Here is a 56903-nt window from a genome sequence, read left to right as displayed (position 1 = left end):
GTCGAAAAAAGATTTATTCGGGTTATGGGATTACCCTAGTATTGGTCAAACTTGCCAGAATCTGGCACAGAAAATTGTTTTCATAGTCAGTAACATTTTTCCGTTTTCCCTCATAATCTAAATCTTCTTATATTTGAATCCCTGATTAAACACTAATTCTTCTTAATAATGGGTTAAGAAGTTTTATTAGTTAAATCTTCAGATATTGTAATGAATTTCACAGAAAATAGCATCCGTAAGCGATATTTTTTTATAAATTAATAGCTTAGGTATGCAATAGTACATAAGTTCTATCCAGTTTTTAATCTTTATACTCTCTGAACACTAGGTTAACAAACCTTTGGGGTTTTGTGGGGAATATCTGTAAATTTACAGACTATTTGTCATCGAATGTTAATGATTAAATAGATAATTTTTTTCTAAGTTTCAACTATAATAACTCTATACCTAGTGGTATTAACTAAGTACAATTAAATTTTAACACTACCTATAGAATTATTCTTATGTTTCTCAGTTTTATCATTACCCCACAAAAATACCTAACTATCAATCATTAATTGTCCATTATTAATCACGATCGGAAAAGCCATCACAATATTTTCCCGTTGATAAACTTGGTGAATTTCCTTAATAAATTCATGGGTGATGATAAATCGATCGAAATATTCATTAATTTTCAAATAAACTATGAGATCGATCGCATAATAATCAAATTTTTCATACCTTAAAAAAGGCTCAAAATCTTTCACACCTCCTTCTACTTCCTCTAAAATATGTTTAGCAATATCTAAAGTAATTAACTCCACTTTAGCCAAATCATTATCATAAGCAATACCTATTTTTATCGGTAACAAAAAAGCAGAATTAGATAACGTATAATTTTTAAAACTAGCATCAATAATTTGTCGATTGGGAATAACGATTATATTCTCATAAATATCTCTAATTAACGTATATTTTAACTCCACATCAATCACATAACCTTCCTCACCATTCTTAAATTTAATATAATCCCCAGGGCGAATTTTACGAGAAACAATAATATTAATCCCCGAAATTAAATTACTTAAAGTATTTTGAAAAGCTAAACCGATGGATAAACTACCCACCCCAAAAGCCGTAATTAACGCAGTAATTTGAATGCCGATCGACTGTATAATAATTAAAAAACCGATACTAAAAATTAAAACCTTCGTTAAATACTCAAATAAAGAAGTAATCGAAAGACTCGTCTCATTTTTTTTGCCATATAGTTGAATACTACTCACCGCTAAACGAGAAGCTAAAATAGTTCCCCCAAATAATCCAATAACCATTAAGATTTTTTGAATTAAAATATATAACGCCGAAGGTAAAGTAAGACTAGGTAAAATAAGCGCGATCGAGCCGACAATTGACCAAATAAAAATGATGCCATCAAAAGACTCTAAAATAAAAGAATATTTTCGCAATAAATTATTATTATCAGGATTTTCCCTTAATTTTTTCAACCTCTTTTCTACCAAAAATCCGATCAAGGTTATCATCAACACGACTATAATCGGTGCTAACCATTTAACAATTAAATTCCAATTTAATGACCACATAAAAAAATCCCAAAATAATCAATAACAAAAACTTAATAAAATCTCGCATCAGGGTGTAGAGACGTAAAATTTTACGCATCTACCTGAAATATGTCAGATGCCTATTGATTTAATGACACCGTAAAATGTCATCCCCCACAAACAAAGCGTAAAGAAAAAAATAAAAAATAATTATCAAGTACCTATTGCGTTATTATCCTTTTATGGTATATAATGATTGTTTGTGACTAAAATTACAAAAATTAGCCCCTCAAAGATACTGAAATAATGAAAATTATAAGTCAATATTTTAAGTCTGTTGAGGTTTGTAAGGCTATTACTAATCTTTAAGTTGAGATTAGTAGTTGAAAAGTGTCTGTATAAAAACCAAACATAACCAAGGAGTTAGTATCTAAGTCTAACTAAAAATAGTAACTCCGAAATTATAATGCAGACAAATCTCAGTCAGAAAGAAAATTCTTTCCCTGAACCCAATCGTGTTGTTTAGCAATTTAGAGGGACAGATTCCGTGAGCTTAGGCGTACTCGGTACAAAACTAGGCATGACCACCATCTTTGACCCCGAAACAGGAAATGCAATTCCTGTCACAGTAGTTCAAGCAGGTCCATGTCGAGTAACTCAAATCAAAACCAAAGAAACAGACGGCTATACTGCCGTTCAACTCGGATACAGTGAACTGCCCGATCGAAAACGTACCTTAAACACTAAAGAGCCTAAAGAAGTTAATAAATACTTAACCAGTCCTGAAGACGGACATCTAAGAAATAAAGGACTTCCTGCTTTACGTCATCTCAAAGAATATCGTTTAGACGATGTAAGTTCATTTGAAATCGGACAAATCATCGGTGCAGACTTATTTGAAGAAGGTGCATTAGTGGATGTAGGCGGAAAAACCATCGGACGAGGCTTTGCTGGTTATCAAAAACGTCATAACTTCAAAAGAGGTAATATGACTCACGGTTCTAAAAACCATCGCTTACCCGGTTCGACAGGTGCAGGTACAACTCCCGGTCGTGTTTACCCCGGTAAAAGAATGGCTGGACGTTATGGAAACACTAACGTCAAAATCCGTAAATTAGTTGTCGCTAAAATTGATTCCGATCGAAACTTATTATTGATCAAAGGAGCAATCCCCGGCAAAACAGGCAACTTAGTTAGTATTACCCCAGCCCTCATCGTAGGTCAAAAGTAAATTAACTCATAGATAAACGAAATTTCATTTTAAAAAATTATGGTTAATTGTGTAGTAAAAAATTGGCAAGGAGAACAAAGTGGCGAAACTACTTTAGAGATGCCGATCGCTAAAGTAGAAAACGCAGAACACATTGTCCATCGTGCCTTAGTTCGTCAACTACATAATCAGCGTCAAGGAACAGCATCCACAAAAACCAGAGCCGAAGTGCGTGGTGGTGGTCGTAAACCTTGGAGACAGAAAGGTACAGGTAGAGCTAGAGCAGGTTCTATTCGTTCTCCCCTATGGCGTGGCGGTGGTGTCATTTTTGGACCAAAACCCAAAGATTACAACCTCAAAATGAACCGTAAGGAAAGAAGATTGGCTTTAAGAACCGCTTTTATGAGTCGTGTAGAAGATTTGATCGTAGTCGAAAACTTCACCGAGCAATTAACTACTCCTAAAACCAAAGAAGTAGTAGCGGCTTTAAATCGTTGGGGAATACCCGCCGATAAAAAAGTCCTCTTGATCGCTACCGATCTTTCCTCCGACAATTTTTACCTATCTGTTCGTAACTTACCCAATGTCAAACTTCTTAGACATGATTGTCTAAATATTTATGACATTTTGTACGCTGATAAAATTGTAGCTACCTCTGACGCTATTACCAAAATACAGGAGGTTTATTGTGGCGAATAGTAGATACGGAAAAACAACTAAAGTCAGAAAAAGTACTGCTGAACTAGCAGACCTCGTTATTCGTCCCATCGTTACCGAAAAGGCAACATATATGATGGAAGATAACAAGTTTGTTTTTGAAGTAGTTAAACCTGCAACCAAGCCCGAAATTCGCGCGGCGATCGAAAGTCTTTTTGATGTAAAAGTGGTCAAAGTCAATACCATGAATCAACCCCGTAAAAAACGCCGTGTTGGTCAAAGTATCGGTTATAAACCTCAATACAAAAAGGCGATCGTAACCCTAGCCGAAGGAGACTCTCTCCAAAGTATATTTTTCCCTGAATTATAATCTCCTAAATTTTTGGGAAATTGCTCACAGAAACTGATAATTATTAATTAAATTATGGGTGTTCGTACATATAGACCATATACACCGGGCAGAAGACAAGCGGTAAGCTCAGATTTCGCAGAAATCACAAAGAGTACACCAGAAAAGTCTCTGACAAAATATGTCCACCGTAAAAAGGGACGTAATAATCGAGGTGTAATTACCAGTCGTCATCGTGGCGGCGGACACAAAAGACTTTATCGTATTATCGACTTCAAACGAGATAAACGAGATATTAACGCTCAAGTAATTGCGATCGAATATGATCCTAACCGTAACGCTCGTATTGCCCTAGTGCAGTATGAAGACGGCGAAAAAAGATATATTCTCGCCCCCGCAGGGATTCAAGTTGGTGCTACCATTATCGCCAGTGCTGACGCACCCTACGAAATTGGTAATGCTTTACCCTTAGAAAAAATCCCCCTAGGTACTGAGATTCACAACATTGAACTTACCCTCGGAAAAGGCGGTCAAATCGTCCGTGCCGCTGGTGGTTTTGCTCAATTAATGGCAAAAGACGGCAATTATGTAACTCTGAAACTACCTTCTAAAGAGGTACGGATGATTCGTAAAGAATGTTATGCCACTATCGGACGGGTAGGAAATATCGAAGCCAGAAACCTCAAACTCGGAAAAGCTGGTAAGACTCGTCATTTAGGTATCAGACCTCACGTTCGTGGTAGCGCCATGAACCCTGTAGATCACCCTCATGGTGGTGGTGAAGGTCGTGCGCCCATCGGTCGTTCTGGACCTGTTTCTCCTTGGGGACAACCTGCTTTAGGTAAGAAAACTCGTAAGAAGAAAAAACTCAGTAGTAAATATATCGTTCGTCGCCGTAACGCCAATAAAGGCAAATAAGGCAACCTTCGAGATTTTAACCGCATTAATAAGGAAAATTCATGAGTCGTTCACTGAAAAAAGGACCATTTATAGCGGATAGCCTTCTCACCAAAATTGAAAAATTAAACATCAAAGGTGAGAAACAAGTTGTTAAAACTTGGTCCCGCGCTTCCACTATCATTCCGAACATGATCGGTCATACTATCGCCGTTCATAATGGTCGTCAACACGTTCCTATCTTTATCACTGAGCAAATGGTAGGTCACAAGTTAGGGGAATTTGCTCCTACTCGTACCTTCCGAGGTCACGCTAAAAGTGATAAAAAGGCAAGACGCTAATAGATTAGGAAGTAGGGGACTAGGAGACTAGGGGAATTAAGCCCCATGCCTAACACCCTTTCCGATACCTAATACCTAACACCTAATAATTATGGCTAAAACACAGGAAAAACCAGAGGTTGATACCTCTCAAGAAGTAAAAGCGATCGCCCGTTATATCAGAATGTCACCATCAAAAGTGCGTCGGGTTTTAGATCAAATTCGGGGTCGTAGTTATTCAGAAGCATTAATTATTCTGGAATTTATGCCCTATCGTGCTTGTGAACCCATTATCAAGGTTCTCCGCTCTGCTGTAGCTAATGCTGAACATAATGAAGGCTTAAATCCTTCTACTTTAGTTGTCAGTACTGCCTTTGCTGATGGTGGACCCACTTTAAAACGTTTCCGCCCCAGAGCGCAAGGTCGTGCTTATCAAATCCGTAAACGCACTTGTCATATCACTGTGGCAGTTGCTCCCACGGTCTAAGTTAACCATGAATAAGGAACAAAAAATATAACATGGGACAAAAAGTACATCCAATTGGTTTTCGTCTAGGCTACACAAAAGAACACTCTTCTTGTTGGTATGCTGATGCGAAATTTTACCCCCAACTTCTTCAAGAAGATCACAAAATTCGTCAGTACATCGAGAAAAATCTCGGTAATGCTAGTATTGCTGAAATTAAGATCGATCGAAAAGCTGATCAAATTGACCTCTCTATCCATACCGCTAGACCCGGTGTTGTAGTAGGAAAAGGCGGTCAAGGCATTGAAAAATTACGCACTGACTTACAGGCACTATTAAAAAATCAACGTCAGTTTCGAGTTAATGTTATCGAAGTGGCTAACGTTGATGCTAGTGCTCCCCTTATGGCTGAATTTATCACCTCTCAACTTGAAAGACGGGTTTCCTTCCGTAGAGTTGTCAGACAAGCCATTCAAAGAGCCCAAAAAGCTGAAGTATTAGGAATCAAAATCCAAGTTAGTGGTCGTCTCAACGGTGCAGAAATCGCCCGTACTGAGTGGATTCGTGAAGGTCGTGTTCCCTTACACACCTTACGAGCTGATATTGACTACTCCTACAAAACCGCTAGTACCATCTACGGAATTTTAGGTATCAAAGTTTGGATCTTCAAAGGTGAAATTATCCCCGGTGAAGAAGATTTGAGAGCTAATAATACAAAAGCGAAACAAGGACGCAAAAAGCCTCGTCGTCAAAAATTTGAAGATCGCTCTGAATAATTGAGAATTGAGAATTGAGAATTGATAATGAACAATTCAATTTTTCAGCAGTTCGGTTAAAGGTAATTATGAAAAACCTTTGATTATCAAAAAAATCTCGTTTTTACGAGCAATTCTGAACTATTAACTAAAAAACTATGTTAAGTCCAAGAAGAACGAAATTCCGTAAACAACATCGGGGCAGAATGACGGGTAATGCCTATAGAGGAAATACCATCAGTTTTGGAGATTTTGGTCTTCAAGCGATCGAACCCTGTTGGATTACCTCCCGTCAAATTGAAGCGGCACGACGAGCTATCACTCGTTATGTTCGTAGAGGTGGTAAAATCTGGATTCGTATTTTCCCCGATAAGCCCGTTACGCAACGTCCTGCTGAAACCCGTATGGGTTCTGGTAAAGGTAATCCTGAATTTTGGGTTGCTGTGGTTAAACCGGGTAGAATTATGTTTGAAATCGCTGGAATCCCCGAAGCTACCGCCAGAGAAGCTATGCGTTTAGCGGCTCAAAAACTCCCCATCAAAACTAAATTTATCACTCGATCGGAGGAATATTAAGTCTCTATGGCACTTCCAAAAGTTGCAGACGCAAGAAAATTAAATGATGAAGAATTAGCCGCAGCAGTAATTACTGCAAAACAAAAGCTATTTCAACTCAGATTACAACAAACCACGGGGCAACTCAAAACCCCCCATGAGTTTAAACACACTAAACATTGGGTCGCTCAATTACTCACCGTACAAGGTGAAAGAGCTAGATCCGCTACTCAAGCATAAGGAGTAATCAGTCTATGGCAGTTAAAGAAAGAGTGGGCGTAGTCGTAAGTAACAAAATGGATAAAACCGCCGTTGTTGCGATCGAAAACCGCTCCCCTCACCCCAAATACGGCAAAATTGTCGTTAAAACAAAAAAATACAAGGCTCACGATCCCGAAAACAAATGTCAAGAGGGCGATCGAGTCAAAATCAGAGAAACTCGTCCTCTCAGCAAAACCAAACGTTGGGAATTAGCAGAAATTCTTATTTCTAAAGCTATCTAGCCTCGATAACAGTTTTCTTAATTCCCCCTTAACTAATTAATTAACTAGAATGATTCAACAACAAAGTTACCTAAATGTAGCCGATAACAGTGGAGCGCGTAAGATTATGTGCTTACGAGTTTTGTCCACAGGTAACTGTACTTATGGTGGTATCGGAGACGTAATCATTGCCGTAGTCAAAGACGCAATTCCTAACATGGCAGTGAAAAAATCCGACATCGTAAGAGCAGTAATCGTACGCACTAAGCAATCTTTACGTCGTGATAGTGGCATGAGTATTCGTTTTGACGATAACGCCGCCGTCATTATCAACAAAGATAACAACCCCAGAGGCACTCGTGTTTTTGGTCCTGTAGCTCGTGAATTACGGGATAGAAACTTTACTAAAATTATCTCTCTTGCCCCGGAGGTACTCTAAACAATGAGATCAGCAAACAAGAAAAAACCAGGTCCGGCTAGATATAAAATGCACGTCAAAAAAGGCGACACCGTGCAAATTATCTCAGGGAAAGACAAAGGAAAAGTAGGAGAAATCCTTAAAGCAATTCCTAAAGATAGTAAAGTTATCGTTAAAGGTGTCAACATCACCACTAAACACGTTAAACCCAGACAAGAGGGTGAAAGCGGTCAAATTAGTACCTATGAAACTCCTATCCATAGCTCAAAAGTAATGCTTTACTCAGAAAAAGAAAAAGTAGCTAGTCGTATTAGCTATGTCTTGACTGAAGAAGGCAAGAAAGTCAGAAAACTTAAAAAAACTGGCGAAATTATTGATTAATTCTCCTTCAATTTTCAGTAATTAACGGTATATTTCATACCCATTAGTAAACACTACTTATGTCAAGACTAAAAACTTACTACCAAGAAACAATTACTCCTAAACTCAAAGAACAGTTTGGATACACTAACATTCACCAAGTGCCTAAAGTATCCAAAATTGTGATCAACAGAGGATTAGGGGAAGCATCACAGAATGCTAAAGCACTGGAGTCATCTCTGAGTGAACTAGCTGTGATTACTGGACAAAAACCTGTTGTTACCCGCGCTAAAAAAGCGATCGCAGGTTTCAAAGTTCGCCAAGGAATGCCTGTGGGCGCTATGGTGACTTTACGATCGGACAAAATGTACGCTTTCCTAGAGCGTTTGATCAGTCTTGCTTTACCCCGTATTCGTGATTTTCGTGGCGTTAGCCCCAAAAGTTTTGATGGGCGTGGCAACTACAGCTTAGGGGTAAAAGAACAATTGATTTTCCCTGAAATCAGCTATGACACCATTGATCAAATTCGTGGCTTTGATATTTCTATTATCACCACCGCTAACACCGACGAAGAAGGACGCGCATTACTCAAAGAAATGGGTATGCCCTTCCGTGATAAATAAATTAAGGTAACACCAGGAAAAGAATAAAGAATGCCAGCACACGACACTATTTCAGATATGCTGACTCGTATTCGCAACGCTTGTGCAGTACGTCATTCCACCGTTAACATTCCTAGCACTCGTATGACTCGCAGTATTGCAGAAGTACTCAAGAGCGAAGGTTTCATCACCAGTTATGAAGAAACGGGAGAAGGAGTCAGCAAAAATATCGTGGTTTCCCTTAAATATAAAGGCAGAAACCGTCAACCCATCATTCAAAATATCCGCAGAGTTAGTACTCCCGGTTTAAGAGTGTATAGCAAGAAAAAAGATTTACCCAGAGTATTAGGCGGTATCGGCGTTGCGATCGTCTCTACTTCTCACGGTATTATGACCGATCGAGAAGCCAGAAAACAAAACATCGGTGGCGAAGTCCTCTGCTATATCTGGTAAGAATTGAGAATTGAGAATTGAGAATTGAAAATTGATTCGAGATTCAACATTCTACATTTTTCACTATTAATTATCCATTATCAATTAAAATCATGTCTCGTATTGGAAAACGTCCTATAACGATACCTGCAAAGGTAGAAATCAAAATTGATGGACAAACAGTAAATGTTACAGGTCCAAAAGGTAACTTATCCAGAGACTTGCCTTCTTTAATTACCATTGTTCAAGAAGGACAAGAACTTCTCGTCACCCGTGACAATGATTCTCGTAAAGCCAGAGAAAGACATGGTTTGTGTCGTACTCTCGTGTCCAACATGGTGGACGGAGTTAATCAAGGTTTCGAGAAAAAATTAGAAATTCAAGGGGTGGGTTATCGAGCTCAAGCTCAAGGAGCAAAATTAACTCTCAACGTGGGTTACAGTAAACCTGTAGAAATGGAAATGCCCCAAGGTATTAACGTTGCCGTTAATACTAATACCGAAGTTGTCGTTTCTGGCATAGACAAAGAATTAGTAGGAAATGTTGCCGCCAAAATCCGTGCGGTTCGTCCTCCTGAAGTCTATAAAGGAAAAGGTATTCGTTACGCTGGGGAATATGTAAGACGTAAAGTAGGTAAATCAGGTAAGAAATAATTATGACCATTAATCGTAAAGATCTGGTACAACGTCGTCATTTGCGTATCCGTAAAAAAGTATCAGGAACTCCTGAGCGTCCTCGGTTAGCAGTTTTTCGCTCTAATCTTCATATTTACGCTCAAATTATTGATGACGTATCCCAACACACCCTTGTATCTGCTTCCACAGTAGATAAAGAACTCAAAGAAAAATTAGCTACCACTTCTAATAGTGAGGCTTCTGCTGAGGTAGGTAAATTAGTCGCTCAAAGAGCATTAGCAAAAGGCATTGAACAAGTTGTGTTCGATCGTGGTGGCAATCTCTATCACGGACGAGTAAAGGCTTTAGCCGATGCTGCTCGTGAATCTGGTCTTAACTTCTAAGAGGAATATATCATGGCAAAAGAACGAGAACAAGAACAACAACGCAAAGGCGGTAAGCAAAGAAAACAGCGTAAGGAGAAAAAAGATAATCCTTGGCAAGAAAGAGTTGTCCAAATCCGCCGTGTTAGCAAAGTTGTTAAAGGTGGTAAAAAACTTAGTTTCCGTGCCATCGTAGTGGTTGGTAACGAAAAAGGACAAGTTGGGGTAGGAGTTGGTAAAGCAGGAGATGTTATTAACGCAGTGCGTAAAGCCGTATCTGACGGGAAAAAACACCTCATCACCATCAACCTTAACAAAGCTGACTCTATTACCCACGTTAGCAACGGTGCCGCAGGTGGTGCAAAAGTATTCATGCGTCCTGCCGCTCCCGGTACTGGGGTAATTGCAGGGGGTGCTGTGCGTACCGTCTTAGAATTAGCAGGAATCAAAAATATTTTAGCTAAACAACAAGGCTCGAATAATCCTTTAAACAATGCCAGAGCAGCCGTTAATGCTTTACAGCAAATTCGTAGTTTCTCTCAAGTGGCGAAGGAAAGAGAAATTCCTATAGAACAAATTTATTCATAAGCGATCTTATTATCCCATAATCATTATGAGACTTCATCAATTATCCCCTAAGCCTACATCTAAAAAACGTCGTCGCCGTATCGGTAGAGGTATTTCTGCCGGACAAGGTGCTAGTGGCGGTTTTGGGATGAGAGGACAAAAATCTCGATCGGGTACAGGTACAAAACCGGGTTTTGAAGGGGGACAAATGCCCCTTTACAGACGTGTACCCAAGTTAAAACATTTTACCGTCATTAACCGTAAAGAATATACCATTATTAACGTTGAAAAGTTAGCTAACTTAGAGCCTAATACCGAAGTTACTATGGAATCTTTGATGGCTGTAGGTATTGTTACCACTAACGATGGACCTCTTAAAATTCTCGGTAACGGTGAATTAGGAGTTGCCCTCAACGTTAAAGCTGGTGCTTGGAGTAAATCTGCCCAAGCTAAAATCGAAGCGGCAGGTGGTACAATCACCTCCAGTCAACGACAACATGATCAAGACAATAATGGTTAATTAGTGTCAAGATATTAAGAATGGAAAAAGTGAGATAGAGAACCCAAAATAAATAACTTGTAATTTTTAATTCTCCATTCTCAATTTTCAATTCTCAATTTTTATTCACCATTTAGAAAATAAATTTAGATCATGGTTGTTAGTAAAGAAAAAACTCCAACCGCCCAAGAAACTTTTATGCAAATGGCACAAGCCGCAGGGCTTCGCAGTCGTTTGCTTATTACCCTAGGATTATTAATCCTGATTCGCTTGGGCATTTATATCCCAGTACCCGGGATCGATCGAGTTGCCTTTGAAGCCGCAGTACAGAATCTTCCCTTTTTAGGATTTTTAAACATCTTTACGGGGGGAGGTTTAGCCACCGTTGGTATTTTTGCGTTAGGAATTTTACCCTATATTAATGCTTCCATTATCATGCAGTTATTAGCTTCTGCTGTTCCTGCTTTGGAAGACTTACAAAAAAATGAAGGGGAAATTGGACGGCGCAAAATTGCTCAAATCACTCGTTATGTTGCCCTCGGTTGGGCAATTATCCAAAGTACGGGGATTACAGTCGGTCTTCTGCGTCCCTATGCTCTCGATAATAGCCCCCTGTTCGTGGTGGAAACTGTATTGGCAATTACCGCAGGATCAATGTTTGTCATGTGGGTATCGGAGTTAATCACCGAAAGAGGTTTAGGTAACGGAGCATCTTTGTTAATTTTTGTTAACATCGTAGCAGTTTTACCTCAAACCTTAGCTAATACGATCGACTATGCCCAAACAGGAGGCAGACAAGCCATTGCTCAAGTAGCTATTTTAATCATTGTTTTCTTGGTGATGATTGTCGGTATTGTCTTTGTACAAGAAGGTACTCGGAGAATCCCCATTATTTCCGCTCGTCGTCAGGTGGGTAGAAAGTTATATCGGGAAAGAACCAGTTATCTACCTTTAAGGCTTAATCAAGGCGGTGTTATGCCCATCATTTTCGCTTCGGCGGTGTTGGTTTTACCTTCCTCTGTGGCAGGTTTTGCAGAACAAACTCCCTTTAATGCCCTTCTTAATCAAGTGGCTTTAGCTTTACGCCCTGGTACAATCTGGTATGTTGCTACCTACTCTGTACTGATTATCTTCTTTAGTTATTTCTATGCTTCTTTGATTTCTAATCCTGAAGACATAGCTCAAAACTTAAAGAAAATGGGGACAACTATCCCCGGTATTCGCCCCGGTAAAGCGACGATCGCCTATTTAGAAGGAGTATTAAACCGTTTAACCCTTTTAGGTGCAATCTTTTTAACTATTGTAGCCACAGTTCCCACCTTTGTAGAGAGTGCCACGGGGGTAACAACTTTTCAAGGTTTTGGTGCAACATCCTTATTAATTTTAGTCGGGGTTGCGATCGATACTGCGAAGCAAGTACAAACCTATGTTATCTCTCAACGTTATGAAGGTATGGTTAAACAGTAATTGCTGTTCAACAAAGTCTTTTGGTAAGGGTAAGAGACAGGTGGACAAGTGGACAGGTGGACAGGTGGACAGGTGGACAAGTGGACTAGAACAATTAATCAACATTCACTATTCACTATTCACGGCTCATTAAATAAAACATGACAAAACTTATATTTTTAGGCGCACCGGGTGCTGGAAAAGGCACTCAAGCGCAAATTTTAGCGGAAAACTTGGGCATCCCCCATATTTCCACGGGGGAAATTCTCCGAAATTCGATCGCTGATGGAACTCCTTTAGGAATCAAAGCCAAAGGTTATGTGGATAACGGTGATTTAGTCCCCGATGAGTTAATTTTAGACCTAATCAAAGAAAGACTAGGACAAGAAGACGCTCAAAAAGGATGGATTTTAGATGGATTTCCTCGCAACGTTCCTCAAGCGGATTTTTTAACCAATCTTCTTCAGGAATTACATCAGATTTGTACTGGTGTCATTAACTTTGATGTCCCCGATGATGTATTATTAAAACGTCTCTTAGCTAGAGGTAGAAAAGACGATAACGAGGAGGTAATCACCCACCGCTTAGAAGTTTATCGTCAACAAACCGCTCCTTTAATTGACTATTATGAAAAACATCAATTACTGAAAAATGTTAATGGCGATCGAGAACTTTCCCAAATCAGTCAGGAATTAGAAACCATAGTAAAATCCTAAAGTCTAACTATCGATAGATTTGATAAAATCAAAAGGGATTACAAAATATCTTATAAATAAATACTATGTCGAAAAAAGATCTGATTGAAATGGAAGGAACTGTAACTGAATCCCTCCCTAACGCAATGTTTCGAGTTGATTTAGATAACGGTTTTAACGTATTAGCCCATATTGCTGGAAAAATTAGACGTAATTATATCAAAATTCTACCGGGCGATCGAGTCAAAGTAGAATTAACCCCTTACGATTTAAGTAAAGGAAGAATAACTTACCGATTAAAAGGCAAAAAAGGCTAAATACAAGACAATGAAAATTGTCAATTATTCACTATTTGACAGTGATCCTCATATCCTGTTATAATTAAAAGCTTGCAGTGTAAACTACTACTATGAAAGTAAGAGCATCAGTCAAAAAAATTTGCGACAAGTGTCGTGTTATCCGCCGTAAAGGACGGGTGATGGTGATCTGTTCCAACCCCAAACATAAACAACGTCAGGGATAAAATCTTAAACACAAGTCTAACTCATTAATGGTGAGTTTGACTAATTTTTGGTAAAAATAACGAGACTAATAAAGGAAACGAAAACATGGCAAGGATTTCTGGTATTGACTTACCTCGTGACAAACGAGTCGAAATAGGACTTACCTACTTGTATGGCATCGGTTTAACCTCATCTCAAAAAATTCTGGCAGCGACAGGGGTAAACCCAGACACCAGAGTTAGAGATTTGAGTGATGAAGATGTCACAAAACTAAGAGCCTACATCGATGAGAACTTTCAAATCGAGGGAGATTTACGTCGCTTAGAAGCGATGAATATTAAGCGTTTAGGGGACATTGGCACTTACAGAGGTCGTCGTCACCGTCAAGGATTGCCCTTGAGAGGACAAAGAACTCGTACTAATGCTAGAACTCGCCGTGGTCGCAGAGTGGCGATCGCAGGGAAGAAAAAAGCTCCTAAGAAATAGAGAGATACAAGGATTGCATTTTAGTATCAGCATCCTGAATACCGTTCAGTTTGGGTTGCAAAAACCTAAGATCACCTTACATCATGCCTAGTGACACAACATCACAGCTTAAAAAAACTAACTAAATCTAAAACTTAAATTAAACAAATTCAGTTAAAGAGGTATATCCGGCATGGCAAGACCCACAAAAAGGGGAACACCGAAAAAACAAAAGAAAAACATTCCCAGTGGCGTTGCTCATATTAAATCCACATTCAACAATACGATCGTAACTATTACGGATACGATGGGAAACGTGATTTCATGGGCAACAGCAGGTTCTAGTGGTTTTAAAGGAGCAAAAAAAGGTACACCCTTTGCAGCTCAAACGGCGGCAGACAGCGCAGCTAGAACCGCAATGGATAATGGAATGAGACAAGTGGATGTGATGGTTAGTGGACCGGGGGCAGGTAGAGAAACTGCCATCCGTGCTTTACAAGGAGCAGGATTAGAAATTACATTAATTCGAGATATTACCCCCATTCCTCACAATGGCTGTCGCCCCCCTAAAAGACGCAGAGTCTAAAACTTAATGATAATCAGCAACTTCCCCAAGGAAAAATTGATTATCAAAATCTTTGTATCTAAACCTGACTTCATAAATCGAGGAAATAACCACTGTGGCTGTGTTTAAAATAGATTGCTTAGTACATAAAACTCAAAAAAATCATGGACAATATGGCAAATTTGTACTAGAACCTTTGGGAAGAGGGCAAGGTATAACTTTGGGTAATTCCTTGAGACGAGTAATGTTGTCCAACTTAGAAGGGGCCGCCGTTACCGCCGTCAGAATCGCAGGGGTAAATCATGAATTTGCGGTGGTGGAAGGGGTAAGAGAAGATGTTTTAGAAATCATGCTCAACATGAAAGGGATTACCTTTAAAAGCTATACTCATACACCTCAAATTGGTCGTTTAGTAGCTGTAGGTCCCTGTACTGTTACTGCGTCTAAATTTGATTTACCATCAGAAATAGAAGTAGTCGAACCGAGTCAGTATATTTGTACCTTGGGTAAAGGTGCAAAATTGGAGATGGAATTTAAAGTTGAGAAAGGTATTGGTTATCGAGCCATTCTAAAAGGCAAAGATGAAAATAGTTCTCTCGATTTTTTGCAGATTGATTCTGTGTTTATGCCGGTGACGAAGGTTAACTTCTCCGTAGAAGAAATTCGTCATGAAGGTGAATTGTGCGATCGACTTATTTTAGAAATATGGACGAATGGAAGCATTAAACCTGAAGAAGCTCTTTCAGAAGCATCGGCAATTTTGGTAGATTTATTTACCCCATTAATGGACGTTACCAGTATTTCGGGACAACCAGAAGAAATGGAAGAACCAGAAGATCCTTCAAGTCAAATCCCCATCGAAGAATTAAATCTCTCAGTTCGTGCCTACAACTGTTTGAAACGAGCACAAATCAATACGGTAGCTGATTTATTAGAATATTCTCAAGATGACCTCTTAGAAATCAAGAATTTCGGTCAAAAATCTGCGGAAGAAGTGATCGAAGCCTTGCAGCAGCGTTTAGGAATTACTTTAGCAGAGGGGAAAATGAAAGATTCTCCCGCTGGTGATTTAATTCAAAGTGCTGATCCCGTCGCAACTCCTTAATCAAGAAAGGTGGACAGGTGGACAGGTGGACAGGTGGACAAGCGGATAAAAATATTTTATCTGAATTATCTTCCTCAAATCTTGTGATTCTTTAAGAGTATTGTAAAACAAAAAATAATTTAAGGAGGAAATTAATGCGTCACCGTTGTAAAGTGCCTTTATTAGGCTTACCAGCAGACCAAAGAAAAGCCCTTCTCCGTGCTTTAACTACTCAGTTATTGAGAGAAGGTGAAATTACCACGACTAAAGCTCGTGCCAAAGCAGTGCGTACTACTGCTGATAAAATGATTACTTTAGCTAAGGATGGTTCTTTAGCTTCCCGACGGAAGGCTTTAGGTTATGTCTATGACAAAGATTTAGTCAATGACATTTTTGCTAAAGCTCAAGAACGTTATGGCTCTCGTAATGGTGGTTATACCAGAGTTGTACGTACGAAAAGCCGTCGGGGTGATAACGCTGAAATGGCGATCATTCAATTAGTCTAATTCTATTTTCTAATTTTTCCATTCATGAGTAATGAAACCCAAGACACAAAAAGAATTGCTTTAGTAATTCAGTATTTAGGTACTAATTATCATGGTTGGCAAAGACAGCCTAATTATAAGACTGTTCAAGAGGAAATCGAAAATGCCATCGCCTTAATTGTGGGTCATTCTGTCACTATTCATGGTGCAGGAAGAACCGATAGCGGTGTTCATGGGGCGGCACAAGTAGCCCATTTTAATGTTAATTCTGCTGTACCGCCCGATCGTTGGGCAAAAGTCCTCAATGGATGTTTACCTGATGATATTTTGATTAGGGCATCGGCACAAGTAGCAAATGATTGGCACGCTTGTTTTTCAGCGTTATATCGACGTTATCGTTATACTATATATACTGGTAAAGTTCCCAATCTATTTTTACAACCGTTTAGTTGGCACTACTATCATCAGCCTTTAGATGAATCTTTGATTCAACAAGCGCTTAATCCTTTACTGGGAGTTCACGATCTGAGTGCTTTTCGTAGAGCAGGTTCTAAACGTTTACACTCAGTTTTAGAAGTGCAAGAGGTTTGTTGCGATCGAAAAGAAGACCTGATACATATTGAAATACAAGCTAGTGGTTTTTTATATGGTATGGTCAGATTATTGGTGGGGATGTTAGTAGAAGTGGGTACAAGAAAAAAGTCTTTGTCAGAGTTTCAAGATATTTGGCTCGATCGACGGCGAGACTTAGTAAAATATTCAGCTCCAGCAAAAGGATTATGTTTGTTAAGAGTAGGTTATCAGGATTTTCCGATACCAGAATCAATATGGTTTAATACTCAACCTATTTTTACTTTTAGTTAAAAAGTCTCAATTAAAATGAATAAAACAATAGTTCCTAAACTAGAAGATATAGAAAAAAAATGGTTTATTGTTGATGCTCAAGATCAACGCCTCGGCAGATTAGCCACTGAAATTGCTAATGTTTTAAGAGGAAAAAATAAACCGACTTTCACCCCTCACTTAGATACAGGGGATTTTGTCATTGTTGTTAATGCCGAAAAAGTAGTTGTTACTGGTAAAAAAGGCGAACAAAAACTTTATCGCCGTCACTCAGGGCGCCCCGGTGGGATGAAAACGGAAACTTTTGATAAGTTACAAAAACGTATCCCTGAAAGAATTATCGAAACGGCTGTTAAGGGTATGTTACCTAAGAATAGTTTAGGTAGAACTTTGTTTACTAAACTTAAAGTTTATACTGGTTCTAATCATCCTCATTCAGCCCAAAAACCTGAAGTTTTAACCATTAATACTATCCCCGGAGGAGATAAATAATGTCTAACAAAGTAGTTTATCTTGGTACAGGTCGTCGTAAGTCTTCCGTTGCCAGAGTTCGCCTTGTACCCGGTACAGGAGCAGTCAAAGTTAATAATCGTGAAGGTTCGGAATATTTTCAACAAATTCAAGATTATATTCAAGCCTTAAAAGCTCCTCTTGAAACTTTGGGGTTAGAAAATGAGTATGATATTTTAGTCAATTCCCATGGCGGTGGTTTAACTGGACAGTCGGATGCGGTTAAATTAGGGGTTGCCCGTGCATTATGTCAGCTCGATCCTGAGAATCGTCAACCTTTGAAAGCGGAAGGTTACTTAACTCGTGATCCCCGTGCTAAAGAACGTAAGAAGTATGGTTTACATAAAGCTCGTAAAGCTCCTCAATACTCTAAACGTTAATATGTTATCTTTCCTCTTTCAAAGGGGGAAGAAATGGTATTTTGTTGTTTAAATTATTATTAATATAAGAAGGAAATTAAGATAATGCCAAAAGAAGGAATACACCCCCAATGGTATGCCGATGCGAAAGTTATTTGTAACGGTGAAGAAGTTATGCGTGTTGGTTCTACTCAACCTGAAATTAATGTAGAGGTTTGGTCTGGTAATCATCCTTTCTACACTGGTACTCAAAAAATCATTGATACTGAAGGTAGGGTCGATCGATTCTTGCGTAAATACGGTATGCTGAGTAAAGAAAATTCTGAAGCTGAGACAAAATAGAATCAATTTGATTTTTTCATAACATTAAAACCCTAACAGATAAATTATTTGTTGGGTTTTTTTTTATAATTTTGGTGAGGCTTTATTTTCTCAAGCAAAATATCTTTATTCTGAATCTGAAGATATGTAACATAATCACGTTATCTGTCTGAGTGAACCATAAAAATAGATGATGTTCTACCATTCGACTTGTCCACTTGTCTCGTTTTCACCACTTTTCTTATATCGAACTGAGGTGAAACCCATTAACCTCAAGAATTCTTTTATCAAACTCAGGTTAGTTCACGCTATCAAATTTGTTTGGGTGAGTGTTTACGATGTGGGGCTTCTCTCGACATTTAAGCTAAAATTAAATATTAGTTAGGAGAATCAATAAATGGTAGCTCCATTAAAAACTGAAAAAAAATTTTATACGATGTTGACTATAATCTCTGGGTATTGGATAGAGTAAAAAAGTTAGAAAATAGGCATTTTTGAAAAATTCAAGTTATGACCTTGTTAAGTATATATTAATGATAAATTGCTCATTATAATGAAATTATTATTAGATAATGTCCATAAATACTATGGCAAAAGATGTATTGTTAATCGGGTTAACGTTAAGGTTTCTCAAGGAGAAATAGTCGGTTTATTAGGACCTAATGGAGCTGGTAAAACCACCACTTTTTATATTGCTACAGGTTTAGTCAAGCCTAACGAGGGTAATGTTTATTTAGATGAAGATAATATTACTAAATTACAGTTAAATAAACGAGCTAAATTAGGTATTGGTTACTTAACCCAACAAGCTAGTATTTTTAGAAATTTGACCGTCAAAGAAAATATAGAGTTAGTGTTAGAACAAACAAATGCTTCTTCCCGTTTTCGCAAAATGCGTTTAGAACAATTAATCTCAGAATTTCGTTTGGATAAAGTAGTGGATACCCAAGGTTCTCAGGTTTCAGGGGGGGAAAGACGTAGAACCGAGTTAGCAAGGGCGTTAGCCGTGGGAAAAGATGGTCCGAGATTTTTATTGTTAGATGAACCTTTTGCTGGGGTTGATCCCATTGCAGTATCAGAAATTCAAGACATTATCGCCGGACTAAAAGATCGAGGTATGGGTATCTTAATTACAGATCATAATGTGCGAGAAACTTTAGCTATTACCAATCGATCGTATATCATGAGAGAAGGTCAAATCTTAGCATCAGGTACGGGAGAAGAACTTTACAATAACCCCCTCGTCAGACAATATTATTTAGGAGATAATTTTCAAGTCTAAATCCCATGGAAAAAGAACCCAAATTCCAACTATCTTTACCCCAAATATCAGTGATGGATCGATACATCACGATCGAACTATTATTACCCTTTCTCTTTGGTATCGGGCTATTTACCTCTTTAGGATTGTCCATCGGCACACTCTTTGAACTAATCCGCAAAGTAACTGAATCAGGGCTATTATTAACCGTTGCCTTAAAAATTTTACTGCTGAGAATGCCCGAATTTATTGCTCTTGCATTCCCCATGTCAGTATTACTCGCCACCCTCATGGCTTATAGCCGTTTATCTAGCGATAGCGAAATTATTGCTCTAAAAAGTATCGGTGTCAACGTTTATCGTCTAGTGATTCCAGCGATTCTTTTAAGCCTAGTTGTCACAGGAATAACCTTTTTTATTAATGATGTAGTGAGTCCATCTGCCAATCGACAAGCCACCCTAACCCTGCAAAAAGCCTTAGACAGAGTGCGTCCCACCTTTAAAGATCGTAATATATTATATCCAGAATACACCACCGTAGAACATGAAGATGGTAGTCGTCATTCAGTGCTAGTTCGTTTGTTCTATGCGGAAGAATTTAACGGAGAGCAGATGAAAGATTTAACAATTTTAGACCTTTCCAGAGACGGAGTAAACCAGATTTTAACCTCAAAAACCGCCACATGGAATATTGGAGAAAATGTTTGGGATTTTTTCAACGGTACAATTTATCTAATTTCTCCCGATGGAGCATACCGTAACATAGTTCGTTTTGAACATCAACAATTAGCCTTATCAAGAGCGCCTTTAGACTTAGCCCAAAGACCACCAAGTTATGATGAAATGAGTATAGCCCAAGCTAGGGAACATTTAAAAATCGTCAAATTAGAAGCCAACGAAAAAGAAATTCGTAAAATTTTAGTTAGAATTCAAGGGAAAATATCCCTTCCTTTTGTCTGTGTAGTGTTCGGTTTAATCGGTGCTGCTTTGGGAGTGCGTCCTCAAAACACCAATAAAGCTACCAGTTTTGGTATTTGTGTCGGTTTAATTTTCTCTTATTATTTACTGTCTTTTGTCAGTGAATCTATGGGCATTTGGGGCATCTTAACCCCTTTTATGGCGGCATGGTTGCCCAACTTCTTGGGTTTAGGTACGGGGACATGGTTATTGATTCAATCAGCTAAATAAGCATCACCTGAGTTCGACATAAAATCATCGGTTAAGATAAGGTGTCAGGTATCAGGTGTTACCTGAGTTCGATATAAAAATAGGTGAGGGCTGACTTGGAAGACTCCGAAGACAGGAAGACAGGAAGATTGTATTTCTGATGAATGAATAAAATTCTCTCAAAAGTACATCAAATATTGAGAATTTTTCTCCCTGTCCACTTGTCCACTTGTCCACCTGTCTAGTTTTCATCATTTTCTTTATGTCGAACTGAGGTAGGTGTTAGGTATCAGGTAAAGATAAGGTAAAAAAGTTGAACAAAAATTGATTTTATCCAAATGAAATTAAGTAATTAATTGATCTAAACAAAGAAATTGTTAACCTGCAACCTGCAACCTATTAACCTCAAGAATTCTTTTATTGAACTCAGGTATAATTGATTAACACTCAAGGAAATACGGGTTTTAAGGTAAACTAAATCATTTACAAGTATAGCTGTAAATTAAGAATTATGGTCATTACGAGTAAAAAAATTATAGTATGGATTATAGACGTTGATTAGGAGTAAATCATTATGATTTTATTACAAGCAAAACCTAACATTGATATTGATATTGACACCCCACAAACACAACATATTTATTCTTTAGATGAATATTATGCTTTAGAAGAAAATAGCGATGTTAGACATGAATTTTGTAATGGAGAAATTGAAGAAATGACTGGTGGCACAATTAATCATAATCGCATTATTCGTAACTTAGTTCGTATTTTAGATTTAGCTTTTCAAAATACAAATCGTGAGGTTTTTACTAGCGATTTACGCTTATATATTCCCGAATTTAAAAAAGCAACTTATCCCGATATTATGGTAATTGAGGGGAAAATAATGTTACATAATAATCGTCAAGATGAAGTGTTAAATCCCTGTTTAATTATTGAAATTTTGTCTCCTTCTACGGCTAATTACGATCGAAAAGATAAGTTTTATTATTATCGTTCTATTCCTACTTTAAAACAATATATATTGATTAGTCAGTTTGACTATACCATAGAAAGTTATACTAAAACAGGGGAAAATAAATGGTTATTTGAAGAAACTAAAGGAGAAAATATTGAGGTTAATTTAGAATCGATCGAGCTTAGTTTTCCTATATCAGATTTATATATCGATGTTAAATTTTAGCAATAAAAAAAATGATGAATCAATGGGAAGAAGAAGATTGGGAAAATACTATTCTTGATTTTGCTCATTTGCAAGGAGAAATTAACTATAAACAAGCACAACAATCTTTAGAAAATTTATTACTTAATCTTGATTTAAAAGAAGAAGAAAAACAAGGTTTAGAAACAGATATTGAACATTTAAGTCAACTATTACAAAAATTAGAAGATTCAGTGATTTCCATTGCCGCTTTTGGTATGGTTGGCAGAGGAAAATCTAGTGTTTTAAATGCTTTAGTGGGACAAGAAATTTTTGTTACGGGAGCTTTACATGGTGTCACCCGTGAGATAGATCAAACTAATTGGCGTTTAGATAAAGAAAATATTGGCGATAGTGAGCAAAAAGTCCAAAAATTAATTAAGGCGGTGGAAAATGTCCAAATTCAATTAATAGACACCCCCGGCATTGATGAAATTGACGGAGAAACAAGGGAAGCCTTAGCGCATCAGATTGCTTCTCAAGTGGATTTAATTCTATTTATTATCGCAGGAGACATCACGAGGGTAGAATATCAAGCGCTTTGTCAATTAAGAGAAGTGGGTAAACCCATGTTACTGGTATTCAACAAAATTGATCAATATCCAGAAGTCGATCGAGCGGAAATTTATTCTACCATTAGGGATGTCAGGGTAAGAGAATTATTATCACCCAATGAAATTGTCATGGTGTCGGCTTCTCCTTTAATTGCCATTACCACGAAAGATAAAGATGGCAAAATCAAAATAACTCGTCAACGAGGCAAACCACAAATTGAAGATTTGCAGGTAAAAATTTTAGAAATTCTCCATCAAGAAGGTAAATCTTTAGTAGCATTAAATACCATGTTATTTACAGGGGAAATTAACGAAAAATTAGTAAAACAAAAATTGATTTGGAGAGAAAAAGAAGCTCAAAAAATTATTCAAAAAACTGTCATGACAAAAGCCACCGCCATCGCCCTAAATCCTGTCACGGCTTTAGATTTATTTACAGGAGCAATTATTGATGTGGCGATGATATTAACCCTTTCCCAATATTATGGTATTCCCATGACGCAACAAAGCGCCATTAAACTATTACAAAAAATTGCCTTCAGTTTAGGAGGAATTACTGCTAGTGATATTTTAGTCACCTTTGGTTTAAGTTCCCTCAAAGGCTTGTTAGGTTTAGCAACTCCCGTTACAGGAGGGTTAAGTGTCGTTCCCTATGTTTCTGTTGCTATTACTCAAGGTTCGATCGCAGGGTTTTCGACTTATGTTATAGGACAAGCTACAAAAGTTTATTTAGCCAATGGAGCATCATGGGGAGAAAATAGCCCTTTAACGGTGGTAAAAAACATTATTAATTCCCTCGATGAAACCTCAATTTTAAATCGTATTAAATGGGAATTAAAAGCAAAATTAAGCAAAAAAATTCACCATTAAATCAAGTTCGTAGTAAGGGGTTTTAACCCTTATTCATAAATGGCTAAAGCCATTACTACAAACTTTTTTGGTAACTCCTCTTCACTTCGATCGAAAATTTAGCCTTGATGTTCAAAGACATTGCTATAATACATTAAATCTAAATCCACAAATAAAGAGATAGCAGAAAAACATCTTTGAGTCAATTCCCAACGATCTTCTCTTTGTAACATAGTAATTAATTTGTCTTTGACGGGGATAAGATAACGAACATCGTTACCCGCATAGCTTAATTGTTCTGGTGATAAACTATTAACATTACCCCAATCGGAGCTTTGAGCTTTTTTATCTAATTCGATACCTTCTAATTCTTGTACTAAACTTTTTAAACCGTGACTTTGAGTATAAGTACGAGCAATTTTACTCGCTATTTTGGTACAAAAAACTGATTTTGTTTCTACCCCAAAAGTATGTTTAAATTGAGCCACATCAAAACGGGCATAGTGAAAAATCTTAGTAATTTTTTCTGATTCTAATAATTGAGTCAGGTAAGGGGCTTCTGTTTGCCCTTTAGCAATGCGAATGGCGGTGACAAAACCATCTCGATCGCATATTTGTACTAAACAAAGTCGATCGCGCTGAGGTACTAACCCCATAGTTTCCGTATCTATGGCTAAAGAATCCGCTTTAAAATAGCGATTAAATATATCGAGGGGTAAATCTCCCTCACAAACTTGAAATTTATCTAATGTCATTAAGAATTAAGAATTAAGAATTAAGAATTAAGAATTTAAAAACTCTCCCTGTCTTCCTGTCTGCCTGTCCATCTATCCACCTGTTCACCTGTCCACTATTTTAGTCTCCCTCGTGACGGGGATAAATTTGCTCTGCTTCAGGGCAATCATCGGATACGAGAATTTCGCCGTACCCCCTCGGTACAGAGGCTAATTTACGACTGACAGCCCCGATACTTTCAAGGCGAACAAATTCTTCCCAAGAACTGTTTTCGTAATCTTCTTCCATTTCATAGCGAATCACAACAATATCGCCTTCAATACCAATAATTTGTGCGTCTTCAATCCAACGTTGTTGATCTCGCAGGAAAACCGATACATCACAACCTTCTTTATACATTTGATAAATTTTACGGTCTAACATAGATTTCTCCTTACACTGCTAAAGATCAATATAATTTTGAGGATAATTGTAATGGTAAAACTTCCCAAGGTGAATTTTTTTTCCATCAGGAGTAAATAATTTAAGAATCTCGATTTTAACTAATTTTGATGATTTGAGGTGAAAAAATGATCAGAAACATCAATAGTGATAATAGCGTATTGAGCATAGTTTAAAAGGAAAATTATCCAAATATAATGAACTTTGTATGGCGTTATGATAGTTTAAAGATTACGCATTAGAAAAAATGAAAGATTTAGAGATTCTGAACCTCGATCGAGCTAGAATCATGTTATTAGTGCGTAATTCCTAAATTTATAATTATCAATCAACACCTATTTATCTATCGTAGCATTTTATCTTCACAGATATTAGTGTGATATTGTTGAATAATTTTTACGGTATAATCTGTCACCAATTCTGTTTGTTCTAACATGGCAAAATGTCCACACTCTTCTATTTCATAAACATTATCTTGATGGTGTTGAAACAGATGATGAAAACTAGCTAAATGTTTAACATATTGAGGTTCCATAATTTGATCTTGTTTTCCCGCTATAAAATATACTGGTTGAGGTAAACGGGCGACTATTTGGGGCAAATAATGAACTTCGTTTTCTGTAGTGGATTCTAGTAATGAACCGATAGCCGCCTTTTCATCGGCACGGATAAAGTCTTCTAAGCGAGATTTTCCCCATTTCAGATTAAGGGGGCGTTTAACCATCATACGAGAAAAAATGACATCAAATAAGGGTAAATGGGAAAACCAAGGAGGGCGAAATTTAACGAGATTTTCTCCTGCTTTGCGAAATCGCTCAAATTCTTCTTTCAGATAGATGCCTCCCCCAGCATTAACGCAAATTACTCCTTGTACGACTTCTGAACAAATATCAGCCCCCCATAAAGCAATACTACCACCCAAGGAATGACCGATTAACCAAGCCTTTTTGATGTTTAATTGGGTTAATAATTCTTGTAAATCTTGGGCGTAACTGTATAAATCAAAACTGAAGGTTAATGAATCATCGGGTAGTTGAGATGCCCCAAACCCTCTTAAATCATAGGCTAAACAAGAATATTGATCTTTGATTCGATCGATTAAAGGTGTCCAATATTGATGAGACAGTAACCATCCATGAATGAATATTAATACTGGACGAGAGGAGTCAGAAAAATTACTTTCAGTAAATTGAAAAAAGTGATCTACTCCACGAATATTAACCTTGTTCATTTTTTTTCTTTTCTGTTATATAAAACTTATCTATAGTTACTCACTATAGCGTTTACTTTCTGCTTCTACCAGTCAAGTCGGCTTGATACTGTCCACAGACGTTAATTCGGCTGTAACCCAACCTATTTTTTCTATAATTACTTCTTCAGGTGCTTTTTCCAAGTTGATCGAGGCATTCAAATCACGATCGATCCTTAAGCCACACTCATCACAAGTATATAGCCTGTCAGACAAAGACAAAGTTTCTTTTTTCTGCTCACAATTACTACATTTTTTTGACGATGGATACCATTGATCGATTATATCAACACGATTAGCATACCACAGAGCTTTATAAGTTAGTTGACGTTTAAACTCATACATTCCCAAATCAGCAATGGAACTCGCTAACTTGTGATTCGCCATCATACCTTTAACGTTAAGATTCTCAATCTTGATATGACCATAAGTCTTACATAACCTTGTCGTAGTCTGCTGTAAAAAATCCAGACGTTGACAAGCCACCTTGTAATGTTGTTTCCTAACTTTATCTTGATATTTCTTAGCATTATGACTAGCTTTCACTCCTTTTTTGCGATTCCCTAATTGTTTATGACGGTTGCGGTATTGTAGTTGTCCTAGCTTGGTTTTCGCTTGTTTAAAAGGACGTGGACTTTCAATTACATTTCCATCACTTAGAGTCGCAAAAGTTTTACTGCCTAAGTCAATGCCAACAGGTTCAATTACGGGATGGATTCTTGGCGGTAATCTATCCGCATCAATAGAGAAACTAACAAACCATTTATCCGCCGATTTACTAATGGTAAAAGTTTGAGAAACACAAGAAAAAGGAATTGCCTCCTTCAATCTAAAAGTACTTAAAGTTGGTATTTTGATAGTTTTTCCTGCTTCTAATAATACTTTACCATTACTCGACTCGACTCTAAATGATTGTTTATCTTTCTTCCTTTTAAAGACAGGTTGCTCCCCTAACCCTTGAAAGTATCTTGAGTAGGCAGTTTTCAAATCTCGAAAAGCATTTTGATATACCCTAGAACTAAGATTATTACACCAAGCATATTCTGGTTGCTTCTTAGTGTAGTTAGTAAATAATTTTTTAATAGTGTCAATCTTATAGCTAGAACTTCCCTTAATTTCCTGATGATTAATCATTCCCATTAACGCTAAACCATAATTATAAACAAAGCGAGAGAACCCAGCGTGCTGTGCCATAAGAGTTTTCTCTTTGTTATTTAATTTCAGTTCTAGCTTAAGACTAAACATAATAATTAAACTTTACTAACTTAATCAAGTATAACAATATCTAGGGAGATTGTAAAGTATCATTTGTTAAGATTTCTTGAAGTTTTTTTGAGTAGCTTCTTAAACCGTATAAACGACAAGAAAAAGTCTGAACAATAGCTAACAAATCTTCTACCATTTCTTGTTCTGGAGATAAGGATTGTTGATTTGCTACGGTTAATTTACAGCTGTACCAGTCACAGTATTCCTCAAAAAAGTCGAAACCAAAGCGAACTAATCGGTCTTTATGGGCGACAATTAAATGATTAATCTCACCCAGTCTAATACCTTTCATAATCGATAAAAACTTTTTACGTTTAAAGTTTAATCCTCCGCCGATTTCTGTAATCCACTCATCTACTGGAATCCCACCACCTAAACAAAAAGATTCCATCGCTTTAATTTGGGAGTTTAAATCATCCTTTTGCCCTGATGAAGATACTCGACAATAAACAACAGTTTTTCTTTCATCCAAAGAAGTAGGAAGATTAAGTGCTAATTGTAAATCATTTTCATCGTAATAACGTTGATTTCCAATGGTTCTTTTTGCGACTAACCTTCCTTCAAAATCCCATCTTCTAAGGGTTGAAACCGATCTTCTTTATTAATTTGGCAAATTCATGGGGTCTATAAACCATAAAACTTAACTATATAGTAAACTATAACTAAGTTTAGTAAGTTTTTCGTTAACAGTCAATCGCTCTTTGATTTGTGCCGAGATTAAAGCAGGTTATTATCTCTAATATACCTTAATTCTGCTTAAAATCATTAATCAAAGGTTAAGATTAAGAATTGTTGGTTGCAATTTCTTGCCATTCTAAAAGCACAGGATAGGGTATTTTTAGGGTGAGAGATTTTTCTTGAACGGGTAATAATAAGGTTAGATATTTTTGTTCGATCGAGACTGGTAAAATATTCTTAAAGTCATATTGTCCAACTTGTCCAACATTTTCGGCAGGAGGTTTTTCAGCAAATTCATCCCTTGCTTTCATGTCTTCATCATTAAGGGTAGTGACAATTAAATCTTGAGGATGATTGAATTTTACCACATCAGGAAAACCGACTAACCGTAAATTCAAATCAATTATTTTTCCTTCTTTAACTCTTTTAAAAAGGATAGTTTGCCAACTGTTACCTTGATTATCGACTAAACGATGTCGAGCTTGATATAATACTTGTTCTTGTCCTTCCGTTTGTTTAATAATATTAGCAAACCCTTCATCACTGATACTGAAATTTACAATTAGTGCTAACAAAAGTACTATGATTATTTTGGTAAAGTTACTTTTTTTCATGGTTAATCTCAAAACTTTATAACTATATAATAATATATTTTTTCAAAAAAATCGATCGAGATAATGAAGTGTGGTAAATAAAAAATTATGAAAAAAAACCCTTATTTTTGGATAGTGGCAATTATTGCCCTAGTTTTAGATCAGATTACAAAATATTTAATTCTGCTCAATTTTGAAAATATAGGGGATACTATACCGTTATGGCAAGGAGTTTTTCATCTCACTTATGTTCAAAATACAGGTGCAGCATTTAGTTTTTTTCAAGGTGGTGCAAGTTGGTTGCGATGGCTGTCGTTATTAGTAAGTATTGCTTTAATGATTTGGGCATGGGTAGAAAAATTTTCTAAAACTGAGCAGTTAGCCTATGGTTTTATCTTAGCAGGGGCTTTTGGTAATGGGATCGATCGATTTCTTTTTGGTTATGTGGTGGATTTTCTGGATTTTCGTCTGATCAATTTTCCAGTGTTTAATATCGCCGATGTTTGTATTAACATTGGCATTATTTTCTTAATTTACGCCACCATCAAAGTTAGTCGCTAGATGGATAGGTTAAAACTAAAAAATAGTATCAAATGCGGAGGTTTTTATTAATTAATCGAATTAATCAATTATTAGAAATATTAGAAAAAAAAATATAATACACCCTAATACCCTAACATATTAACCTAAAAATATAATTGTTAATTGCTAATGGCTTTGTTGTTAATTGTTAGATAGAGGTTAAAATATCTTGTGCATGGGTGGAAGTATTAACCTGACTATCCACATGAGCAATATTTCCTTCACCATTAATGATATAAGTTACTCGTTTCGGATAACCACCACCATCAACATCGTAGGCTTTAGAGATACTTCTGTCAGTATCCGCTAAAAGTTGGAAAGGTAAACCATATTTTTCCTTAAACATTTTATGGGAAGCCTCATCATCATTGCTTACCCCTAAAACCACTATATCCTTATCCTGATATTCTTGATAGTTGTCACGGAAACTTTGTGCTTCTTTGGTGCAACCGGGGGTATCATCTTTAGGATAAAAATATAAAACTACCACTTTACCTGCAAAATCTGATAAGGATACTGTATTACCTTGATCATCTTTAGTTGTGAATACTGGTGCTTTAGTACCAACAGAGAGTGCCATATAAAAATTACCTACAATTAAATAAAATACTTGCTACCTTAACTTTACAATACTTAACGAAAGATGAAAATACCTTTCCCAAAAAACTTTAAACCTCAAAAGCCTTTAAAAATTTGTGACTATCAAGATATAATGATAGTATTGCCTTGTCCTCAAATACATCCTTTGCAATTTAACCTCGAAAAATTAAGACAAGCCAAAATAATTCCTTTACATTGGCAATTAAATAAGCCAGTTGTTAAAAATAATCACCTATTACAACTCATTTTTGATGTAGGAATTACTATTAATATTACTATCGGTAAAATTTCTTTTTTCTCTAAAATTAATACTAATATTCAGTATTTTTCAGAAGTTATTATACAATTTTTGAGTAATTTTAATCAATATAAATATCAAAAATTTCAAATATTTTTAAGACGTTTTATCTCTTTTCCTAAAGGTATAGAAACTGCCTCAAAATTTATTAAGGAAACCTTATTAAATAATGCTAATAGTTGGGATATTTGCGGACAACAACCAAAGAAATGTCAGGTTACTTTTGGTTATAAATTGCCTAAAAGTAATTTGATTCTCCATATCAATGATGTGGAAGCTAGAAATAATCGCAATAAAAAATATGGTTTATTATTTAGGGGGATATTTAACTATAATTTACCGCAAAAAAGCAATGTTGATAAAATAAACTACTTAATCTCGATCGTATCTAACTATCAAAATAATATCAAAGTTTTTAACCAAATTATCAATGAGACTTTTCTATGTTAAACTGAGAACCATTAGACATCAACCTAAATTAATAAACGAAGGGTTAAAACCCTTACTAAGAATAAATTAAAAATATTTTTTGAAAAAGTCTAATAGATATTTTCACTTCTGAATTATTAACTATACAGTAAATGACGATCGCAATTGATTTTGGTACAAGTAATACTGTTATTAGTCGAGTTAATCCTGCTACGGGAGAGGGAGAAATAATTAAACTCCCTAGTATTACTCAAACTAATCCTCCTTTGATACCTTCTTTGTTATATGTAAATAATGCTCAAGAAAAAGACTTTACTATTGGGCAAAAAGTGAGAGACAAAGGTTTAGATGTAACAAATAATCCTCGTTATTTTTGTAACTTTAAACGGGGTATCGGTACGGATGTACAGGGATTTTTACCTTTAGTTGACGATCAGAATATCACCTTTGAAGACATTGGACAATGGTTTTTTGAAGCTATTTTAACACAATTAGGGGAAACTCCTGAGAGTTTGATTATCACTGTGCCAGTGGATAGTTTTGAGAGTTATCGTCATTGGTTGACGGGAGTTTGTGCGCAGTGGAATATTAATCAAGTCAGGATATTAGATGAGCCAACGGCGGCGGCTTTAGGTTATGGTACAGAAAAGGATGATTGTCTTCTGGTAGTGGATTTTGGGGGAGGCACGATCGATCTTTCTTTGGTAGAATTAGACTGGGGCAAAAGCCTTCAACCTCAAGGTTTTATCTTAAAATGGGGTGAGAAATTACTAGGGGAAAATTCCGCACAAAAAAAGAAACTGGCAAAAGTCATGGCAAAAGCGGGAATGCAGTTAGGGGGTAGTGATTTAGATAACTGGATACTCGACTACTTTCACACTAATCAAGGCATCGTCAAATCTTCCCTTACCACTCGACTAGCGGAAAGACTGAAAATCAAATTATCCTCTGAATTATCAGCGCAGGAAGTGTTTTTCAACGATCGAACCCTTGAGACTTATGATTTACGGCTAGACAGGGCAAAATTTGAGCAAATATTGACCGAAAACCAATTTTTTGACAAATTAAACCAATTAATGGAAAACGTCTTACAACAGGGAAAAAGAAACGGTATAGACATCATTAATATCGATGGAGTTTTGTTAGTGGGGGGCAGTGGGCAAATTCCTGCCGTGCAGAATTGGTTAACAAAATATTTCCCTCCTGAAAAAATTAAGAACGATCGACCTTTTTCCGCTATTGCGCTGGGTGCATTAAAATTAGAACAAGGGTTGCAAGTCAAAGATTTTCTTTACCATAGCTACGGTATTCGCTACTGGAATCGCCGTCAAAAACGCCATGATTGGCATACCATTATCCCCAGTGGGCAACCTTACCCCATGAGTAACCCCGTAGAATTGACTTTGGGCGCATCCGTAGAAAATCAACCCAGTATTGAATTAATTATCGGAGAGTTGGGAGAGTCGAACACCAGTACTGAAGTGTATTTCGATGGCGATAGACTCATAACCCGTAATTTAACATCGGGGGAGAAAACCGTACAACCTCTTAACGATAACAAAGGAGGAAAAACCATCGCCCAATTAAATCCCCTAGGTACTCCCGGAGTCGATCGAATTAAGGTATTATTTATGGTGGACGAGGATCGATCGTTGAAAATCACCGTAGAAGATTTATTAACTAATGATACCCTTTTAGATAAAGTTACCGTAGCAGAATTAAGTTAAGCATTGATAACCCCTAGAAAATTGAGACTATCATAGGATAAAATAAGACAACTTAGTTTCATAGTGATCATGTCCCAATTTCCCCACGATGAATTTATCAAAGAATATCTTCCCGAATTATACCAAGATTATGGTATAGTAACGCCTTCGGCGGATGTGATGAGCGAAAAAAGAGAAATCGATGTCTTATTTACTCCCACAAAACCTGTACCCACCACCCCAGAAACCCTCGGATTATTAGGTAAACTTGCTCAAACTACCTGCTTATTAGAAATTTTTCGTAATGCAGTAAACAACGATCAAATTATGGATTGTATCGGTAAACTGATAACAGTACGAAATAATTTGCTTAAATCAGCGAAAAAAGAGCCAAAAAATCAAGAAACATCTGTATTTTTATGGATTATCACCCCTACCATTTCCGACAAAATCTTAACAGGTTTTAATGCTAACACCAGAGAAAATTGGGAAAAAGGAGTTTATTTTTTACCACCAACATTATGCACTGGTATCATTGCAATTCATCAATTACCAATTTCTAAAAATACTTTATGGTTGAGAATATTAGGTAAAGGAAAAACCCAAGTGGAAGCTATCGAAGAATTAAAAACATTACCTCTCCATAATCCTCATCGAGAGACTATATTAGAATTAGTCTATGGATTATTAGACAAATTAGAAACCAAACAAAGACAAAAACAAGGATTAATCAAGGAGGATGAAACACTTATTATGAGTTTAAGACAAATCTACCGTGATAAAATGGCTGAAGTTGAACAACAAGGTAAATTAGAAGGTGAAAAAGAAGGAAAGCTAAAAACAGTACCTCTTTTAAGGCAATTAGGCATGAATGTCGAAGAAATTGCTACCCGTCTGGAGTTACCCCTTGAGGATGTCATTAATGCTTCTAATTCTCCTTCATAAATTTTAACAGTTCGATCACACCTTGGCGATCGAACTCTGGTAAATAGGTGTTAATAAATAGCAGTAGAAATGCCTATCTATGATAAGTTAAATTAATTTACGATAAACGTCCAGTACCAATGTTTGCAGTATCACGCCAATCATCTTGGTTATCATCCCAATTATGTTGATTATTTGATTTTTCTTCAACAGTAAAACCTTCGGGAAGAGAATCTTGGACTTTATTTACACTTGCTTTACCCGGAATAGATAATCCAAAAGCCACTAAATATCGATCGAAATAATCATCTGGAATACCATTCATATCTAAACCTTTTTCCTTATCTTTTTTTCTGGGATTTTCAAAAGCACCGATTTTATATGGAGGAATCGATGCCATTTCTTGTTTAAAACATTGCCTAGTCGCCATAATGGTATCCCTGTAAAAATGCGATCTTGCTCCCCCTCCTACTAAAACGAAAGATAATTGATTTAATTTAGTAATATCTTGGCGATTTTTATCCTTATTACGATTTTTGGTAGAAATAACCACATCTCCTACTTGCTGATGAATTTTTTGTTGAAACAGAATCATCTCTAGGTATGGTTTTTCTTTCCCCATATTCGACTTTAATTTTTCTTCAACCGTTTCTTTTGATATATTATACTTATTGGAACGGTAATCTCCAGATTTAAAAGGTGTCCACGATCGTTGTGCTATAGGTAATGTACTAGATAAATTCTCAATATGTTGTAAAGTTTCTGGTGCTTCCTTAAATACTTTCTTTTCAGATAGAGGTAGAGTATTGATACCAATTTCTTCTAGTGAAGCATAGTAACAAGATCGTCCTTCTTTTTGGCTAAGACTGTAACAACTTCCGTCAACTGTACCACCGCCTATATCAAATATAAAATATGTGCCATCTACTTTATCTAAGGGGCGGATAATAGCTTCTAATTCAGATAAAACAGTATTTTTTTCTTCATCTCTTAACCTTGAAACAAAATCTTGCAGAGTTTTTAAATCTAAGTTTTCTAAATGATCCTCTAAATTAAACTGTTGTATATAATTCGATCTAGGTTCTTGTAAAATCTTTTTAAGTTCACCATAAGTTAACTTATCAGTTTTCTGATTACTTAAAAATAATGCTAAATGTAAAACTCTATGAAAATAAGCCAATACTGGAGAATCCGCATATTTAACAGGTACACCTAAATTAGCACTCCATTCAGGTATTTTATTTTTTAATCTCTCTTTTCCATTTTTACTATCTTCAAAAGATTTTTTTACCGTAGAAATTACTTGACTAAGAAAATAAGCACAGAGATTTTCTATTTCTCTGACTTTTTCAGGAGAAAAACTTTTTTGGTCATCACTCGGTATTACTTTAGTATTTTTTTGACTTCAAGATAACTCAAACTATTTAACTGCATTTTCAGTGATCTAGTCACTTGCTTGAAATCTGGTAATATGCCAACCCCATCGGGAAACATTCCCATATTAGGGTCTTTTTTTTCACCCAAATCAATTACAATAGGAACACTACCTACATCACTACCCCATAAACAAACTTTTGTCCAGCTTGTACCAAAATCAATACCGAGATTTAACTCTAGTTTTTGTTCATTTTGCGCACTTTTAACCATAATTCAAAATTAATAACTTCTGTTGTGTTTACATAATGTACATTTATTCAACAACAATTAGCCCAAATGCAATAAACTCAGGTTTTTGAGTCTGTTGTTTTTCTCTATCGAGGCTTTGTTTTTTTTCCTTGTAATCTTCAATTATACCTGTTTTGTTCCCCTTTTGTCTTTTTTCTCCCTCTTGTGATAAATATTGTAATTTTGAATGATTATGAGGATTTAAGAATTTTTCTCTTGATTCCCATTCTTTAAAAATCATGTTGGCTAAATAATCTTTTTCTTTTTCAATAATTTCTAGTTTACTTTCATCTCGATTTTCTGCATTAGCTAAAGGTTCGCCAATATGATAAAATGCGTAATTGATAAAAATTTCTGATTCTTGACAAGTAAAATTTTCTGATGTTGTCTCACCAATATTCTTTATTTGATAAATTAAAATGTTATCATTGTATAAGTTTTCATACTGACAATAACCTATTAAGTAAAAGTATAATCCTTGTTTAATTTTTTGTTTTAAATCATTATTTAATCCTGTTAAATCTGAATCATATTTTAATGTACAGACTGACAAAGGATAAGATTCTTTTGAAAAATATGGACTATTTTTAATCCATTCTAAAAGAGGATGATTTAAGTCGATTAAAGATGATTTTTCTGAAGATAATTGAAAGGGGCTAAAATAACATAAATTCTTCTCATGTATAAAAAATTGATAAAAATTATTATCTTTTGCTAAATCGTTAATTTCTTTTCTAATACTATTTACTTTTTCTGCTGATAAAATAATTTCTGCTGACTTTTGATTTTTATCAATATCTACTTTAAATATTCCTTTATAATTTGTCTCCAAAAAATCTTTACAAAATGACATTAATTCATCAGAGTTTTTAACCGCATTTTCAACATAAATTTTTCTGGTAGTAAAAGAATGACTAATTAAAATGAAATAATTAATTTTGTTTTTAATAAAAGAGTGATTAGAAATAACAGATAATGATTTTTTTAGTTCTTCATATTTATCAGAAAATGTTAGATAACATTTAAACTTAGACAATATATCTTCAAAAATTTTATGTTCATCTTTTTTCTTTTTATACTGAGTATGTTTATCAAAATTTTCTAAAATTAATAAATCACATTCTTGATTAATATTATCCTCAAAAAGACTTAAGAATAAAGAATCTTGAACAATAGCAATATATCTATTCTCATCGTGAGAATTAATAAATGTCTCTATGTCTTTTTTAGTTTTTAGACGACTAACTAATTCATTTGTCTTTGTTTTTTTTCTTTCTTTTTCTTTTTTAACAACATCCTCTTGTAAATCTCTTAATAATGACTCTAATAAGAAATACCATTTTTCTATATTTTCCTTAGCTGATAAAATTAAAACTTTGTTTATTTTTTTGTAAAAATTAAGAGTCCTAATCGTATAAAAACTTATTCTTATTTTTGTTTCTAAATCTAATTTTTCACACCCCGTAATCAACTGACTTTTTTCTTCTTGAAATAGATTAACTTTAAGACTTTTATCATTATCATCTTTAAATTTATCTGAGGAAAAGTATATGTTATTAAGTCTATTTTGTATTTTATATTTTCCTAATAATAGTCGTAATTCAGATGGAGCTTTATAGTGAAGATTTTGTAAGTATCGATCGAGATTAGTCATTTTCACACTTAATGATTAAATGGTATTAAAATTAGAATTAAAATCATACCATTAAGCTCGATCGATATGGAAGAAATTAAAAAATCTTTAAACTTGCAAACAGCACAAAAATTATCGATAGTAATTCCTGTCTATAACGGTGGCGAAGCATTTTATCAATGTTTATTAAGTGTCCAAAAATTTGCACCTCCAGATACTGAGATTATTATAGTAGCTGATGGAGATACTGATGGTTCAAGAAAATTAGCTCAAGAATTTACCTCTAAAATAATTATAAACGATCGAGCTTTAGGACCAGCAGAAGCAAGAAATATAGGTGCTAAAATTGCCACGGGAGATATACTTTTTTTCCTCGATGCTGATGTTTCTATTAATGAACAAACTATTCCTAAAATTAAGCAATTTTTAGCAAAAAATCCTGACATAACTGCCTTAATTGGTTCTTATGATGATCAACCCGGTGCTAGTAATTTTTTATCCCAATACAAAAATTTATTTCATCATTATACCCATCAACAAGGACAAGAAGAAGCCTCCACTTTTTGGGGAGCTTGTGGTATTATTAAACGAGATATTTTTGAAAAAATAGGGGGTTTTAATAATAATTATAAATTACCTTCAGTTGAAGATATTGAGTTAGGTTATCGACTTAGAGAAACTGGTTATAAAGTTAGTTTAGTTAAAGATATTCAGGTTAAACATCTTAAAAAATGGACTATAATTTCTTTATTAAAAGCTGATATTTTTCAACGGGCTATTCCTTGGACTATTTTACTATTAAAATACGGTAATATAGTTAATGATCTTAATTTAAGTTGGACTAATAGAGTAAGTATCTTACTCATTTATAGTCTTTTAATCTTGATAATATTATCATTTTGGCTTGATTTTCTTTATTGGTTTATTCTTTTCATAATAATTAGTTTATTGATAATAAATCAAAAATTTTACTCTTTTTTCTATGAAAAAAAAGACTTATTTTTTACATTAAATGCTATTGTTTGGCATTGGCTTTATTATTTATATGGTGGTTTTGGTTTTATCTTAGGGGTAATTTTATTTAGATTCAAAAATGTTAATTAATTTCCTTAAAAAAATCAGTTTTACACAAAAATTGAATATTTTATCTCTTTTTTTATTATTATTAAGTATTGCTTATCTTGTTAAAGGTTTTAGTTTCTTAGTACCTTATAATCAAGGAGCAGTTGATTTATATTCTCGTTGGCAAGAACAACAGTATATTTATCATGGATATTACCCTTATTTTGCCCGAAAAGGTAGCGATTTTGTCATAGAAGAAATTGGTGCGATCGAATCTGGGGGGTATCTTCCTTGGTCATTTTTTAGTGGATTTTTATTTTTCCCGCCTATTTCTTATCCTTTAACTCGTGTATATCATATTTTTCTTAATCTTATTTCTTTAAGTATTTTAGGTTTATTTGCTTATAATTTAGGTAAAAATTATCATCAATCTTATGGTTTATTTGGGGTGGCTTCGGTTTTAGCTATTAGTGCTAATTGTACAACATTGGGGGTAGGTCAATATGGTTTAATTATTAATGCTTTTTTGATTATTTTTTATATTTTACTTCAAAAAAATCAAAATAGTTGGGCAGGGTTATTTTTAGCAATAGCTATGTTAAAACCAAATATTTCTGCTTTTTATTTTTTCATTCCTGTTACGCAAAAAAGATGGAAAACGATCGTAGTTTTTTCAGCTTATATTATTATTGCTACTTTTTCTATTGTTAAGATTACTAATACAAATTTATGGTTAATAATTACGGATATTTTTAGACAATCTTCTTTCTTTTCTTCAAGAGGTAATTCTTTTGTTAATTTATTTTTACCATGGGGAATATCTGCTAATAATGCCACAATTATTTTAGCTATCGTAGGTACAATTATTTGCTTAACTGTGTTTTATTTGTACCGTCATTATTCTTTATTAACTTTATTTGCGATCGCATCTATTATGGGTAGAGTTTGTTTTTATCATTTAATTTATGATAATGTTATGATGGTTTTTTTGTTATTAGCATTATTAGAATTAACTTTTAAAAATCCCCATAAATTAAATATTATAGTGTTATTAATAGTCGGGATAACTTTATGGATTCCTGCTAAATTAGTTAATTTATCCCCTATTTATGAATATAAAATACAGTTTATAATTTGGATTTTAGCCGGAGTTTATTTATTAATAGCTCAAACAAAAAATTCCTCAAAATTTAATGTTAAATTACGCTCAAGTTAATAAAAAAATATTTATCTTAAAAAAAATCCGAAAGTATTAGCTATTTGTGATAGTAAAAATAAGAAAATAATCGATAATTTTTGATTATTATTTGTATCCCATTCTAAGGGATAAGTTAATAATTGCCAATAGAATTTTATGGGTTCTACTTTTATATTTTTAGTTTTTATACTGTGAAAATACTTTGCTCCTTGACCATAATTAAAATGTTGTCGCCAAAAACCCTTAAAAGTTAATAAATGGGCATGATAAATAATAGCTTTTTCCACATAAATCATGGTAAAATCTTGTTGAAAAAGTCGATAACATAACTCTCGATCTTCTCCTGCCGCTAGAGGAAAAGTAGTATTAAATCCGCCTAAATCTTTAAAAATATGTTTAGGAAGGGCAAAATTATTAGAAGTAAAAAATTGTGCTTTTTGAGTATCAAAATTATAGTATTTATAAAGATAATCTACTAAACATTGACTAGCTTGAGAATAAATATTATTGGTTAATTTATTAATGGTTTTACCTCCTAAAACTGCATCAGGATTGATCTCCCAAATTTTGTTAAAATGACCTAACCATTCCGTATCAGGCTCACAGTCATCATCAGTAAAAACAAGATATTTACCCTTCGCTTTTGTCGCTCCATTATTTCTAGCAGTAGCAGGACCAGTATTTTCTTGTTTAAGATAAGTTAAATTTAATATTTTTTCAAAACTTTTGATAATATTATCTAGGGATTGAGAGCTACCATCATCAACAATAATGATTTCAAATAAGTCTTTATCATAATTTATTTTTGTGAAAGATTCTAAACAGTTTTTAAGTCTTTCAAGACGATTATAAGTAGGAATAATTACGGATATTTTTGTCATGTTTTTTATTTATTAAAAATTAAGGCAATTATTCAAAATATAAAATGTTTATTTCACAGAATAAAACTTTTTATATTTCGGTAAATAAGATAACTCCAATGGGGTGGTTTTTCTGCTATCCAATTATGAATTAATTCCCCTCCTAGTTGATTTTTAAAATTGTTAACTGTGTTCAAAGAAGCGCCTGTTAAATCATTACTTTCATAACCCAATTCGGCTAATTTTTCAAAGGATTTCCACCTTAAAAATGCCACACTTCCTAAATTTAAGTAATTAACATCACTACCTGCAAAAACGGTATTACTAACTGGATGAGAACTTGTTAAAATCAAAAATGCTCCGATCGAGCTACCATTATCTAAACGTACTTGATGGAGTCTGCAAAGATTTTTTTCTCGTAATAGTTCAAAATATTTTCTATACTTATTTTCTGAAAAATATAATGAAAGTCCTTTCCGTTGATAAGTGTCTGAATACAATTTATAAAAACTATCAAAATCATCATCATCAGTAAAAACTAAATTATTTTTAATTCCTCGATTAACTAAACGGCGAAGATTTTGTTCCATTTTTTGCCAAACTTGTTGAGTATCTTTAAGAGACACCAAATAACTATAATTAGGAAAAACTGTCCATCCCACTTTTAAAAAAGGCCTCATATCATTAATTAAATGAGAAATACTCAGGTTTAAATAAACATAAGGAATCTCAGATAATTTATTAATTAAAGCCTGTAAAATAGCGACATATCTAGCTCTTATTTGGCTAGGATAAGTAGTGTTATATACTCTTAAAACAGGGCTATGGTAAGATAAAAGAGGACGAGGAGAAGCAACGGCAACTAGAGAAAAAGTTGACCAAGTTTCATAAAGGGCAACACCGCCAACTAATTCCTTACCTTGAAATACTGCTAAAATTCTAAAACTATCTCCTGTTATTGTACATAAAACTTCTAAATATTCGGGTAAACTATAGACGCTTCCTGTGGGTGATTCACAGACAAATTTTGTCCATGCTTCATATTCATTTTCTGCTAAAAATCTCGTGGTTAATTCTCTACTCATAAAAGTTTGATTAAATTAAAACAAAGGTTTTCCGTCAAAATATTCAGGAATTGGTACATCCATTAATTTTAAAATTGTCGGGGCAAGATCAACAATATTTCCACTACCAAAACTGGAATTTTCTATAATACCTTCTCCTTTTGCCATTAAAAAACCTCCCGCTCTATGTCCTCCAGGTCGAAAATAAGGAACAGGGCCAATACGTCCATATTTAGGGCTATCCACCACATCTGTAGGATTTTCTTCCCATTTCACGATTAAATCGGCATCAGGGAGCTTAGAATCGTCTATTAAAGGAGATTTTCGGGTGCGAATCACTCGTTTCACAATTGGTTTTCCTGTTCTGCCATCTACTAATTGTAAGAGTTGTGTTGTTATTTCCTCACAAACAGAATTATACTCAGAAGCATCTACTATTCCTTGACTTTCTCTACCTTTCAGGTTAAGCCGAATTTGTCCATCATTAAAAGCGGGTAAAGCAAAGGCTTTCATCTGATGCCATAGGGGTTGATACCATCGTGAAGGCGCCCACACTAAATCGTCTTTTTCTTTTAGTAAAGAGAAAGGGCAGTCTAAACCGTTTTTAGCTGAATAGAGAAACTGACTAGGGGTTAATGATTTAAAGAGTTTTTGCATTAGGTTGGGGGGATGATTTCTTACCCAAATTTCTCCTAACCAAGAATGTCTTAGGGGATTGGTAATCATTACAGGAGGAGTGGTCTTGATTTCCCCATGGGCGATCGCACTTTGATTAAAATTAAAACGATATAAAAACTCTGGTAAAAAAAACATGGTGAATAAATCTGTTACATTAACATCCATGCCATGAAGGGAAAAAATAATTATGTAGGCATTTTCGGGAACTTGGGAGAGTATTTCTCCAATAGCTTGATCGGCTTTTTGAAAAACCTCTAACATTAAATCTTGGTTGTGGGCATTCTTTGAAAAAATGGAGTAAAGGGGATGATTGTCTTGGGTATAATACAAATCGTGTCCTGCAGTATGGGTTTCGCTAATTACGGTTATGAATAAATCCCATGGCTCACGGGTAAGCAAATCTTGACAAATAGCCGAGCGTTGGGAAATAGCTTTTTTTAAAGCCGGGGGCAACCATTGACAGTATTTTTTATTCCACCAAACACCAGTATCATTTCCATAGATATTATCTTCTCCATACTTCTCGTTAAGCTCTGGTAACAGTTCAGGGGGTTGAGAATGACGAGGAGTAAAGGGATCATGTCCCCCCCAAGCCAATACCTGCAATCCCTTTAATTCTTTACATAAACCGGTAACAGGGAGATCAAAAATGGTGATATGGTGATTTTCTAAGAGGCTATAAAAAGGTTTATATTCTTGGTAGTCATAAGTTCCATTGATGCGATCGTACTCAACTTTATAGTTATCTGGGGAGTATTTAACTGGACTCCAGTAACCTGTTTTATTGGGCAAACAACCTGTTGTAAAGATAGCCCAGAGAGGTTCGGTAAACGTAAATTGTTCTTTGGTTTTTTGATCTGCGTAGTTAACCGGATTGTATATTCGACCATAACTACCTTGCGATCGAATTTTCTCTAAGTTGGGTAAGTGTCCTTGTGCCATCCATTTTTCCAATAAAATGGGATCGGCGGAGTCTAAACCAATAGCTATAACGGGATTACTCATAATTTCTCTAAATTCTCTAAGACTAAATTATCATTAAAATTGCGGAAACCAATCTTCGTCTAATAATTGTTCTAAATGATACGGACAATCCACTGGAAAAATATCTAATCCTGATTTATCCTTTACATATTTTCGAGCATATTTATAAGTTTCTTGGATATTGTCAGATAAATAGTTATAAAAATTAGTGGTCATTCTTTGGTTAATTTGACCTCTAAAACTGGTAACTTCTGAACGCCAGTGACGATAATTTCTTTCTCTTTCTTCTTCCCAATATTGCAATAAGAGTAAATGTCTAATTATCTGTTCTAAGAGGCTTTTTATCGCTAATTTATCTCGTCTTGCCAAACTTTCTAACTCCTCAATTAAGTTTTCTAAGTCCAATTCCTTAAATTTTTTTTCTTTCAATAAATCAATGGTTTTTTCTAGCCACAAATGATCATCAATTTCGTACAAATTTTTTAAGTATAATTTTTCTATTACTGTCATAATTTATTTTCTTTTTTCCTAGTTTAATTATTTTTCATTATCATAGGTCTAATTTTATACTTAAAGACTTATTAATTCTTCTTCTTTCCTGAAAGCAACCAACGGTATGGGCAATTTGAGTTAATACTAATAATCCAGAAATTATAATACAACGAAAATAATAACCTTGTTTAAAGGGATAAAGAAAGAGATTAAGATAAAAAAATGATCCCTCAGCCTTAATTTTACCTACATTTCTTTCCGCTCTGACTAAATTAAAGTGAATTGCCCCTCTACCGTAGTTAAAGTGTTGTCGCCAAAATTGAATCAAGGTTAAATCATGGTAGTGATACACCACCGCCGAAGGAAGATAAATCATTTCATATCCTAAGGTTAAGGCTCGATCGCACAATTCCCGATCTTCAGCTGTCGTTAGGAGTTGACTAAATCCTCCTATCTGCATAAATATTTCTTTAGAAACAGCGAAATTATTAGAAGTAAAAAAACTGGTTTGACGGTTTTTGTTATCTCCTTTATTGTAGTAATCATAAAGATAATCGACTAACATTTGACTAGTGGAAGCGTAAATATTATGATCAAGTCCATTAATCGTACACCCACCGACTAAAGCATCGGGCGTTTTGTCTAATTGTTGGGCAAATTGATTTAACCAATCCTTGGTGGGAATACAATCATCATCGGTAAAGGCTAAAAATTTTCCCTTAGCGTAGTTAACCCCTGAATTTCGAGCGGTAGAAGGTCCTCTATTTTCTTGTTTCACTAGATTTATAGTTAATTTTTTTTGCCAGATGATAATAATTTCATCTAAACTCATGGGGCTACCGTCATCTACAATCACCACTTCAAAATTAGGGTAATCCATTTCTGACAAAGCTGATAAACACTCAGAGAGTTTTTGAGGACGAGCATAAGTGGGAATGATAACAGAAAATAAAGGATATTCCATAATCTTGCAAATATTGTTAATATTTGTGATTTTTTTGTCTATGAATAAGATTTAACGTAATTTTGTTCTTGATACCAGTTAACTAATTCTCTAATGGCTTTCTCGTTAGAAACTTGAGGATGATAATTTGATAATTTAATTCTCTCACTGCCGAAGAAGCTAAAATTTTGACATCATATCCTTGTTTGATCAAATTTTTGGTTAGATGACTCCCAATAAATCCCGTTGCTCCTGTTATTAATATTTTCATGTAGTTTAATGATAGGTTCTAAAAGTGCGTGCGCGTAGCGTGCCGTTGGCATCGCCCTTAGTCTTAGTAATCTAAAACTTAAATCTGTATCAATAATTTTACTGTAAAAGAAATTAATCAATTTAATTTAATTTGATTAAACTCCATATTTGCTGAAATATAACAGGGAATAGTATGATTAAACTAAAAATATAAGTCACCCCACCTATGAGCGAAATAATAATTAATCTTAAATAAGGTTCAAGATTTATCGTTAATAAATTCTTACTTAAAATCATTACTAAAATCATCCCGAAAGTACAGCTAATTGGTGCTAAAAAATTGCTTAAATAATGTTTCCATGATAGAGAAATTAATTTACTTAACATCCATTGCCCTAAAGGAAATGCTACATAGTCACTGAGAACATAAGCAAGGGCGATCGTACTTATGCCCCAAGGAATAGCGATTAAACAAAAAATTAGATTTAAAATACTATTAATTAATGCTAATTTAAACTGTAAATTGGGTTTTCCTAAAGCCACAAAAGCTGATCTTTGAAAGAAAGTAATTCCCCTAATTATTCCCGCTAAACTGATTATTTCCAGAATGGGAACAACATTGAGCCATTTTTCTCCAAATACAGTTACAATCAATTCTGGGCTAACAATAATCACACTTAAAAACATCGGGAAAGTAATCAAACAAGTCCATTGAGTTGCCGTATAATAGACATCAAAAAAACGCAGATCATCATTTTGTAAACGGGAAAATAAAGGTAAAGCTATTTGATTTAATGTTCCGATTAATAATTGACTCATTACTTCTAAAATTCGATGGGCGATCGTATAATATCCTAAACTCACTTCTCCTAAAAAATATCCCACTAATAAACTGTCAGTACGTTGGTTAAAAAACTGAGTTAATTGATAACCGAGAATATTAATGCCAAAACTAAAAAAACTGCGTAAATCTGTCACCGAAAATTGTAATTTTGGTCGCCAATCAGAAGCCTTCCACAACACTAAAACTCCCGTAATTTCATAGGTTAATTGTTGCCCCACTAAACTCCAAACTCCATAGTTATTAACTGCCATTAATATCCCCACAATTCCCGACATAATAATGCTGAATAGACTGCGAATAGCAATAGCTTTAAAACGAAATGCCCGGACTAATAAACCTCTTTGAGTTTCACTAAAAGCACGAATGATAAATAAAAAAGAAAGGGTTTGTAAAATAGGAGTTAATAAAGGTTGTTGAAAACCGTTGGCAATATAATCAGCAGTGACAAAAATAGAGAAAGTTAAGAAAAATCCGACACAAATTTGAGTCCAAAATACGGTATTAATTTCTAGATCATTAATATCCTCTTTTTGAATTAATTTTTGAATAAAACCGAAGGCTAAAACAAGCTGAAAAAATTTGATAAATAAATTAGCTAAAGCAACTAAACCAAGAGCCGAAGGAGTTAGTAAACGAGCTAAAGTTATGAATATAATAAATGATCCTGCTTGACTTCCCCAATTTTGAATACTTGACCAAAATAAACCTTCAACTATTTTTTTTCTAATACTCATTTTTAAGTATTTTTCATGTTTTAAGTGTCATAGGTATAGCCTGATAAAAATTCATATTGATCAATTTTACTTTGAACTTGAGCAATTAATTCTGGTGTCCAGTTAACTGTATGACGACTTTTATTAGGAGAAGAATAGACAATTTTTGCACAGTCATTGAGATACTCTTCTGTTGTTTCAACACCTAGAAAATGACATATTTCATTAAGATAAAACTGAGGATTTTGCAAAAATGATTCATGTTTTAGCTCATATATTTCATCAGATTTAAGAGTTTCTTTAAAAGTGGAAATAGTATCACACAAAAAGAAATAGTGATGAATACTTTTTAATAAATCATAATCTAATTTAGATGTTTTTTTCGACATCGTTGTAATATTATCATAGGGATTTCTGGTAATATTAATAAATTTAAGGTTGACATTAACTGTATTATGTAAACGCTGAAGATGACCTGAATTGGAATGAAGTCTTAAGGTTGTACCTTCTCCTTGTTTATCACCAATTACTTTTATCTGAGTAAATTTTCCTTGCCATTGATTGGGTACATAGTAATTATAACCTCCTAATTTACGATCTTTTTCTGCTGATAATTCAGCTTTTTTCATCAAAAGATAATAAATTTGCCATCGTTTAAACCCTAAATCAGCATATTTTAAAGCACCCAATTCATGGGCAATGAGAATATTTGGATGGGCATTTAATAATGCTCCCATAAGACTGTGCCCACTTCTTGGATAACCTAAAAATAAACAATAGGTTTGAATATCAGTCCAAAATTGTCTATTTTTCCAACCTCCATAAGCCGAGGGTAAATATACTTGAATTGCATCAATTAATTTGATTATTTTTTCAAAAAATGAATCTTCTTTTTTAACTTTTTTCATTGATTTAAGGATAAAAATAAGAATTAATATACTCGCAAAGGCTACAATTTGATGTTACAAGAAAACTTTTGCCTGTTGCCTACCTTCACCTCGCTCAAGTTATGCCCTTTCTGAGTATAACAATACTAGATAAATTTAAAAATTTTTCTTTTAAAGACACCATTTCTTAAAATCTTTTTGTGTATATTCACGCAAATAATTAACATCTTCTTTCAGATATTCAATTAATCTCAGACGTAATTCTTGATCTAAAATAGGTTTACTTACAGGGGTAGAAAAAGGAAAATAAATAAATTTCTTTAGATGGTATCTCCAGGGTTGGGGAAGATGATCTATTTTTGAAAAAATAGGTAAAGTAGAAATTTTGTTACCCAATTTGTTTTTTCTGCGTTTATAAATGGACTTATGTAACTTTTTTTTATGTTTAATTATTTCAGAATAGTTGGATACCCCTAAAAAATTGAAAATAGTTTGTAGAGTTTTCTTGGGAACTTTTGATAATTCTTCAGTGGAGATAACCAGAATATTTTTGGGTGAATAGTACTGTAAATATTGCTCTATTTGCAAGTAATACTGACTACGACAAATATAGAAATTATTGTCAAAATCTGTCAATGCTTCTGTTAAGGTGCGATTTTCCTTTCCGTCAGCATATCTATGAACATAATGGGAGATAATTCTCTCAATGGGATCTCGAACAATATAGATTAATTTAGCATTTGGAATAATAGAGTGCATTCTTTGAGGAATACCTTTTATGGTAGGATATAGTGTATAGTTAGGGGAAGCCTCACCGTAAATTTTAGCATTACCCATAAACTGAGATTTATACCAATCTATACCTTTTTCCCAAGTGCCTAAAGGCAATTCATTAGATTTTATAAAAAAGTTTAATTCTTTTTCTTTGGACATGAATATTTCTGGATGAGAATTTAAGTAATAATGTAGGCTAGTAGTCCCACTTTTCATTGCTCCAATAATGATAAAATTGGGCAGTTTTCCTTCAGACTTAAATGTAGATATAAATTTAGTTAAATTATTCATTTCTTTGAGAATAATAGAGTTGAATTGATCGTTTATATACAATTAATTTTGCTTAAGTACTTAAAAGACTTTAATTCGGTATAATGCCCTTTTAAACGGATAAATGTATTAGGTGATTACTGACAAAGAAGGCAAGAGGATTGTTTTCTTTGGAAAACTGATCAAGGCAATAAATTATTCTATGGTTGACGGAGTAATTTATATTATGATATTAGCAATCCTATTTGAGTTGTGCCAGAATAACTATTAACAATTTAGTAACGATGTCAAAGGCACATTGCTCGATCGTATATTTATTCTTTCGTTTATTAATAATAGAAAATTTTTTATTACTTTTAACTATGCCACAAATGATTTAGGACTGCTATAAAAGAATATTATGTTGATTAAAAATAAATGACAATCAGTCCTGAAAATATTATTATAATTGGTGCTGGTCCGGCAGGTTTAACTTGTGCTTATGAATTAATAAAAAACAATCATAAACCTTTAGTATTAGAACAAGCAGACTTAGTAGGAGGTATATCTCGAACTGAAATTTATAAGGGTTATCGTTTTGATATTGGTGGTCATCGTTTTTATACTAAAGTAATAGAAATAGAACAACTATGGACAGAAGTTTTAGGAGATAATTTTATTCAAGTACCTCGTTTATCTCGCATTTATTATCGAGGAAAATTTTTTGATTATCCCTTATCTTTAAAAAGTACTTTAACAAATTTAGGTATTATTGAAAGTGTTTTAATTATCTGGAGTTATGCCAAAACTAAATTATTGTTTTTTGATAATAAAAAAGAAGCTGAAACCTTTGAAGATTGGGTAATTACTTCTTTTGGTGAGAGATTATATCGTACTTTTTTTAAAACTTATACAGAAAAAGTATGGGGAATTCCTTGTAATCAAATTCAAGCGGAATGGGCAAAACAAAGAATCAAAGGATTGTCTTTAAAAGAGGCAATAATGAATATTTTTTTTGGTAAAAGTAATACTAAAAGTTTAATTAATCAATTTGATTATCCTATTCTTGGACCGGGTATGATGTGGGAAGCCTTTGCTGATGCGATCGAAAATAAAGGAGCAAAGGTACAATTAAACAGTAAAATCATTAAAATTAATCGAAAAAGTACAAAAATATTATCTATAGAAGTAGAAGAAAAAGGAAAAATAAAAATTATCGAAGGAAAGCATTTTGTTTCGAGTATGCCCGTCACAAAATTGTTAAGTATCATTGAGCCAAAACCTCCAGATAATATTTTAAATGTGGCAAATAAATTAAAATATAGAGATTTTTTAATAGTTGCTTTAATTATTGATGCAGAAGATTTATTTCCCGATAATTGGATATATATTCACGATCAAAATTTTAGAGTCGGTAGGATTCAAAATTTTAAAAATTGGAGTCAAAAAATGGTACCTGATATAACTAAAACTTGTTTAGGAATGGAATATTTTTGTTCAGAAGGTGATGATTTGTGGAGTTTATCTAATTCAGAATTGATTAAATTAGCAACCCAAGAATTAGAAAGATTAGGATTAGCTAAATATAAATTAGTTGAAGAAGGCACAGTATTACGTCAGAAAAAAGCCTATCCTGTTTATGACAAAAATTATTATCAATATTTAACTACTATTAAAGATTATTTAGGTACTTTTGAAAATTTACAAACTATTGGGAGAAATGGAATGCACCGTTATAATAATCAAGATCATTCTATGTTAACAGGATTATTAGCGGCTAAAAATATTCTTGGAGAAAAACACGACTTATGGGAAGTTAATACTGAACGTTCTTATTATGAGGAATTTAGGACTTAGGCAGTTTGTTTAGTTTTTAGCAGTAGAAAATTCTTTAATGATCGATCGTCTAAGTTAACGAATTTTTCACTATTCTCCAAGAGGAGATGTATTGATATAAGGTAAATCTTCAGAGGGTTACGCAACGAAAAGGCTTGACTCAGACGAATAGTTAGAATGAATATCAAGCAACCCAACCTCAAGCTCCAAGGGGAACAAGAGGTAGAGTTCAATAGACAATTAACAATTAACAATTAATTACTTATTTTACCTTAGTCTCCATTACTTGTCAACTGTCCTAAGCAATTTAAACAAAGAATTATAGATTCTTCGGAAGACAATTTGACGATCGATTTTTCTCCATTTGCAGTTAACTTATTAACATCAATTAAATATCGCCCATCCAGATTAGTTTTAGCGATAATATGTTGACTATAATCCACAGAAAGAATAGACTGTAATCGATCGAGCTTATCTTTAAAACGAAAAACTTGAGTGCCAAGTTGCCCTAAATTGACTTTACGAATAGTATTAATGGGGAGAATTTTACCGTAACCTAACTGAGAAATTAGGGCAAGATTAGTATTATTATTAACCGCTAAACAACCGATAATTTCTTCCCCATATTTAAGTTTAATCCCGATACTACCTTGAGCGGATTTTCCCATAATCGAGATATTCTCTTCCGTGATACCATAACGCAACAGTCGCCCCCCGTTAGTCGCCACTGCCAACTCCTCCCCGTCATTGACAGGCAAAATATATTTTAAGCTGTCTTGGGGTTTTAATTTAATCAGTTGAAAACCTCTGTTGCCGATGCCCTCCAACTCCTCCATACTTATCCGTTTTAAAAATCCTCCTTTGGTTAATAACAGCAAACTAGATTTTTTCTCAGGGTGAAGACATAAATAGTTAATGGGTTGGTGATTATCCTGCATGGCGCTATTAGACACCAGTTTTTCGATGGTTTGTTTAGTAGGAAAAAGAGGAATTTCGGAGGTAGAGAGAGGATAGGCTTTACCACTGTCAAAAAAAGCAATAATTTGCTCTTGTTTGCCAATTAATTCTTGATAAACGATTAAATCGGTGGTTTTTTTCACCATCGGTGTCGTATCAATCTGGCTTTTTTCCTGCCAATAAATCTTCCCTTTTGCCGTAATTTGTACCATCGCATCTTCCGATAATGGTTGCTTAACTAAGGGTTGATTCGTCAACAGGGGTAATTCTTCTTGGGGAGATTTCGATTTCGAGGATTTGGTTTTCTCCGATGTCACGGGAATAGCCATCTTACTGGTTATTTTAGTCCGTCGATCGTCCCCAAATTTGCGCTTAAAGCTACGCAATTCTTTTTTAAGGGCTTTTAACAACTCTTTTCTATCTCCCAACAACCCCTCTAGTTGAGTGATACGAGTTTGCAATTGGGTGGCTTCCTCCTCAATTTTTTGTTTTTCTAACCCCGTAATGCGTCTTAAAGGCATGGATAAAATCGAATTAGCTTGAGATTCACTGATTTTTAATCTTTCTTGAAGGGTATTTTTTGCCGTTGTGCCATCTGCCGAATTGCTTAAAATTTCAATAACTTTTTTCATTTGTTTTAAAGCTATTAATAAACCTTCTAATAAATGCAATTTCTCTCGTTTTTCTGTTAATTCATAACGATATTGTCTAGTTAAGGTAATTTCTCTAAAGCTCAAAAATTCCTTTAACATTTCTTTCAAGGATAATTGACAGGGTTTATTATTAACTAAACCTAGCATTATTACACCAAAATTAGTTTGTAAAGCTGTTTGTTTATAGAGTTGATTAAGAATATGTTGAGGCTCACCATCTTTTTTTAATTCTATCACTACCCTAATACCTTCTCGATCGCTCTCGTCTCGAATATCGGCAATATCGTTAATTTTTCCAGCGTTGACTAATTCGGCAACTTTTTCAATCCATGCGGCTTTGTTGACTTGAAAAGGTAACTCGGTAACGATGATAGCGGTTTTCTCTCGACTACGTTTCTTTGATGACTTCAATTGCTCAATGGTAGCGACACCACGCACAGGAATTAGCCCTTTTCCCGTCAAATATGCCTCTTTTATGCCATTTTGGTCAATAATTTCTCCTGCGGTGGGAAAATCAGGTCCCGGCACTAATTTTAACAGTTTTTCGTCACTTAACTCAGGATCATCGATTAAGGCAATCAAGGCTTCAACAATTTCGTTTAAGTTGTGAGGAGGAATATTAGTTGCCATGCCTACGGCAATTCCTGAGCATCCGTTCAATAAAAGTATAGGAAGTTTTGCAGGTAGAACAACTGGCTCTTGATTGGAGTTGTCAAAGTTACTTGTAAAGTCAACGGTGGAGTCGTTGACATCCTCTAGCATGGTTTCGTAGGAAATGCCCGATAAGCGACTTTCAGTGTAACGCATGGCGGCGGCAGGATCATTGTCCACACTACCAAAGTTTCCGTGTCCTGACAAGAGGGGATAGCGACTAGAAAACTCTTGTACCAAGCGTACCATAGCATCATATACCGCTTGATCTCCGTGGGGGTGATATTTTCCTAACACATCCCCTACTACCCTAGCACACTTTCTAAAGGGTCGATCGGGACTCAATCCTAATTCATACATAGCATACAAAATGCGCCTATGCACTGGTTTTAAGCCGTCTCTCACATCGGGCAAGGCTCGTCCTACTATAACACTCATGGCGTATTCTAAGTACGATCGTTCCATTTCTGTATGCAGTGCAGTGGGAATAATATTACCTTGACTTAATAAATTTAGTTGTTGTACCATGAGTATTTTTACTTAATCCTTCTAAAGTAAACGAGTTAGCGTACTTTTTAGAGATTAGCAAAGAAGTTGCACAATGGACAATTAATAATGAGGAATGAGGAATTGGAAATGAGGAATTATGTTTTACAATATTGACATTTGTGGATATTTTTTAATGTGGAAGTGTTATTATTGCGATCGAATTTTAATCATTAACATGGTTCAATAATATAATTTAGAATTAAGTTATAGTGAAACTATGAAGCATTACGATTTAGATAAAATTATTATTAAAGTAAAAAAATGGTTTTCTGAACATTATGGAGAAGACTTAGAGAGTTTGATTCTTTACGGCTCTCAAGCGAGGGGAGATGCGTGTAAATATTCTGACATTGATATTTTAGTAGTTCTCAAGAGGGCTTTTAATTATCGCCAAGAATTGGGGAATACCAGTGAGTTTATTAGCGATATATCCCTTGAATATGACACGGTAATTTCTCGTGTTTTTATTTCTCAAGAATCTTTTTTAGATGACAATAGTCTTTTTCTGATTAATGTCAGGCAGGAAGGTATTATTTTATGATTAACGAGCAAAGATTACTTTTAGAAAAAGCACATCGTAGTTTACAGGGAGCGCAGTTATTGCGTGATAATGCTTTACCTGAGTTAGCCGTATCTCGTGCTTATTATGCAATGTTTTATATTGCTGAGGCTTTTATTTTGGACAAGGGCTTGAGTTTTTCGAGTCATTCTGCCGTGATTAGGTGATTTCTGAGAATAATTATACCCGATCGATCCCCCTAACCCCCCTTAAAAAAGGGGGAATCATTGAGAAGATTGGTATATTCTTTCTTGGAAACCACCTTAGTGCTTTTGGTAGGTACTTTGCTAAAGATGGTGGTGAACTTCGCCAGTTTCATAGAGCTTTAATTGATGCTCAGGATTTAAGAACTCGTAGTGACTATAATTTCGATTCAGGTATTGATGATGAAGATGCAAGATTTCAAATAGAAGTAGCTAGAGAATTTATTATATTTTTTGAATCTTCCTGTTAAAAATATCACCATATTTCATTATTTAATAATGGTAAATACGATCGAAAAAAGATATTAAGACTATGAAAAATATGACAAGCAAGATGCCTGTTTTACGGAAAGGGTTATTATCTCAAGTTCGGATGATCACTTATAATTAATGTACTTCGCTTTATATTTGCAGAAAATTTAAGTTATTTTTGGACTGAAAATTAGGAAAAATTTGACTAATTACTTGATCCGATAAGTTAAAAGTTTTTAGTATATTACTAATTGGTTCACGAAAATCTGTCGTAACATCAATATCTCTACCTTCAAATAATTCTTTTTCTTGTAATGTTGACCATTCACCATGAAATTGTCCACCTTTAACATTTTTGCCGATAATCCACATTACATTACCTCTACCATGATCTGTTCCTTTGTTACCGTTTTCTTTGACAGTACGTCCAAATTCTGACATGACGACAATAGTTGTATCATTATAAGTGTTTCCTAATTCTTTGACTAAAGTAGCTAATCCTTCTCCTAATGGTTTCAATAATCGATCGAGTCTGGTAGATTGATTAACATGGGTGTCCCATTGTCCTAAATCGATGAAACCTAATTGAGTGTTAGCTTGTCCTTTCATTAAGGTAGCCATTTGCTTGGCTTCTTGTACAAATTGAGAAGAAGAGGGGGCGTTTTTTGATGCTTCCATCATGTCTTTTTCTAATTCTTTCATAAATATTTCACGAGCTTTTTTACCTTGCTGATAGGCTAAACTCACCGCATCTTCACTACTATAAAGTCGATCGAAATACTGATTTAATCCCGATCGATCGATCTGTTGTTGTTGTATGCTATCTTGACCTCTAGGCAAGTTAGCTACTGGTATTGAACCATTTAAGATTTGAGGGGTAGTTAATCCTACATTCACGGCTTGGGTGGGATTTTGCTCTGATAATATCCCTAATAAACGATTCATCCAACCTTCTGTAATATTTTTATCGGGAGTACCATTTTCCATGTAATATTGCGCTTGAAAGTGCGATCGAGTGTTAGTAGTTAATCCGCAACCATGAATAAAGGTAAGTTCTTTTTTCTTCCATAGAGGTATCAAATCTTTCAAGACTGGATTTAAGCCAAAATAACCATCTAAATCTAACACCCCATTTTTTTCATGGGGTTCAGGAAGTGCGATCGTCGGTCGATTGTCGTAGTACTCATTTTCTTGATAAGGTACAACCACACTTAAACCATCTACGCCTCCTCGCAGGAAAATTACAATTAATTTTTTTGATGAAAGGGTTTTGCCTAAAGTTTGACTTACCCAACCATTTACCCCCACTGGAATCATCAAGCTACCAGTGAATAACGCCATTTGTTGTAAAATTTTTCTTCTTTTCATAATGTGTAAATATTTAGTTATTATTTTTCAATTTTTCATTCTCAATTTTCCATTCTCCATTATTTATACATCATTTCTGGACTGCCTAAAATTAACGCCGATTGCAACTTTCGATCGACACTTTTCACGGTATTAAGAGTTTGCTTCGATAAAAAATTATCAATGAGAGGAATTAATTGTTCACCATTAATTTGAGAAGTATTACCCATTTTACTATCAGCAACTAAAGTAGCAAAACGAACTCTATTCATCATAGCAGAAGGACTTAACCACGCTGATTGAATATTTTTATAACCATCGGGAGTAACACAATAATAAGGACGCATTTCTAAATCTTTTAAACTAGCAATTATAGGATTAAAATTAGATTTTTTAATATTACTCATTCTCATAACAGAAATAACATATTGATAAGGAGTTTTAAACTTATTTGCATAATATTTTACATCCCAAAATTCATCACTACCAAATAAATTTTGCAGAACAATTTTGATATTTCCTTGACTATCGAGAAAACTTTTTGCTAATTTTTTAACCAGACTATCAGGAGGATTATCCGCCACAAAAAATTGAGCTAATTTATAACAAATATGATGAGCAGTAGAGGGATGATAAGCTAAAATATCTAATACTTGATATACTTCTTCTATACCTGAACCTTTGATGGTATGACCTAAAAATTTTTTATCACTATAATCATGTAATTTTTCATGAAAATAAAATCCATTGGCATTTTGAGGAGTGTTTTTATTGATCACCCCCCAACCTGTTAAAATACGGGTTAAACTCATAACATCTTCTTGGGTGTAACCACCATCAACGCCCAAAGTGTGCAACTCCATTAATTCTCTGGCATAGTTTTCATTTAATCCTCTTTTTGTCTTTGGATTTGGAACTATATTTCTGTTATTATCCAAATATATGATCATCGATGGATGTTGTGCCGTTGACTGTAATAAATCTCGAAACTTGCCTAAAGCATAAGGTTGTATCGCATTTGTTTCATAGTTACTGGTAATAAATCTTTGAAGATTAGGTTCTTTATCAATAAAAATACTAAAATGATTTAACCAAAAATCTGTCATTAATTCGTTTAATTGAGCAGAATTTGTCACCGATTTATCAACTTTTAAATTTAGAGCATTTTGTACAAATTGTTTTCTCTTTTGCTGCCATATTTTTCTTTCTTCAGGAGATAAACCTTGTAAGTTATTTGTTGGTGAAATATAGGGAAAATGATAGTTTTTAAAGATTTCTGCTACTGTCATTTTTAAACCTTCATATTGACTAATTTTTGCAGTTAAATATTTTTGTAAGTCAGTAGTTTTAGTATTTAATTGTTTTTGAATAAAATTATTAACACCTTGTTGATTAATGTCATTAATATCTGTTGCCGTCATGCCAAAAGTTAATCGATTACTGACGTGAAAAATCTCTTGTTGAGATGATAAAGAAGCCATGATACTTAATCCGAATGTCGATAAATCTGTTATAACATATAAAAGATGTTTGTTAAAATGACTTATTCTTGATAACAAATGTTGCACAATAAACATAAATACTAAAAATATTATACTTATTTCCTAAATTAATGAATTTAATTGCATCTCCTGAAATTTCCTTTGAAGAAGCCATCGATTTAACGGCACAATTTATTAATACAATACCAGAATTATCAGACTCAGAAAAAAGCTCGATCGTATCTGCTTTAGTATTAACAGAAAATGGGGCAAGAGGTTTTTTTGTTACCTATTTAACCAGTGAGAATGAAGTGATCGATCGAACAGATTTAAGTATCATTGAAGGGTTAAAAAAATCTCCTGAAATTGTCAGCGAATTATTAGTTAAAAATGTGGCAATGTCAACGGCAATGGGCATCACTCATACCAGAAATAATAATTTAGAAATGGCTCAAAAATCTGCTAGGGTAACTCAAAGAAGTTTAAATTTTATTCAACAATTATCTTTAGCTGAAATCTCGATTAAAATTCAACAATTAATTAGTTCGATCGAATGCAAAGAGGGATTGTATCAACAATTCTTAACTAAATGGGGTTATGATGAAGAACAAAAACAAGCCATAATTGATATTTTTAATAAATAATTAATAGCTAAGAGTTAATAGTTTTAAATTCGAGTTTTAAAGTATCATTAGTTCTGAGATAAAAGAATCTTAAGACGAAATTTTGTTATATTAAAAAGAGTCTATTTTATGTAATTATTACTATGAAAATTATTAGGATTCCCGTATTAAGCGATAACTACATATTTCTCCTCCATGATGTTAATAATAATCAAGTCGCCGTAGTTGATCCTGCGGAAGCGAAACCAGTTTTAGCAGAAATAGAGAAATTAGGTGCGGATTTGGTGGCTATTTTTAATACTCACCATCATCTTGATCATGTGGGAGGTAATAAGGAATTATTAGAACATTATCCTCGTGCTGTTGTCTATGGGGGAGTAAAAGACAAAGGTAGAATTCCTCGTCAAGAAGTCTTTTTACAGGAGGGGGATACTGTAGAATTTGCAGGAAGACAGGCTAATATTTACTTTGTACCCGGTCATACTTACGCTCATATTGCTTACTATTTTCCACCGATAGAAGATTCAGGTTGGGGGGAGTTATTCTGCGGTGATACTTTATTTGCAGGGGG

68 protein-coding genes and 1 pseudogene (1 of these 69 cut by a window edge) are annotated in these 56903 nt (G+C 34.5%); 46 read left to right on the top strand and 23 right to left on the bottom strand.

Going from position 1 to position 56903, the window contains the following annotated elements; translation table 11 throughout:
• Positions 1 to 539 precede the first annotated feature (539 nt).
• Positions 540 to 1586, bottom strand: a complete 1047-nt coding sequence (locus SYN6308_RS23150; RefSeq protein ID WP_017296444.1) for a mechanosensitive ion channel family protein — start codon at positions 1584 to 1586, stop codon at positions 540 to 542.
• Between the two features lie 508 nt (positions 1587 to 2094).
• Between SYN6308_RS23150 and rplC the strand changes: the two genes are divergently transcribed.
• The 34 genes from rplC to SYN6308_RS20865 all read left to right on the top strand — a co-directional run bounded on the left by rplC (position 2095) and on the right by SYN6308_RS20865 (position 23443).
• The gene (gene rplC, locus SYN6308_RS21025) at positions 2095 to 2778 is read left to right on the top strand and encodes a 50S ribosomal protein L3 (RefSeq protein ID WP_017296443.1); all 684 of its coding nucleotides are present in this window, start codon (positions 2095 to 2097) and stop codon (positions 2776 to 2778) included.
• Positions 2779 to 2817: 39 nt separating this feature from the next.
• Positions 2818 to 3456 carry a 50S ribosomal protein L4 gene (gene rplD / locus SYN6308_RS21020; protein WP_017296442.1) on the top strand — a complete coding sequence of 213 codons (639 nt, stop codon included), beginning with the start codon at positions 2818 to 2820 and terminating at the stop codon, positions 3454 to 3456.
• Positions 3446 to 3784: a 50S ribosomal protein L23 gene (locus SYN6308_RS21015; protein ID WP_017296441.1), complete on the top strand. Its 339-nt coding sequence runs from the start codon at positions 3446 to 3448 to the stop codon at positions 3782 to 3784. Before rplD ends, SYN6308_RS21015 begins: the two co-directional genes overlap by 11 nt.
• A 54-nt stretch (positions 3785 to 3838) precedes the next feature.
• A complete protein-coding gene (gene rplB / locus SYN6308_RS21010; RefSeq protein WP_017296440.1) occupies positions 3839 to 4681 on the top strand; it encodes a 50S ribosomal protein L2 in 843 nt (280 codons plus the stop codon).
• A gap of 41 nt (positions 4682 to 4722) precedes the next feature.
• Positions 4723 to 5001 (top strand): 30S ribosomal protein S19, encoded by a 279-nt coding sequence (gene rpsS / locus SYN6308_RS21005; protein ID WP_017296439.1) that lies wholly within the window; start codon positions 4723 to 4725, stop codon positions 4999 to 5001.
• Positions 5002 to 5092: 91 nt separating this feature from the next.
• On the top strand, positions 5093 to 5467 hold the full coding sequence (rplV, locus tag SYN6308_RS21000) for a 50S ribosomal protein L22 (protein ID WP_017296438.1): 375 nt from the start codon (positions 5093 to 5095) through the stop codon (positions 5465 to 5467).
• Positions 5468 to 5499: 32 nt separating this feature from the next.
• Positions 5500 to 6222, top strand: coding sequence for a 30S ribosomal protein S3 (gene rpsC / locus SYN6308_RS20995; RefSeq protein ID WP_017296437.1), 723 nt, complete (start codon positions 5500 to 5502; stop codon positions 6220 to 6222).
• Positions 6223 to 6359: 137 nt separating this feature from the next.
• Entirely contained in the window at positions 6360 to 6776 is a 417-nt protein-coding gene (rplP, locus tag SYN6308_RS20990; RefSeq protein WP_017296436.1) for a 50S ribosomal protein L16, read from the top strand.
• A 6-nt stretch (positions 6777 to 6782) separates the two neighbouring features.
• Positions 6783 to 6995: a 50S ribosomal protein L29 gene (gene rpmC / locus SYN6308_RS20985; protein WP_017296435.1), complete on the top strand. Its 213-nt coding sequence runs from the start codon at positions 6783 to 6785 to the stop codon at positions 6993 to 6995.
• 14 nt (positions 6996 to 7009) lie between these two features.
• Positions 7010 to 7258: a 30S ribosomal protein S17 gene (rpsQ, locus tag SYN6308_RS20980; protein ID WP_017296434.1), complete on the top strand. Its 249-nt coding sequence runs from the start codon at positions 7010 to 7012 to the stop codon at positions 7256 to 7258.
• 49 nt (positions 7259 to 7307) lie between these two features.
• Positions 7308 to 7676: a 50S ribosomal protein L14 gene (gene rplN / locus SYN6308_RS20975; RefSeq protein WP_017296433.1), complete on the top strand. Its 369-nt coding sequence runs from the start codon at positions 7308 to 7310 to the stop codon at positions 7674 to 7676.
• A 3-nt stretch (positions 7677 to 7679) separates the two neighbouring features.
• The gene (rplX, locus tag SYN6308_RS20970) at positions 7680 to 8036 is read left to right on the top strand and encodes a 50S ribosomal protein L24 (protein WP_017296432.1); all 357 of its coding nucleotides are present in this window, start codon (positions 7680 to 7682) and stop codon (positions 8034 to 8036) included.
• A gap of 59 nt (positions 8037 to 8095) precedes the next feature.
• Positions 8096 to 8638, top strand: a complete 543-nt coding sequence (gene rplE, locus SYN6308_RS20965; RefSeq protein WP_017296431.1) for a 50S ribosomal protein L5 — start codon at positions 8096 to 8098, stop codon at positions 8636 to 8638.
• A 30-nt stretch (positions 8639 to 8668) separates the two neighbouring features.
• Positions 8669 to 9070, top strand: a complete 402-nt coding sequence (gene rpsH / locus SYN6308_RS20960) for a 30S ribosomal protein S8 (protein WP_017296430.1) — start codon at positions 8669 to 8671, stop codon at positions 9068 to 9070.
• Between the two features lie 92 nt (positions 9071 to 9162).
• Entirely contained in the window at positions 9163 to 9702 is a 540-nt protein-coding gene (rplF, locus tag SYN6308_RS20955) for a 50S ribosomal protein L6 (protein WP_017296429.1), read from the top strand.
• A 2-nt stretch (positions 9703 to 9704) separates the two neighbouring features.
• Positions 9705 to 10067: a 50S ribosomal protein L18 gene (rplR, locus tag SYN6308_RS20950; RefSeq protein ID WP_017296428.1), complete on the top strand. Its 363-nt coding sequence runs from the start codon at positions 9705 to 9707 to the stop codon at positions 10065 to 10067.
• A gap of 12 nt (positions 10068 to 10079) precedes the next feature.
• Positions 10080 to 10634: a 30S ribosomal protein S5 gene (gene rpsE / locus SYN6308_RS20945; RefSeq protein ID WP_017296427.1), complete on the top strand. Its 555-nt coding sequence runs from the start codon at positions 10080 to 10082 to the stop codon at positions 10632 to 10634.
• 25 nt (positions 10635 to 10659) lie between these two features.
• Positions 10660 to 11133 carry a 50S ribosomal protein L15 gene (gene rplO / locus SYN6308_RS20940; protein ID WP_017296426.1) on the top strand — a complete coding sequence of 158 codons (474 nt, stop codon included), beginning with the start codon at positions 10660 to 10662 and terminating at the stop codon, positions 11131 to 11133.
• 132 nt (positions 11134 to 11265) lie between these two features.
• Positions 11266 to 12579, top strand: coding sequence for a preprotein translocase subunit SecY (gene secY / locus SYN6308_RS20935; RefSeq protein ID WP_017296425.1), 1314 nt, complete (start codon positions 11266 to 11268; stop codon positions 12577 to 12579).
• 140 nt (positions 12580 to 12719) lie between these two features.
• Positions 12720 to 13274 carry an adenylate kinase gene (locus SYN6308_RS20930; protein ID WP_017296424.1) on the top strand — a complete coding sequence of 185 codons (555 nt, stop codon included), beginning with the start codon at positions 12720 to 12722 and terminating at the stop codon, positions 13272 to 13274.
• Positions 13275 to 13339: 65 nt separating this feature from the next.
• Positions 13340 to 13570 (top strand): translation initiation factor IF-1, encoded by a 231-nt coding sequence (infA, locus tag SYN6308_RS20925; RefSeq protein ID WP_017296423.1) that lies wholly within the window; start codon positions 13340 to 13342, stop codon positions 13568 to 13570.
• Between the two features lie 92 nt (positions 13571 to 13662).
• The gene (gene rpmJ / locus SYN6308_RS24130; RefSeq protein ID WP_071590996.1) at positions 13663 to 13776 is read left to right on the top strand and encodes a 50S ribosomal protein L36; all 114 of its coding nucleotides are present in this window, start codon (positions 13663 to 13665) and stop codon (positions 13774 to 13776) included.
• Between the two features lie 85 nt (positions 13777 to 13861).
• Positions 13862 to 14242: a 30S ribosomal protein S13 gene (gene rpsM, locus SYN6308_RS20920; protein WP_017296422.1), complete on the top strand. Its 381-nt coding sequence runs from the start codon at positions 13862 to 13864 to the stop codon at positions 14240 to 14242.
• 172 nt (positions 14243 to 14414) lie between these two features.
• Positions 14415 to 14807 (top strand): 30S ribosomal protein S11, encoded by a 393-nt coding sequence (gene rpsK, locus SYN6308_RS20915; protein ID WP_017296421.1) that lies wholly within the window; start codon positions 14415 to 14417, stop codon positions 14805 to 14807.
• Between the two features lie 94 nt (positions 14808 to 14901).
• The gene (locus tag SYN6308_RS20910) at positions 14902 to 15891 is read left to right on the top strand and encodes a DNA-directed RNA polymerase subunit alpha (protein WP_017296420.1); all 990 of its coding nucleotides are present in this window, start codon (positions 14902 to 14904) and stop codon (positions 15889 to 15891) included.
• Between the two features lie 134 nt (positions 15892 to 16025).
• Positions 16026 to 16376: a 50S ribosomal protein L17 gene (rplQ, locus tag SYN6308_RS20905; protein WP_017296419.1), complete on the top strand. Its 351-nt coding sequence runs from the start codon at positions 16026 to 16028 to the stop codon at positions 16374 to 16376.
• 24 nt (positions 16377 to 16400) lie between these two features.
• The gene (truA, locus tag SYN6308_RS20900; protein WP_017296418.1) at positions 16401 to 17219 is read left to right on the top strand and encodes a tRNA pseudouridine(38-40) synthase TruA; all 819 of its coding nucleotides are present in this window, start codon (positions 16401 to 16403) and stop codon (positions 17217 to 17219) included.
• A gap of 15 nt (positions 17220 to 17234) precedes the next feature.
• Positions 17235 to 17690 (top strand): 50S ribosomal protein L13, encoded by a 456-nt coding sequence (gene rplM / locus SYN6308_RS20895; protein ID WP_017296417.1) that lies wholly within the window; start codon positions 17235 to 17237, stop codon positions 17688 to 17690.
• Entirely contained in the window at positions 17690 to 18088 is a 399-nt protein-coding gene (gene rpsI / locus SYN6308_RS20890) for a 30S ribosomal protein S9 (protein ID WP_017296416.1), read from the top strand. Before rplM ends, rpsI begins: the two co-directional genes overlap by 1 nt.
• An 84-nt stretch (positions 18089 to 18172) precedes the next feature.
• Positions 18173 to 18409 (top strand): 50S ribosomal protein L31, encoded by a 237-nt coding sequence (gene rpmE / locus SYN6308_RS20885; protein ID WP_017296415.1) that lies wholly within the window; start codon positions 18173 to 18175, stop codon positions 18407 to 18409.
• A 532-nt stretch (positions 18410 to 18941) separates the two neighbouring features.
• Positions 18942 to 19670 (top strand): LPS export ABC transporter ATP-binding protein, encoded by a 729-nt coding sequence (gene lptB, locus SYN6308_RS20880; protein ID WP_017296414.1) that lies wholly within the window; start codon positions 18942 to 18944, stop codon positions 19668 to 19670.
• 5 nt (positions 19671 to 19675) lie between these two features.
• The gene (locus SYN6308_RS20875) at positions 19676 to 20836 is read left to right on the top strand and encodes an LptF/LptG family permease (protein ID WP_017296413.1); all 1161 of its coding nucleotides are present in this window, start codon (positions 19676 to 19678) and stop codon (positions 20834 to 20836) included.
• 553 nt (positions 20837 to 21389) lie between these two features.
• Complete coding sequence (locus SYN6308_RS20870; protein WP_017296412.1) at positions 21390 to 22001, top strand: Uma2 family endonuclease; 612 nt, start codon at positions 21390 to 21392, stop codon at positions 21999 to 22001.
• Positions 22002 to 22015: 14 nt separating this feature from the next.
• A complete protein-coding gene (locus SYN6308_RS20865; protein WP_017296411.1) occupies positions 22016 to 23443 on the top strand; it encodes a GTP-binding protein in 1428 nt (475 codons plus the stop codon).
• 98 nt (positions 23444 to 23541) lie between these two features.
• Here SYN6308_RS20865 and SYN6308_RS20860 read toward each other — a convergent pair whose 3' ends face one another.
• From SYN6308_RS20860 to SYN6308_RS20835, 6 genes and pseudogenes are all read right to left on the bottom strand, one after another.
• A complete protein-coding gene (locus SYN6308_RS20860; RefSeq protein WP_017296410.1) occupies positions 23542 to 24177 on the bottom strand; it encodes a ribonuclease H-like domain-containing protein in 636 nt (211 codons plus the stop codon).
• Positions 24178 to 24277: 100 nt separating this feature from the next.
• The gene (locus SYN6308_RS20855; RefSeq protein WP_017296409.1) at positions 24278 to 24580 is read right to left on the bottom strand and encodes a DUF6679 family protein; all 303 of its coding nucleotides are present in this window, start codon (positions 24578 to 24580) and stop codon (positions 24278 to 24280) included.
• 361 nt (positions 24581 to 24941) lie between these two features.
• Entirely contained in the window at positions 24942 to 25829 is an 888-nt protein-coding gene (locus tag SYN6308_RS20850) for an alpha/beta fold hydrolase (RefSeq protein ID WP_017296408.1), read from the bottom strand.
• A 72-nt stretch (positions 25830 to 25901) separates the two neighbouring features.
• Positions 25902 to 27041, bottom strand: a complete 1140-nt coding sequence (locus SYN6308_RS23145) for an RNA-guided endonuclease InsQ/TnpB family protein (RefSeq protein ID WP_237741238.1) — start codon at positions 27039 to 27041, stop codon at positions 25902 to 25904.
• A gap of 91 nt (positions 27042 to 27132) precedes the next feature.
• Positions 27133 to 27708, bottom strand: a pseudogene (locus tag SYN6308_RS23140) (IS607 family transposase); the annotation flags it as partial.
• 187 nt (positions 27709 to 27895) lie between these two features.
• Positions 27896 to 28366: a DUF3122 domain-containing protein gene (locus tag SYN6308_RS20835; RefSeq protein ID WP_237741237.1), complete on the bottom strand. Its 471-nt coding sequence runs from the start codon at positions 28364 to 28366 to the stop codon at positions 27896 to 27898.
• Positions 28367 to 28492: 126 nt separating this feature from the next.
• On the opposite strand from SYN6308_RS20835, the gene lspA reads away from it, so the two are divergent.
• Positions 28493 to 28945: a signal peptidase II gene (gene lspA / locus SYN6308_RS20830; RefSeq protein ID WP_017296405.1), complete on the top strand. Its 453-nt coding sequence runs from the start codon at positions 28493 to 28495 to the stop codon at positions 28943 to 28945.
• A 169-nt stretch (positions 28946 to 29114) separates the two neighbouring features.
• On the opposite strand, the gene SYN6308_RS20825 is transcribed toward lspA, so the two are convergent.
• Complete coding sequence (locus SYN6308_RS20825) at positions 29115 to 29546, bottom strand: peroxiredoxin (RefSeq protein ID WP_017296404.1); 432 nt, start codon at positions 29544 to 29546, stop codon at positions 29115 to 29117.
• A gap of 63 nt (positions 29547 to 29609) precedes the next feature.
• Between SYN6308_RS20825 and SYN6308_RS20820 the strand changes: the two genes are divergently transcribed.
• The 3 genes from SYN6308_RS20820 (at position 29610) to SYN6308_RS20810 (ending at position 32944) form a co-directional block, all read left to right on the top strand.
• Positions 29610 to 30314, top strand: coding sequence for a hypothetical protein (locus tag SYN6308_RS20820; RefSeq protein ID WP_017296403.1), 705 nt, complete (start codon positions 29610 to 29612; stop codon positions 30312 to 30314).
• A gap of 131 nt (positions 30315 to 30445) precedes the next feature.
• On the top strand, positions 30446 to 32020 hold the full coding sequence (locus SYN6308_RS20815) for an Hsp70 family protein (protein ID WP_017296402.1): 1575 nt from the start codon (positions 30446 to 30448) through the stop codon (positions 32018 to 32020).
• A gap of 69 nt (positions 32021 to 32089) precedes the next feature.
• Positions 32090 to 32944 (top strand): hypothetical protein, encoded by an 855-nt coding sequence (locus SYN6308_RS20810; protein ID WP_017296401.1) that lies wholly within the window; start codon positions 32090 to 32092, stop codon positions 32942 to 32944.
• A gap of 97 nt (positions 32945 to 33041) precedes the next feature.
• On the opposite strand, the gene SYN6308_RS20805 is transcribed toward SYN6308_RS20810, so the two are convergent.
• The 3 genes from SYN6308_RS20805 to SYN6308_RS20795 all read right to left on the bottom strand — a co-directional run bounded on the left by SYN6308_RS20805 (position 33042) and on the right by SYN6308_RS20795 (position 36248).
• Positions 33042 to 34103, bottom strand: a complete 1062-nt coding sequence (locus SYN6308_RS20805; RefSeq protein WP_017296400.1) for a hypothetical protein — start codon at positions 34101 to 34103, stop codon at positions 33042 to 33044.
• Positions 34104 to 34306: 203 nt separating this feature from the next.
• Complete coding sequence (locus tag SYN6308_RS20800) at positions 34307 to 34570, bottom strand: hypothetical protein (protein WP_017296399.1); 264 nt, start codon at positions 34568 to 34570, stop codon at positions 34307 to 34309.
• 43 nt (positions 34571 to 34613) lie between these two features.
• On the bottom strand, positions 34614 to 36248 hold the full coding sequence (locus SYN6308_RS20795; protein ID WP_144051483.1) for a hypothetical protein: 1635 nt from the start codon (positions 36246 to 36248) through the stop codon (positions 34614 to 34616).
• 60 nt (positions 36249 to 36308) lie between these two features.
• On the opposite strand from SYN6308_RS20795, the gene SYN6308_RS20790 reads away from it, so the two are divergent.
• Complete coding sequence (locus SYN6308_RS20790; RefSeq protein WP_017296397.1) at positions 36309 to 37325, top strand: glycosyltransferase family 2 protein; 1017 nt, start codon at positions 36309 to 36311, stop codon at positions 37323 to 37325.
• Positions 37326 to 37356: 31 nt separating this feature from the next.
• Positions 37357 to 38499: a glycosyltransferase 87 family protein gene (locus tag SYN6308_RS23135; RefSeq protein WP_158412774.1), complete on the top strand. Its 1143-nt coding sequence runs from the start codon at positions 37357 to 37359 to the stop codon at positions 38497 to 38499.
• Positions 38500 to 38510: 11 nt separating this feature from the next.
• On the opposite strand, the gene SYN6308_RS20780 is transcribed toward SYN6308_RS23135, so the two are convergent.
• The 9 genes from SYN6308_RS20780 to SYN6308_RS20740 all read right to left on the bottom strand — a co-directional run bounded on the left by SYN6308_RS20780 (position 38511) and on the right by SYN6308_RS20740 (position 47263).
• The gene (locus tag SYN6308_RS20780) at positions 38511 to 39362 is read right to left on the bottom strand and encodes a glycosyltransferase family 2 protein (protein ID WP_017296395.1); all 852 of its coding nucleotides are present in this window, start codon (positions 39360 to 39362) and stop codon (positions 38511 to 38513) included.
• Positions 39363 to 39415: 53 nt separating this feature from the next.
• On the bottom strand, positions 39416 to 40426 hold the full coding sequence (locus SYN6308_RS20775) for a GNAT family N-acetyltransferase (RefSeq protein ID WP_017296394.1): 1011 nt from the start codon (positions 40424 to 40426) through the stop codon (positions 39416 to 39418).
• 15 nt (positions 40427 to 40441) lie between these two features.
• Positions 40442 to 42088, bottom strand: a complete 1647-nt coding sequence (locus SYN6308_RS20770; RefSeq protein WP_017296393.1) for an alkaline phosphatase family protein — start codon at positions 42086 to 42088, stop codon at positions 40442 to 40444.
• A gap of 33 nt (positions 42089 to 42121) precedes the next feature.
• Complete coding sequence (locus tag SYN6308_RS20765; RefSeq protein ID WP_017296392.1) at positions 42122 to 42577, bottom strand: DUF29 domain-containing protein; 456 nt, start codon at positions 42575 to 42577, stop codon at positions 42122 to 42124.
• A 40-nt stretch (positions 42578 to 42617) separates the two neighbouring features.
• Positions 42618 to 43523 (bottom strand): glycosyltransferase, encoded by a 906-nt coding sequence (locus tag SYN6308_RS20760; protein ID WP_017296391.1) that lies wholly within the window; start codon positions 43521 to 43523, stop codon positions 42618 to 42620.
• A gap of 82 nt (positions 43524 to 43605) precedes the next feature.
• Positions 43606 to 43773 carry an NAD-dependent epimerase/dehydratase family protein gene (locus SYN6308_RS25880; protein WP_017296390.1) on the bottom strand — a complete coding sequence of 56 codons (168 nt, stop codon included), beginning with the start codon at positions 43771 to 43773 and terminating at the stop codon, positions 43606 to 43608.
• A gap of 122 nt (positions 43774 to 43895) precedes the next feature.
• Positions 43896 to 45332: a lipopolysaccharide biosynthesis protein gene (locus SYN6308_RS20750; RefSeq protein ID WP_017296389.1), complete on the bottom strand. Its 1437-nt coding sequence runs from the start codon at positions 45330 to 45332 to the stop codon at positions 43896 to 43898.
• A gap of 20 nt (positions 45333 to 45352) precedes the next feature.
• A complete protein-coding gene (locus SYN6308_RS20745) occupies positions 45353 to 46219 on the bottom strand; it encodes a sulfotransferase (protein WP_017296388.1) in 867 nt (288 codons plus the stop codon).
• A 150-nt stretch (positions 46220 to 46369) separates the two neighbouring features.
• A complete protein-coding gene (locus tag SYN6308_RS20740; protein WP_017296387.1) occupies positions 46370 to 47263 on the bottom strand; it encodes a sulfotransferase family protein in 894 nt (297 codons plus the stop codon).
• Positions 47264 to 47659: 396 nt separating this feature from the next.
• Here SYN6308_RS20740 and SYN6308_RS20735 point away from each other — a divergent pair, with 396 nt between their 5' ends.
• Complete coding sequence (locus tag SYN6308_RS20735; protein WP_017296386.1) at positions 47660 to 49078, top strand: NAD(P)/FAD-dependent oxidoreductase; 1419 nt, start codon at positions 47660 to 47662, stop codon at positions 49076 to 49078.
• 251 nt (positions 49079 to 49329) lie between these two features.
• Here the strand turns inward: SYN6308_RS20735 and SYN6308_RS20730 are convergent, their stop codons facing one another.
• A complete protein-coding gene (locus SYN6308_RS20730; protein ID WP_017296385.1) occupies positions 49330 to 51846 on the bottom strand; it encodes a DNA gyrase/topoisomerase IV subunit A in 2517 nt (838 codons plus the stop codon).
• Between the two features lie 238 nt (positions 51847 to 52084).
• Here SYN6308_RS20730 and SYN6308_RS20725 point away from each other — a divergent pair, with 238 nt between their 5' ends.
• Genes SYN6308_RS20725 through SYN6308_RS23125 form a run of 3 tightly spaced genes read left to right on the top strand, consistent with a single transcriptional unit; the run spans position 52085 to position 52880 of the window.
• Positions 52085 to 52408, top strand: coding sequence for a nucleotidyltransferase domain-containing protein (locus SYN6308_RS20725; RefSeq protein ID WP_017296384.1), 324 nt, complete (start codon positions 52085 to 52087; stop codon positions 52406 to 52408).
• Positions 52405 to 52593: a HEPN domain-containing protein gene (locus SYN6308_RS23130; protein ID WP_040467477.1), complete on the top strand. Its 189-nt coding sequence runs from the start codon at positions 52405 to 52407 to the stop codon at positions 52591 to 52593. Before SYN6308_RS20725 ends, SYN6308_RS23130 begins: the two co-directional genes overlap by 4 nt.
• Positions 52590 to 52880, top strand: a complete 291-nt coding sequence (locus tag SYN6308_RS23125; protein WP_052312621.1) for a hypothetical protein — start codon at positions 52590 to 52592, stop codon at positions 52878 to 52880. The genes SYN6308_RS23130 and SYN6308_RS23125 overlap by 4 nt, the downstream gene beginning before the upstream one ends.
• Before the next feature lie 151 nt (positions 52881 to 53031).
• Here the strand turns inward: SYN6308_RS23125 and SYN6308_RS20715 are convergent, their stop codons facing one another.
• A complete protein-coding gene (locus SYN6308_RS20715) occupies positions 53032 to 54249 on the bottom strand; it encodes a DUF1501 domain-containing protein (protein ID WP_017296383.1) in 1218 nt (405 codons plus the stop codon).
• Between the two features lie 59 nt (positions 54250 to 54308).
• Positions 54309 to 55709 carry a DUF1800 domain-containing protein gene (locus SYN6308_RS20710; RefSeq protein ID WP_017296382.1) on the bottom strand — a complete coding sequence of 467 codons (1401 nt, stop codon included), beginning with the start codon at positions 55707 to 55709 and terminating at the stop codon, positions 54309 to 54311.
• Positions 55710 to 55840: 131 nt separating this feature from the next.
• Here SYN6308_RS20710 and SYN6308_RS20705 point away from each other — a divergent pair, with 131 nt between their 5' ends.
• Positions 55841 to 56353, top strand: coding sequence for a hypothetical protein (locus SYN6308_RS20705; protein WP_017296381.1), 513 nt, complete (start codon positions 55841 to 55843; stop codon positions 56351 to 56353).
• A gap of 122 nt (positions 56354 to 56475) precedes the next feature.
• A protein-coding gene (gloB, locus tag SYN6308_RS20700) for a hydroxyacylglutathione hydrolase (protein ID WP_017296380.1) crosses the window boundary here: on the top strand, positions 56476 to 56903 show its 5' portion. It continues 349 nt past the right edge of the window; the window shows 428 of its 777 coding nt (coding positions 1-428); its start codon is at positions 56476 to 56478; its stop codon lies off the right edge, out of view.

The organism is Geminocystis herdmanii PCC 6308, assembly GCF_000332235.1.
GTDB lineage: Bacteria > Cyanobacteriota > Cyanobacteriia > Cyanobacteriales > Cyanobacteriaceae > Geminocystis > Geminocystis herdmanii.
Note: the sequence above shows the minus strand (reverse complement) of the source record. Positions and strands in the feature narration are given on the sequence as shown.

Coding starts and splice junctions, on each gene's coding strand:
- SYN6308_RS23150 (WP_017296444.1), bottom strand. CDS start 1,586: ATGTGGTCATTAAATTGGAATTTAATTGTTAAATGGTTAGCACCGATT.
- rplD (WP_017296442.1), top strand. CDS start 2,818: ATGGTTAATTGTGTAGTAAAAAATTGGCAAGGAGAACAAAGTGGCGAA.
- rplB (WP_017296440.1), top strand. CDS start 3,839: ATGGGTGTTCGTACATATAGACCATATACACCGGGCAGAAGACAAGCG.
- rpsS (WP_017296439.1), top strand. CDS start 4,723: ATGAGTCGTTCACTGAAAAAAGGACCATTTATAGCGGATAGCCTTCTC.
- rplV (WP_017296438.1), top strand. CDS start 5,093: ATGGCTAAAACACAGGAAAAACCAGAGGTTGATACCTCTCAAGAAGTA.
- rpsC (WP_017296437.1), top strand. CDS start 5,500: ATGGGACAAAAAGTACATCCAATTGGTTTTCGTCTAGGCTACACAAAA.
- rplP (WP_017296436.1), top strand. CDS start 6,360: ATGTTAAGTCCAAGAAGAACGAAATTCCGTAAACAACATCGGGGCAGA.
- rpmC (WP_017296435.1), top strand. CDS start 6,783: ATGGCACTTCCAAAAGTTGCAGACGCAAGAAAATTAAATGATGAAGAA.
- rpsQ (WP_017296434.1), top strand. CDS start 7,010: ATGGCAGTTAAAGAAAGAGTGGGCGTAGTCGTAAGTAACAAAATGGAT.
- rplN (WP_017296433.1), top strand. CDS start 7,308: ATGATTCAACAACAAAGTTACCTAAATGTAGCCGATAACAGTGGAGCG.
- rplX (WP_017296432.1), top strand. CDS start 7,680: ATGAGATCAGCAAACAAGAAAAAACCAGGTCCGGCTAGATATAAAATG.
- rplE (WP_017296431.1), top strand. CDS start 8,096: ATGTCAAGACTAAAAACTTACTACCAAGAAACAATTACTCCTAAACTC.
- rpsH (WP_017296430.1), top strand. CDS start 8,669: ATGCCAGCACACGACACTATTTCAGATATGCTGACTCGTATTCGCAAC.
- rplF (WP_017296429.1), top strand. CDS start 9,163: ATGTCTCGTATTGGAAAACGTCCTATAACGATACCTGCAAAGGTAGAA.
- rplR (WP_017296428.1), top strand. CDS start 9,705: ATGACCATTAATCGTAAAGATCTGGTACAACGTCGTCATTTGCGTATC.
- rpsE (WP_017296427.1), top strand. CDS start 10,080: ATGGCAAAAGAACGAGAACAAGAACAACAACGCAAAGGCGGTAAGCAA.
- rplO (WP_017296426.1), top strand. CDS start 10,660: ATGAGACTTCATCAATTATCCCCTAAGCCTACATCTAAAAAACGTCGT.
- secY (WP_017296425.1), top strand. CDS start 11,266: ATGGTTGTTAGTAAAGAAAAAACTCCAACCGCCCAAGAAACTTTTATG.
- SYN6308_RS20930 (WP_017296424.1), top strand. CDS start 12,720: ATGACAAAACTTATATTTTTAGGCGCACCGGGTGCTGGAAAAGGCACT.
- infA (WP_017296423.1), top strand. CDS start 13,340: ATGTCGAAAAAAGATCTGATTGAAATGGAAGGAACTGTAACTGAATCC.
- rpmJ (WP_071590996.1), top strand. CDS start 13,663: ATGAAAGTAAGAGCATCAGTCAAAAAAATTTGCGACAAGTGTCGTGTT.
- rpsM (WP_017296422.1), top strand. CDS start 13,862: ATGGCAAGGATTTCTGGTATTGACTTACCTCGTGACAAACGAGTCGAA.
- rpsK (WP_017296421.1), top strand. CDS start 14,415: ATGGCAAGACCCACAAAAAGGGGAACACCGAAAAAACAAAAGAAAAAC.
- rplQ (WP_017296419.1), top strand. CDS start 16,026: ATGCGTCACCGTTGTAAAGTGCCTTTATTAGGCTTACCAGCAGACCAA.
- truA (WP_017296418.1), top strand. CDS start 16,401: ATGAGTAATGAAACCCAAGACACAAAAAGAATTGCTTTAGTAATTCAG.
- rplM (WP_017296417.1), top strand. CDS start 17,235: ATGAATAAAACAATAGTTCCTAAACTAGAAGATATAGAAAAAAAATGG.
- rpsI (WP_017296416.1), top strand. CDS start 17,690: ATGTCTAACAAAGTAGTTTATCTTGGTACAGGTCGTCGTAAGTCTTCC.
- rpmE (WP_017296415.1), top strand. CDS start 18,173: ATGCCAAAAGAAGGAATACACCCCCAATGGTATGCCGATGCGAAAGTT.
- lptB (WP_017296414.1), top strand. CDS start 18,942: ATGAAATTATTATTAGATAATGTCCATAAATACTATGGCAAAAGATGT.
- SYN6308_RS20875 (WP_017296413.1), top strand. CDS start 19,676: ATGGAAAAAGAACCCAAATTCCAACTATCTTTACCCCAAATATCAGTG.
- SYN6308_RS20870 (WP_017296412.1), top strand. CDS start 21,390: ATGATTTTATTACAAGCAAAACCTAACATTGATATTGATATTGACACC.
- SYN6308_RS20865 (WP_017296411.1), top strand. CDS start 22,016: ATGAATCAATGGGAAGAAGAAGATTGGGAAAATACTATTCTTGATTTT.
- SYN6308_RS20860 (WP_017296410.1), bottom strand. CDS start 24,177: ATGACATTAGATAAATTTCAAGTTTGTGAGGGAGATTTACCCCTCGAT.
- SYN6308_RS20855 (WP_017296409.1), bottom strand. CDS start 24,580: ATGTTAGACCGTAAAATTTATCAAATGTATAAAGAAGGTTGTGATGTA.
- SYN6308_RS20850 (WP_017296408.1), bottom strand. CDS start 25,829: ATGAACAAGGTTAATATTCGTGGAGTAGATCACTTTTTTCAATTTACT.
- SYN6308_RS23145 (WP_237741238.1), bottom strand. CDS start 27,041: ATGGCACAGCACGCTGGGTTCTCTCGCTTTGTTTATAATTATGGTTTA.
- lspA (WP_017296405.1), top strand. CDS start 28,493: ATGAAAAAAAACCCTTATTTTTGGATAGTGGCAATTATTGCCCTAGTT.
- SYN6308_RS20825 (WP_017296404.1), bottom strand. CDS start 29,546: ATGGCACTCTCTGTTGGTACTAAAGCACCAGTATTCACAACTAAAGAT.
- SYN6308_RS20820 (WP_017296403.1), top strand. CDS start 29,610: ATGAAAATACCTTTCCCAAAAAACTTTAAACCTCAAAAGCCTTTAAAA.
- SYN6308_RS20815 (WP_017296402.1), top strand. CDS start 30,446: ATGACGATCGCAATTGATTTTGGTACAAGTAATACTGTTATTAGTCGA.
- SYN6308_RS20810 (WP_017296401.1), top strand. CDS start 32,090: ATGTCCCAATTTCCCCACGATGAATTTATCAAAGAATATCTTCCCGAA.
- SYN6308_RS20800 (WP_017296399.1), bottom strand. CDS start 34,570: ATGGTTAAAAGTGCGCAAAATGAACAAAAACTAGAGTTAAATCTCGGT.
- SYN6308_RS20790 (WP_017296397.1), top strand. CDS start 36,309: ATGGAAGAAATTAAAAAATCTTTAAACTTGCAAACAGCACAAAAATTA.
- SYN6308_RS20780 (WP_017296395.1), bottom strand. CDS start 39,362: ATGACAAAAATATCCGTAATTATTCCTACTTATAATCGTCTTGAAAGA.
- SYN6308_RS20775 (WP_017296394.1), bottom strand. CDS start 40,426: ATGAGTAGAGAATTAACCACGAGATTTTTAGCAGAAAATGAATATGAA.
- SYN6308_RS20770 (WP_017296393.1), bottom strand. CDS start 42,088: ATGAGTAATCCCGTTATAGCTATTGGTTTAGACTCCGCCGATCCCATT.
- SYN6308_RS20765 (WP_017296392.1), bottom strand. CDS start 42,577: ATGACAGTAATAGAAAAATTATACTTAAAAAATTTGTACGAAATTGAT.
- SYN6308_RS20760 (WP_017296391.1), bottom strand. CDS start 43,523: ATGGAATATCCTTTATTTTCTGTTATCATTCCCACTTATGCTCGTCCT.
- SYN6308_RS25880 (WP_017296390.1), bottom strand. CDS start 43,773: ATGAAAATATTAATAACAGGAGCAACGGGATTTATTGGGAGTCATCTA.
- SYN6308_RS20750 (WP_017296389.1), bottom strand. CDS start 45,332: ATGAGTATTAGAAAAAAAATAGTTGAAGGTTTATTTTGGTCAAGTATT.
- SYN6308_RS20745 (WP_017296388.1), bottom strand. CDS start 46,219: ATGAAAAAAGTTAAAAAAGAAGATTCATTTTTTGAAAAAATAATCAAA.
- SYN6308_RS20740 (WP_017296387.1), bottom strand. CDS start 47,263: ATGAATAATTTAACTAAATTTATATCTACATTTAAGTCTGAAGGAAAA.
- SYN6308_RS20735 (WP_017296386.1), top strand. CDS start 47,660: ATGACAATCAGTCCTGAAAATATTATTATAATTGGTGCTGGTCCGGCA.
- SYN6308_RS20730 (WP_017296385.1), bottom strand. CDS start 51,846: ATGGTACAACAACTAAATTTATTAAGTCAAGGTAATATTATTCCCACT.
- SYN6308_RS20725 (WP_017296384.1), top strand. CDS start 52,085: ATGAAGCATTACGATTTAGATAAAATTATTATTAAAGTAAAAAAATGG.
- SYN6308_RS23130 (WP_040467477.1), top strand. CDS start 52,405: ATGATTAACGAGCAAAGATTACTTTTAGAAAAAGCACATCGTAGTTTA.
- SYN6308_RS20715 (WP_017296383.1), bottom strand. CDS start 54,249: ATGAAAAGAAGAAAAATTTTACAACAAATGGCGTTATTCACTGGTAGC.
- SYN6308_RS20710 (WP_017296382.1), bottom strand. CDS start 55,709: ATGGCTTCTTTATCATCTCAACAAGAGATTTTTCACGTCAGTAATCGA.
- SYN6308_RS20705 (WP_017296381.1), top strand. CDS start 55,841: ATGAATTTAATTGCATCTCCTGAAATTTCCTTTGAAGAAGCCATCGAT.